General features: G+C 59.0%; 51 protein-coding genes and 1 tRNA gene (2 of these 52 running past the window's edge). 22 read left to right on the top strand and 30 right to left on the bottom strand.

The window, feature by feature from the left end; translation table 11 throughout:
• The 5 genes from KUV52_RS01490 to KUV52_RS01470 form a co-directional block, all read right to left on the bottom strand.
• Positions 1-41, bottom strand: partial view of a hypothetical protein gene (locus KUV52_RS01490; RefSeq protein ID WP_222524167.1) — the 5' portion only. The gene continues 331 nt to the left of window position 1, outside the view; the window shows 41 of its 372 coding nt (coding positions 1-41); the start codon lies at positions 39-41; the stop codon falls past the left edge of the window.
• Positions 42-1,022: 981 nt separating this feature from the next.
• Positions 1,023-2,042 carry a nuclease-related domain-containing protein gene (locus tag KUV52_RS01485; RefSeq protein ID WP_222524166.1) on the bottom strand — a complete coding sequence of 340 codons (1,020 nt, stop codon included), beginning with the start codon at positions 2,040-2,042 and terminating at the stop codon, positions 1,023-1,025.
• 382 nt (positions 2,043-2,424) lie between these two features.
• Positions 2,425-2,826, bottom strand: coding sequence for a hypothetical protein (locus tag KUV52_RS01480; protein ID WP_222524165.1), 402 nt, complete (start codon positions 2,824-2,826; stop codon positions 2,425-2,427).
• Positions 2,827-3,040: 214 nt separating this feature from the next.
• Positions 3,041-3,116 (bottom strand) — tRNA-Arg (locus KUV52_RS01475).
• 63 nt (positions 3,117-3,179) lie between these two features.
• Positions 3,180-4,310 carry a flagellar assembly protein T N-terminal domain-containing protein gene (locus tag KUV52_RS01470; protein WP_222524164.1) on the bottom strand — a complete coding sequence of 377 codons (1,131 nt, stop codon included), beginning with the start codon at positions 4,308-4,310 and terminating at the stop codon, positions 3,180-3,182.
• Between the two features lie 113 nt (positions 4,311-4,423).
• On the opposite strand from KUV52_RS01470, the gene KUV52_RS01465 reads away from it, so the two are divergent.
• Together KUV52_RS01465 and KUV52_RS01460 are read left to right on the top strand one after the other, a co-directional pair.
• Positions 4,424-5,062: a FlgO family outer membrane protein gene (locus tag KUV52_RS01465; protein WP_222524163.1), complete on the top strand. Its 639-nt coding sequence runs from the start codon at positions 4,424-4,426 to the stop codon at positions 5,060-5,062.
• Positions 5,059-5,505: an LPP20 family lipoprotein gene (locus tag KUV52_RS01460; protein ID WP_222524162.1), complete on the top strand. Its 447-nt coding sequence runs from the start codon at positions 5,059-5,061 to the stop codon at positions 5,503-5,505. The genes KUV52_RS01465 and KUV52_RS01460 overlap by 4 nt, the downstream gene beginning before the upstream one ends.
• Before the next feature lie 349 nt (positions 5,506-5,854).
• Here KUV52_RS01460 and flgN read toward each other — a convergent pair whose 3' ends face one another.
• From flgN to flgA, 3 genes are all read right to left on the bottom strand, one after another.
• Positions 5,855-6,286: a flagellar protein FlgN gene (flgN, locus tag KUV52_RS01455; protein ID WP_222524161.1), complete on the bottom strand. Its 432-nt coding sequence runs from the start codon at positions 6,284-6,286 to the stop codon at positions 5,855-5,857.
• Positions 6,279-6,596, bottom strand: a complete 318-nt coding sequence (gene flgM, locus KUV52_RS01450) for a flagellar biosynthesis anti-sigma factor FlgM (protein ID WP_222524160.1) — start codon at positions 6,594-6,596, stop codon at positions 6,279-6,281. The genes flgN and flgM overlap by 8 nt, the downstream gene beginning before the upstream one ends.
• A gap of 77 nt (positions 6,597-6,673) precedes the next feature.
• Positions 6,674-7,378 (bottom strand): flagellar basal body P-ring formation chaperone FlgA, encoded by a 705-nt coding sequence (flgA, locus tag KUV52_RS01445; protein WP_222524159.1) that lies wholly within the window; start codon positions 7,376-7,378, stop codon positions 6,674-6,676.
• A gap of 190 nt (positions 7,379-7,568) precedes the next feature.
• On the opposite strand from flgA, the gene KUV52_RS01440 reads away from it, so the two are divergent.
• The 13 genes from KUV52_RS01440 to flgL all read left to right on the top strand — a co-directional run bounded on the left by KUV52_RS01440 (position 7,569) and on the right by flgL (position 20,010).
• On the top strand, positions 7,569-8,501 hold the full coding sequence (locus tag KUV52_RS01440) for a chemotaxis protein CheV (protein ID WP_222524158.1): 933 nt from the start codon (positions 7,569-7,571) through the stop codon (positions 8,499-8,501).
• Complete coding sequence (locus KUV52_RS01435) at positions 8,498-9,331, top strand: CheR family methyltransferase (RefSeq protein ID WP_222524751.1); 834 nt, start codon at positions 8,498-8,500, stop codon at positions 9,329-9,331. The genes KUV52_RS01440 and KUV52_RS01435 overlap by 4 nt, the downstream gene beginning before the upstream one ends.
• Before the next feature lie 82 nt (positions 9,332-9,413).
• A complete protein-coding gene (flgB, locus tag KUV52_RS01430; RefSeq protein WP_222524157.1) occupies positions 9,414-9,809 on the top strand; it encodes a flagellar basal body rod protein FlgB in 396 nt (131 codons plus the stop codon).
• 2 nt (positions 9,810-9,811) lie between these two features.
• Complete coding sequence (gene flgC / locus KUV52_RS01425) at positions 9,812-10,231, top strand: flagellar basal body rod protein FlgC (protein WP_222524156.1); 420 nt, start codon at positions 9,812-9,814, stop codon at positions 10,229-10,231.
• Positions 10,232-10,247: 16 nt separating this feature from the next.
• Entirely contained in the window at positions 10,248-10,934 is a 687-nt protein-coding gene (locus KUV52_RS01420) for a flagellar hook assembly protein FlgD (RefSeq protein ID WP_222524155.1), read from the top strand.
• A gap of 13 nt (positions 10,935-10,947) precedes the next feature.
• Positions 10,948-12,354, top strand: a complete 1,407-nt coding sequence (flgE, locus tag KUV52_RS01415; RefSeq protein WP_222524154.1) for a flagellar hook protein FlgE — start codon at positions 10,948-10,950, stop codon at positions 12,352-12,354.
• A 190-nt stretch (positions 12,355-12,544) separates the two neighbouring features.
• Positions 12,545-13,282, top strand: a complete 738-nt coding sequence (gene flgF / locus KUV52_RS01410) for a flagellar basal-body rod protein FlgF (protein WP_222524153.1) — start codon at positions 12,545-12,547, stop codon at positions 13,280-13,282.
• An 18-nt stretch (positions 13,283-13,300) separates the two neighbouring features.
• Positions 13,301-14,089 carry a flagellar basal-body rod protein FlgG gene (gene flgG / locus KUV52_RS01405; protein WP_222524152.1) on the top strand — a complete coding sequence of 263 codons (789 nt, stop codon included), beginning with the start codon at positions 13,301-13,303 and terminating at the stop codon, positions 14,087-14,089.
• Positions 14,090-14,117: 28 nt separating this feature from the next.
• The gene (gene flgH, locus KUV52_RS01400; RefSeq protein ID WP_409996466.1) at positions 14,118-14,789 is read left to right on the top strand and encodes a flagellar basal body L-ring protein FlgH; all 672 of its coding nucleotides are present in this window, start codon (positions 14,118-14,120) and stop codon (positions 14,787-14,789) included.
• A 14-nt stretch (positions 14,790-14,803) separates the two neighbouring features.
• The gene (locus KUV52_RS01395; RefSeq protein WP_409996465.1) at positions 14,804-15,889 is read left to right on the top strand and encodes a flagellar basal body P-ring protein FlgI; all 1,086 of its coding nucleotides are present in this window, start codon (positions 14,804-14,806) and stop codon (positions 15,887-15,889) included.
• Entirely contained in the window at positions 15,889-16,875 is a 987-nt protein-coding gene (flgJ, locus tag KUV52_RS01390) for a flagellar assembly peptidoglycan hydrolase FlgJ (RefSeq protein ID WP_222524149.1), read from the top strand. The genes KUV52_RS01395 and flgJ overlap by 1 nt, the downstream gene beginning before the upstream one ends.
• Before the next feature lie 9 nt (positions 16,876-16,884).
• Positions 16,885-18,786, top strand: coding sequence for a flagellar hook-associated protein FlgK (gene flgK, locus KUV52_RS01385; protein ID WP_222524148.1), 1,902 nt, complete (start codon positions 16,885-16,887; stop codon positions 18,784-18,786).
• Positions 18,787-18,795: 9 nt separating this feature from the next.
• Positions 18,796-20,010: a flagellar hook-associated protein FlgL gene (gene flgL, locus KUV52_RS01380; protein ID WP_222524147.1), complete on the top strand. Its 1,215-nt coding sequence runs from the start codon at positions 18,796-18,798 to the stop codon at positions 20,008-20,010.
• A gap of 70 nt (positions 20,011-20,080) precedes the next feature.
• On the opposite strand, the gene KUV52_RS01375 is transcribed toward flgL, so the two are convergent.
• Positions 20,081-21,898: an SLC13 family permease gene (locus tag KUV52_RS01375; protein ID WP_222524146.1), complete on the bottom strand. Its 1,818-nt coding sequence runs from the start codon at positions 21,896-21,898 to the stop codon at positions 20,081-20,083.
• 488 nt (positions 21,899-22,386) lie between these two features.
• On the bottom strand, positions 22,387-23,943 hold the full coding sequence (locus KUV52_RS01370; protein ID WP_222524145.1) for a SulP family inorganic anion transporter: 1,557 nt from the start codon (positions 23,941-23,943) through the stop codon (positions 22,387-22,389).
• Positions 23,944-24,251: 308 nt separating this feature from the next.
• Here KUV52_RS01370 and rssA point away from each other — a divergent pair, with 308 nt between their 5' ends.
• Complete coding sequence (gene rssA, locus KUV52_RS01365; RefSeq protein WP_222524144.1) at positions 24,252-25,211, top strand: patatin-like phospholipase RssA; 960 nt, start codon at positions 24,252-24,254, stop codon at positions 25,209-25,211.
• 48 nt (positions 25,212-25,259) lie between these two features.
• On the opposite strand, the gene KUV52_RS01360 is transcribed toward rssA, so the two are convergent.
• From KUV52_RS01360 to putP, 7 genes are all read right to left on the bottom strand, one after another.
• The gene (locus tag KUV52_RS01360) at positions 25,260-25,610 is read right to left on the bottom strand and encodes a rhodanese-like domain-containing protein (protein WP_222524143.1); all 351 of its coding nucleotides are present in this window, start codon (positions 25,608-25,610) and stop codon (positions 25,260-25,262) included.
• A gap of 11 nt (positions 25,611-25,621) precedes the next feature.
• Positions 25,622-25,864, bottom strand: coding sequence for a DUF2892 domain-containing protein (locus KUV52_RS01355; protein ID WP_222524142.1), 243 nt, complete (start codon positions 25,862-25,864; stop codon positions 25,622-25,624).
• A 20-nt stretch (positions 25,865-25,884) separates the two neighbouring features.
• Entirely contained in the window at positions 25,885-27,156 is a 1,272-nt protein-coding gene (locus KUV52_RS01350; protein ID WP_222524141.1) for a hypothetical protein, read from the bottom strand.
• Between the two features lie 12 nt (positions 27,157-27,168).
• Positions 27,169-27,981 carry an outer membrane lipoprotein-sorting protein gene (locus KUV52_RS01345; RefSeq protein WP_261389822.1) on the bottom strand — a complete coding sequence of 271 codons (813 nt, stop codon included), beginning with the start codon at positions 27,979-27,981 and terminating at the stop codon, positions 27,169-27,171.
• A complete protein-coding gene (locus KUV52_RS01340) occupies positions 27,974-30,547 on the bottom strand; it encodes an efflux RND transporter permease subunit (protein WP_222524140.1) in 2,574 nt (857 codons plus the stop codon). Before KUV52_RS01340 ends, KUV52_RS01345 begins: the two co-directional genes overlap by 8 nt.
• 260 nt (positions 30,548-30,807) lie before the next feature.
• Positions 30,808-32,112, bottom strand: coding sequence for an OmpP1/FadL family transporter (locus KUV52_RS01335; protein ID WP_222524139.1), 1,305 nt, complete (start codon positions 32,110-32,112; stop codon positions 30,808-30,810).
• A 211-nt stretch (positions 32,113-32,323) separates the two neighbouring features.
• Positions 32,324-33,766 (bottom strand): sodium/proline symporter PutP, encoded by a 1,443-nt coding sequence (gene putP / locus KUV52_RS01330; RefSeq protein ID WP_222524138.1) that lies wholly within the window; start codon positions 33,764-33,766, stop codon positions 32,324-32,326.
• Positions 33,767-33,820: 54 nt separating this feature from the next.
• Here putP and KUV52_RS01325 point away from each other — a divergent pair, with 54 nt between their 5' ends.
• On the top strand, positions 33,821-34,285 hold the full coding sequence (locus tag KUV52_RS01325; RefSeq protein ID WP_222524137.1) for a GNAT family N-acetyltransferase: 465 nt from the start codon (positions 33,821-33,823) through the stop codon (positions 34,283-34,285).
• Positions 34,286-34,321: 36 nt separating this feature from the next.
• Here the strand turns inward: KUV52_RS01325 and KUV52_RS01320 are convergent, their stop codons facing one another.
• The 9 genes from KUV52_RS01320 to KUV52_RS01280 are packed head-to-tail and all read right to left on the bottom strand — an operon-like array spanning position 34,322 to position 42,760.
• A complete protein-coding gene (locus KUV52_RS01320) occupies positions 34,322-35,023 on the bottom strand; it encodes a DUF3379 domain-containing protein (RefSeq protein WP_222524136.1) in 702 nt (233 codons plus the stop codon).
• Positions 35,016-35,582: a sigma-70 family RNA polymerase sigma factor gene (locus KUV52_RS01315; protein ID WP_222524135.1), complete on the bottom strand. Its 567-nt coding sequence runs from the start codon at positions 35,580-35,582 to the stop codon at positions 35,016-35,018. The genes KUV52_RS01320 and KUV52_RS01315 overlap by 8 nt, the downstream gene beginning before the upstream one ends.
• 35 nt (positions 35,583-35,617) lie before the next feature.
• The gene (locus KUV52_RS01310) at positions 35,618-37,285 is read right to left on the bottom strand and encodes a BatD family protein (RefSeq protein ID WP_222524134.1); all 1,668 of its coding nucleotides are present in this window, start codon (positions 37,283-37,285) and stop codon (positions 35,618-35,620) included.
• Positions 37,282-39,105: a vWA domain-containing protein gene (locus tag KUV52_RS01305; RefSeq protein WP_222524133.1), complete on the bottom strand. Its 1,824-nt coding sequence runs from the start codon at positions 39,103-39,105 to the stop codon at positions 37,282-37,284. Before KUV52_RS01305 ends, KUV52_RS01310 begins: the two co-directional genes overlap by 4 nt.
• Positions 39,098-40,066, bottom strand: a complete 969-nt coding sequence (locus KUV52_RS01300; RefSeq protein WP_222524132.1) for a vWA domain-containing protein — start codon at positions 40,064-40,066, stop codon at positions 39,098-39,100. The genes KUV52_RS01305 and KUV52_RS01300 overlap by 8 nt, the downstream gene beginning before the upstream one ends.
• Positions 40,060-40,521, bottom strand: a complete 462-nt coding sequence (locus KUV52_RS01295; RefSeq protein ID WP_222524131.1) for a DUF4381 domain-containing protein — start codon at positions 40,519-40,521, stop codon at positions 40,060-40,062. The genes KUV52_RS01300 and KUV52_RS01295 overlap by 7 nt, the downstream gene beginning before the upstream one ends.
• Positions 40,518-41,438 (bottom strand): DUF58 domain-containing protein, encoded by a 921-nt coding sequence (locus KUV52_RS01290; RefSeq protein ID WP_222524130.1) that lies wholly within the window; start codon positions 41,436-41,438, stop codon positions 40,518-40,520. Before KUV52_RS01290 ends, KUV52_RS01295 begins: the two co-directional genes overlap by 4 nt.
• Complete coding sequence (locus KUV52_RS01285) at positions 41,438-42,394, bottom strand: AAA family ATPase (protein ID WP_222524129.1); 957 nt, start codon at positions 42,392-42,394, stop codon at positions 41,438-41,440. The genes KUV52_RS01290 and KUV52_RS01285 overlap by 1 nt, the downstream gene beginning before the upstream one ends.
• A gap of 24 nt (positions 42,395-42,418) precedes the next feature.
• Positions 42,419-42,760: a hypothetical protein gene (locus KUV52_RS01280; RefSeq protein WP_222524128.1), complete on the bottom strand. Its 342-nt coding sequence runs from the start codon at positions 42,758-42,760 to the stop codon at positions 42,419-42,421.
• Between the two features lie 209 nt (positions 42,761-42,969).
• Here KUV52_RS01280 and fadI point away from each other — a divergent pair, with 209 nt between their 5' ends.
• The 3 genes from fadI to KUV52_RS01265 all read left to right on the top strand — a co-directional run bounded on the left by fadI (position 42,970) and on the right by KUV52_RS01265 (position 46,706).
• Positions 42,970-44,280: an acetyl-CoA C-acyltransferase FadI gene (gene fadI, locus KUV52_RS01275; RefSeq protein ID WP_222524127.1), complete on the top strand. Its 1,311-nt coding sequence runs from the start codon at positions 42,970-42,972 to the stop codon at positions 44,278-44,280.
• Entirely contained in the window at positions 44,280-46,406 is a 2,127-nt protein-coding gene (gene fadJ, locus KUV52_RS01270; RefSeq protein WP_222524126.1) for a fatty acid oxidation complex subunit alpha FadJ, read from the top strand. The genes fadI and fadJ overlap by 1 nt, the downstream gene beginning before the upstream one ends.
• A 105-nt stretch (positions 46,407-46,511) precedes the next feature.
• Positions 46,512-46,706, top strand: a complete 195-nt coding sequence (locus KUV52_RS01265; RefSeq protein WP_261389821.1) for a hypothetical protein — start codon at positions 46,512-46,514, stop codon at positions 46,704-46,706.
• Between the two features lie 191 nt (positions 46,707-46,897).
• Here the strand turns inward: KUV52_RS01265 and KUV52_RS01260 are convergent, their stop codons facing one another.
• The 3 genes from KUV52_RS01260 to KUV52_RS01250 form a co-directional block, all read right to left on the bottom strand.
• Entirely contained in the window at positions 46,898-48,367 is a 1,470-nt protein-coding gene (locus tag KUV52_RS01260) for a hypothetical protein (protein WP_222524125.1), read from the bottom strand.
• A gap of 93 nt (positions 48,368-48,460) precedes the next feature.
• Entirely contained in the window at positions 48,461-52,780 is a 4,320-nt protein-coding gene (locus KUV52_RS01255; protein WP_222524124.1) for an EAL domain-containing protein, read from the bottom strand.
• Positions 52,781-52,978: 198 nt separating this feature from the next.
• A complete protein-coding gene (locus KUV52_RS01250; protein ID WP_222524123.1) occupies positions 52,979-55,765 on the bottom strand; it encodes an insulinase family protein in 2,787 nt (928 codons plus the stop codon).
• Between the two features lie 194 nt (positions 55,766-55,959).
• Here KUV52_RS01250 and sixA point away from each other — a divergent pair, with 194 nt between their 5' ends.
• Entirely contained in the window at positions 55,960-56,436 is a 477-nt protein-coding gene (gene sixA, locus KUV52_RS01245) for a phosphohistidine phosphatase SixA (protein WP_222524122.1), read from the top strand.
• Here sixA and smrB read toward each other — a convergent pair.
• The gene (gene smrB, locus KUV52_RS01240) at positions 56,419-56,952 is read right to left on the bottom strand and encodes an endonuclease SmrB (RefSeq protein WP_222524121.1); all 534 of its coding nucleotides are present in this window, start codon (positions 56,950-56,952) and stop codon (positions 56,419-56,421) included. The genes sixA and smrB overlap by 18 nt on opposite strands.
• Before the next feature lie 91 nt (positions 56,953-57,043).
• On the opposite strand from smrB, the gene prmB reads away from it, so the two are divergent.
• Positions 57,044-57,671, top strand: the 5' portion of a protein-coding gene (gene prmB / locus KUV52_RS01235) for a 50S ribosomal protein L3 N(5)-glutamine methyltransferase (protein WP_222524120.1). Its footprint extends 308 nt past the window's final position; only the first 628 of its 936 coding nucleotides appear in the window; its start codon is at positions 57,044-57,046; its stop codon lies off the right edge, out of view.

Genomic DNA, 57,671 nt, shown 5'->3' with positions numbered 1-57,671 from the left:
ATCTGCAATGAAAGCCTAAGAGATTCCTGTTTTGTCCCCATTTGTCTTTTTCCTATCCGTAGTCTTATAGATGTCCCAGCGGGGACGTTCATTAACAAAATAAGGAAATTATTATGTCAACATCAATGTCAAAAGCCGCTGCTGCTCGGATTCAGTCAGCTACAGCAAAAGCACACGGTGGTGTCGTCCCGAAAGGTTCATTCGCAGCACGCGCACAATCTGCTGCAAGCAAGTCGGGTTCAACACCTCCGCCCAATGGCCCAAGCAAAACTGGCAATCCATCTGGCCCAGGTCGAGGTAACAATCCGTCCAAAAGTAATTGATTAACTGCAGTTTTTGACACTGTTTCGAAAGTGAGTCAGAAACTCTGACTCACTTTTCTTTAGCTGCTTGTAGCTAATGTTTTCCATTGTTTGGTTTAGTGCACAGATGCAGATCTGGGTCTTGTCTGTATATCGGCTGTAGCTCATTGCTCTGTTCGAGGAATTCACACAACTATCAATCAGCTCATATTCAACCTCAAGAGGATACCTCTGTTCCTCAAGGAACATTTTATCAGCCTTGTATGCTCCAACAGCACCGAGCAGCAGCGCAGCTGATGTAGATATTATAGGCTTGTTGAACTTCTTGTATGAATGTCCGGCAAAAGATGAGCCACACGCACTACATCGTATATTTTCAGCGTACTCTACTTGAGTGTCTGCAGAGCAAGAGGGGCATTCAATCTGCATGAATAACTCCGAGTTCAATAGCAGGCATGTCTGCTAAATTGGCATTAGTGCTGCATTAAAATGGAGCAGCATGTGATCTTTATTGATAAATCAGAGTCCACGCTATCAATCGAATCAAAGTCAATCAATGGCACGCCAACAAAGAGTCCAAAAGCTTTATATGAGCAGTGGAATGTGGCACCAAAGTGGGACTAAGCTATCGATTGAGCCACACTGGAGCCATTTAGTCGCAACATAGTCCGAATAAGTGCAGCTATCTATTGCGAAAGTATCTGGCTTTGATAGGGGGTATTAAGCAACGGGTTCCTTCCCTTGAAATACCACCACTTGGTGCTGACAGTCATGGCAGGTTGATGTGTAGCGCACACCACGTTTTGAGATTTTGGTGTTCGAACTTCTGCACGCCGGGCAGAGCTGTTTCATCGCGGTATTTGTATCGCAGTTGCAACACTTCACGTAATACCCGTAGCGCCCCCAATTCCCGCTTAGCGCCTGCGTTTCGCCGCACTTCTTGCAAGCGATGCCACGGATTTTAGGTTCGGTTTCGATAGGCTGTGAATGAGGGGGTGCTTCGGTGGTATTGAGTGTTTGCGGAACTGCCTGAGCTTGTAGCTTAAGGGGGTTGGGGGCTTGTGGAGTAGGCTCAGTAACAACGGACGAAGTCATAGTTTGGTGCTGCGCCATTAGGAAGTCGCAGATGGCTTTAAGTTCTTCCTCGCTGAAGTCCGGCAGGGTCTTCACGAAGCTAGTGACAGCACCGATGTCGGTGATCCCCTTGAGGCTGTCCGCCAGGAACTCACACTTAACCACCATCGAGCTGATCCTATTTGGCATGGTGTCTCGGTGCAAAAGCGCTGAGCTGGAAACTGCGCAGATGTTTTCATAACGTCGAGCGCCAAAGCTTTGTTGCATGAGTCCAAACAGCTTCTTTGGCAATATCTCGCCTGCATGGTCGTTCAACAACTTGCGTAGGGCTTGTTGCTGTAGCTCCAGTTGCTGAACTGGCGACGGCATCCCCTTCCAGTGGCCTTTGTAGCTTCGAGACCACTCCCCACTCTGGTTGACTCTGACTTCGCCATGGATGCTCTTGGATTCAATCAGAATGAAGCCATGTTTGTAGATAAGCAGGTGGTCGATCTGGCTGACATCGCCTCTGTGCTCGAATCTGAAGTCGTTGATAACGAACACGTTAGGGTTCTCTGCATAAGCTCTGCGAAGGAAGAAGGCGACATCCTTTTCGTGTTGAGCGCCGAATTGAGCCTGTATGCTGGTATTAGAGCTGTTGCTGACATCCTTGTCTTTAAGAATCATCGTCTTCCTTAATTTTTCTAAGGGGAAACCCGTCGAGCTTTCCTTTTGTGTATTCCAATAGCCACCGATATATGGTTTCCCAAAACTCATCCGGGTTGGGAATCGGCCTCTCGATCTCAATAGCTTTTTCGACGACTTTTGCCCTAATGCGTTTAGCTGCATCCCTTGGGCTATCGTAGCGTCTGGCATGATAGAGCTCGATTGCTAACGACTTTAACGGATCATCTCGTTTAGCTTTGGCTTTCCCTCCAGTTTTACCTTGTTGAGTCTTAGTTTGGGATTTGGCGTTTTCAGCAAAAATCTCTCTAGATATCTGCTGGAGCTCGCCGTTTCGGTGTACCAGGAGGTTAGCAAAAAGCTGCTCAAGCAGGTGCTGCGCTGATTAGCTGTCCCCTAGTTGTTCGAGTGCGCCTATGGCTTTCAACTTTGATTGATACTCAATCGGGATATGGGACAGCAGTTGCTCAGCCTTTTCTGTTTGCTCTGAGCTTATTGGCTCGCCAGTGTTTGCGACATCGGCTGGGAGGTTAGCAAGGCATTTGGCGACGGCAAGCTCTAGTTCCTCGACACGCTCGATGATCCCATCCTGCTTTGCAGCTTCTTCGATCAGTGACGCTCGGTCTGAGTCATCTTCTGGTTCTGCCTCATCCAACGCGGTGAAATCCTCAAAGCCGAACGCCTGTGAGAAGTGATCTATGAGCTCGTCTGTATTGCTAAGCCCTAAGCTACGGAAGCATTCTAGAGCTTGGATCAGTTCATCGCGTGATGGTGTGCTCTTCGACATTTGCTCAAGTCCTTTTTAATGCAAATATCCCTAGGTGCATGGATTCATTTTGCAGTGGATCGTGAGAAATCGCAAAGTGTCGAAAAGGGAGGTTTGGCCGAGGATTTGGGCCGGAAAGAGCACAAAAAAACTTTGGTTTTTGGTCGGCACATGCGCGGCACAAAAAATTTGTTAAATTTTAAGTGTCTGAAAGATATTGTAAAAAGAGGGATTTTGGCCTCCCCAAGAGGACTCGAACCTCTATCGGCCGCTTAGGAGGCGGCTGCTCTATCCTGTTGAGCTATGGGGAGGAGGTAGGCAGGCCCATTCTAGCCAGTAGGGCTGTGGATTGAAAAGGCCCGCAAATCAATTGCCTAAAGTTTCGACTGACGTGGGGCGCGCTGCACCCAGTCGCCCACTTGTACGCCCATCAGGGCGGTGGGGCCGTCAAGACGGGCGCGGGCCCGCTCCGGTTCAACCTGCTCCAGAGTCAGCACCAATTGGCTGGGTTGTGCCCAGGCGTCCTGCTGCTGGACAATCTGTAGTTTGTCTCCGGGTCGTAAGCCGTGACGCAGTCCCAGGCTGACGATGGCGCGGTTGCCGTTCAGTTCGAGGATGCGCCCTTTCAGCGGTTGGCAGGCGAGGGTGTGGTTCAGGTCCTGCACCACCTCATTGCCAATCCGACGCAGCTCCTGTCCAAAGTCGCTGTCCCAGAATCGCTCGGTGGCGGTGTCTGCCATCTCCTGGCGCTCGTAGGGCCAGCCTCCCTGACTGCGGTAACGCTCGCTCCATACCCGTTCACTGGTGAAGGCGTCATACAGCACCGCTTCCAGCGCCAGATTGCGGGTGGCGTCGCGCTCCCAGTATCCCAGCACCCGGTCGGGTCGCACCACGCTCAGGTCATCAAAGGTCAGCGCCAGCACATACTGGCTGTTGTCCTGCTCGCCCAGAGAGCGCACCCACTGGCGGTCATGGCTGTTCAGGTCGATGCGCAGATCTTCCCGGGCGTTGCCGAAGGCGTAGCGCCCCTCGCCGTTCAGGGTGTTGCTGATAAAGCGACTGAAAGCGCCGTCCAGTTCATACAGACCACCGGGCACCAGTTGCTCCCGATAGCGCACCTGTGCCCGGGGGATGCTGATCGCCACCCGGCCTGCCGGGCCACGGCACTCGCCCAAGGCGTCGTTCACCATATTGACCCGCAGGGCGACGTGGTACTGATTGCCGCTGCGTCGCTCGGAGAGGATCTCCATGGAGGCGATGGTCGCCTGACTCTCCATTCGCAGCTGTTCGTCCACCAAGACACCGTTGCGGCTGCGCTGCTGGTAATCCAGCTGGGCGCCGGAGTTCATCACCGCCTGACTAAGGGCCCGGTCGATCGCCCGCTGGCGGGCATCTTCGATGTCATCGTTGATGATCTGGGCCTGACCACTGAGCTCCAGGTAGCCGGCCAGAGCGGCGGGACTGAGAAGCAACAGTGAGAGAAAAGCGAGACAAAACCGGTTCATGTGGCAATTGTGACCTGGGCGTTGAGGTTGGCCCGATTATAAGCAAAGCTTGTGCCTAAAGCTTACGGGGGCCGGGTCGATACCAAGGTATGCGAGTGACAGGAGATGGTTCAATGCGAGTGATGGCGCGAGTTTTGCCCGCTGCGCTGCTGTTGGGTCTGGTGGGGTGTGCCACACCACCAGAGGCCCCGGATGGGTACGTCGCCAGCGAAGACGGCAAGGTGTTGCCGCCGCAAGGGGCGCTGAACCTGCTGGCGGATGCCATCGCGCGGGATCTGGTGCGTCATCATGACAACCTGGATACCACGCAGCTGACGGCGGTCACCACCCCGGTGATGCTGGAGGAGTTTGACCAGAGCAGTCAGTTTGCCCGCCAACTGGGTGAGGCGCTGACCTCGGCACTGCATCAGCAGGGGCTGAATCTGGTGGATCTGAACGGCAGCGATACGGTGCGGGTGACGGAGCAGGGCAACCTGCTGCTGAGTCGGGATTTTGAGAAGCTGGCGGGTCAGTTGCCGGTGGAGCAGGTGGTGGTGGCCACCATCGCCACCAACCGGGAATCGGTGTTGGTCAACAGCCGCATCATCTCGGTAGCCAACCGCCGCATTTTGTCGACGTCGCAAACGACGGTGCCCTGGGCGCAGTTGCCGCAATATTTTGGTCCGTCCCGCCAGGTGAGCCTGGAGCAGGGCGGCTTGTACCGTCATGAAGCCCCCGGCCGGGGTAGCGTGGTGGAGCTGGAGGAGCGATGAGAATCTTGCCGTGTGCGCTGCTGCTGACGGCGCTGTCCGGATGCGCCGGTTACGACCGCTACGTCGAGTATGAAACCGTGGCGCCGGAATCCTTTCCGGTATTGACCGCCACCGGCATTGCGCCGCTCTCTGCCCAGTTGGGTGACAACGAGCAGGAGAAGATGCGCCGGGCGATGCGGGCCGCCAAACTGGACGCTTACCGCGAGCTGGCGGAGCAGGTGTACGGCCAGCGCATTCAGGGCGTCAGTGAGATGGATGAGATGGTGCTGCGCCGGGATGAGTTCCGGGCGCAAGTGGATGGGGTGATCCGCGGTGCCCGTGTGGTGCGCAGTTATCCGGTGGGGGACAGTTATGTCACCGAGCTGGAGCTGGACTACAAGGTGGTGTGGGAGCTGTACCAGCAACAGCCCCGTCAGCGGGTGCGCTCCGTCAGCTATTACTGAGCGATGCGTCTTGAACAGGAAACCGGCCAGTGTGCCGGTTTTTTTGTGCCTATCGCAGAGTAGCGTGGGCTTGCAGCCCACGGGCCGTGGCGGATTCGGAGCACCATGGGCAAGCAGGGTGATGTCGCGAACAATAGGGTAGCGTGGGCTTACAGCCCACGGGCCGTGGCGGATTCGGGGCACCATGGGCAAGTAGGGTGATGTCGCGAACAATAGGGTAGCGTGGGCTTACAGCCCACGGGCCGTGGCAAATTCGGAGCACCTAACCGTGGGCTCAAAGCCCACGCTACGAGTGCACGGCACAAAAAAGCCCGGCAAGGCCGGGCGTTTTGAGAGCGGTGGGTTACCGCTATACCTGAATGCTTTTGCCGAGGCGCTGGCCGACGTGGGTTTGCCCTTCGCCGGTGTAGGTCATGGCGCTGGCGTGGCGGGTGCGCTGCATCAGTTGCTGCAGTCGGGTCAGACTGGCGCTGACCAGCTCCGCCTGAGCCTGGTTGTGTTCGTTGCGGCTCTGGCACTCTGCCAGACGGGCCTGGGCCTGCTTCAGGGTATCAGCCAGGGCCGGGTCGGTTTTCACCTGCTCAATCTGCGGATGGCGGCTCAGTACCGTATCGGCCTGTCCGATGTTTTCCAGCAGGGTGAGCTTCTCTTTCAGCAGGGCTTCAATCTGGTCTACGTCGCGCTGCACCAGGGCCTCGGTTTCCCGGGCCAGAAGCGCCAACAGCTGATCCAGGCGGATCAGCTGTTGGGAAAGCAGTTCAGAGAGGGAGGTCTCACTCATCCATCAGCCCGTTCAGTTCGTTCTCGAACTTGGTGATGTTCTGAGCCAGACGCTCGGGGTCAACATGGTAGCGGCCTTCGGCAATCGCTTGCTTGATGGCGTCCACTTTGCCCTGGTCGATGCCGGTGGCATTGGCCAGGTTGCTTTCCGCCCGGGCCAACTGCTGGGCTTGCTCAGTCAGCACTACGGCGTCGCCTGCCGGGCGGGCAGGGGCCGGGCTGCTGTCGCTGTTGACGGCCGGTTTCGCCTTGCTCTGGCTCGGCAGAGTGTGGCTGGCACCGGTGGTCAATTTGCTGAGATCGATCGCCATAATGGTTTGGCTCCGTTAAATAATGTGTCTTCGCTCACCCCGGTTATCGCCCGGTTCGCGCAAAGCTTTAGTGTTTTTTACATCCGGACTTCGACTTCGCCGACGCCGACCACTCTGGCATCGATGATACGTTTTGAGCGGCTGTTTTGCACCCGGATGGTGTCACCCAGTGCGCCGCTGCCCCGCGCTTCCCCGCCGGTCTTAATTTCGATGCCGCCGGTGCGGGCGAAGATGGTCACCAGGTCGCCGCTGCACACCAGACAGATGTTGTTATTGCCGATGGGCTGACCGCTGCCAATGCGGCGGATCAAACGGGCGCCCACCAGTTGGTTGGGGTCGGTAACGGTATTGCCGCGCAGGGTGTTGGCGTCCCGGTACTCCAGCCGCAGATGCTGCGGTTCCAGCACCGCGTCCGCGTTCAGGGTGGCGGTGGCCACCACCACCGGGTACTCGAAGCGGGTCTGCACCGGCACATAGAGGGACCAGCCCTGATCATCCGCGCAGCTGACCTTAACGGTGACGTAGCGGCCAAAGCCGTTATTCCCCGGCGCACTCGCCAACAATGGCTGCTTACAATCAGGATACTTAAGCCGGTTGTCCAGTTCATTGGCCTCGACCGTGACCCGGGCACCGTCCGGCACCGTGATGTGGGCCTGAACGTAGTCTGCCGCCGTGGCGCGAATCGCCTCCAGCGAGGTGCCACTGGCGTTTGCCAGGGTGGCGGACAGCAGTCCTGTCACCAGGCAAAATACCCGGGAGTAAGCGGTTGAGAAAGTTCGCATTCGCCGATCCATTACTCTTATAATCGAACCCGTTTTTAGGGAGTGTTTTACCAGTTTCTGACGGGCTCGGTTGAACCGGGTTTCGGAAATTGATACAACGCCGCTGCATTATAACGACAATCGGCCGATATAACCCAATAGCGGCAGCTATGCCCCGGTTTTCGAAAAGTTTTGATAAGGACGTTCCCTTATGGCCAGTATTTTGGATTCGGTGAACCAGCGTACTCAGCTGGTGGGTCAAAACCGCCTCGAGTTGTTGCTGTTCCGCCTCCAAGGACGCCAGCGCTACGGCATCAATGTGTTCAAGGTTCGCGAGGTGCTGCAGTGCCCCAAGCTGACCGCGCTTCCCCATCAAAGTGGCCTCATCCGGGGCGTTGCCCACATTCGCGGGCAAACCATTTCCGTTATTGATCTCTCGGCGGCCATCGGTGGCCCTGCTACCCAAAACCTGGATACCGCGTTCGTCATCATCACCGAGTACAACCGTTCCGTACAGGGCTTCCTGGTCAGCGGTGTTGAGCGCATCGTCAACCTGAACTGGGAAGGGGTGTTGCCACCGCCGAAGGGCAGTGGTCGCAGCAACTACCTGACTGCCGTGACCGAGCTGGATCAGCAACTGGTGGAGATCCTCGACGTGGAAAAGGTGCTGGATGAGATCTCTCCGGCCCGTGCCGAGGTGAGCAAAGAGGTGGTGGCTGAGCTGGCACCCACCCAAACCACCCGTAAAACGGTGCTGGTTGCGGATGACTCCTCTGTGGCCCGCAAACAGGTTCAGCGTGCACTGGAGCCGATGGGGCTGGACCTTATCGTGGTGAAGGACGGGCTGGAAGCGCTGAACAAGCTCAAAGAGCTGGCGGAGGATTGCCAGGACATCTCCGAGAAGATGAGCCTGGTGGTGTCCGATATTGAGATGCCGGAGATGGACGGTTATACCCTGACCGCCGAGATCCGCGCCCACCCCAAACTCCGCTCCCTGAGCGTGATTCTGCACACCTCGCTGTCCGGGGTCTTTAACCAGGCGATGGTGCAGAAGGTGGGGGCCAACGAATTCATTGCCAAGTTCAATCCTGATGAACTGGCTCGTACCGTCAACAACTACCTCGTTACCAAACAAGGGGAATAACATTGCCAACGAAGTCTCTGGCAATCCAAGACTATCAGGCTTTCGCTGACTTTCTGCAGCGTCAGTGCGGGATCGTTCTGGGCGAAAACAAGCAATACCTGGTTCGCAGCCGACTGGGCCCGCTGATGGCATCACACCATGCCACCATGACGGACCTGGTCCGTGAGGTGATGCGTCCGGAAGGCTCCGCCCTGAAAACCCGGGTGATCGAGGCGATGACCACTAACGAAACCTTCTGGTTCCGGGATGGTTACCCGTTCGAGCTGCTGCAAAACGAGGTGTTGCCGGAGATGAGCCAGGGCAATGGCCGGGTGCGGATCTGGTCCGCCGCCTGTTCCACCGGGCAGGAGCCTTACTCCCTGGCGATGAGTCTGCAGGAGTATCGCCGCAAGAACCCTGGCCGCCTGATGCAGGGCGGGGAGATCCTGGCGACCGACCTGTCCACTAAGGTGCTGGAGCAGGCCCAGAGCGGCGAATACGACGCGCTGGCGATGGGGCGGGGCCTGAGCGACGTCCGTAAGCAGCAGTTCTTTGATTGCCTGGGCGAGGGCCGGATGAAGGTGAAGCCGGAGATCCGTCAGGGCATCAGCTTCCGTCAGCACAACCTGTTGGACAGCTACCTGCTGTTGGGGCGCTTCGACATCATCTTCTGCCGCAATGTCCTCATCTACTTCTCTCCGGAGAACAAACAGAAAATTCTGCGGCAATTCGCTGCCGCTCTGAACCCGGGGGGGTACCTGTTCCTGGGGGCATCCGAGTCCATCGCTAACCTGAGCGATGACTTCGAAATGTGCCGCTATCCCGCGGGTATCCTCTATCGCAAGCGATAAGGCGAGCGACGATCAATCCTAAGGCGTGTCGAATGGCACGCCTTTTGCTTTTTATTGGCCATACGGATCCAGGAGGCAAAGTATGGCCATCTCTTTTGACAAGGCATTAGGCATTCACCAGCACACCCTCGGTGTGCGGGCGGAGCGTGCGGAAGTGCTCTCCAGCAATATCGCCAATGCTGACACCCCCAACTACAAGGCGCAGGACCTCGACTTCGAGCAGGCGCTGGCGGGGGCAAAGAGCCGGCAAGCGTTTGCCCTCTCCCGGAGCCACGAAAAACACTTTGATGCCAGCATCGATCCGCAGCCGGGCCTGAAGTTCCGGTCGCCGCTGCACCCGGATACCGGCGATGGCAATACCGTTGATCTGCAAACCGAGCGCAACCTCTTTATGCAGAACACCCTGGAGTACCAGATGAGCCTGGGCTTCCTGGATGGCAAGTTCAGCGGCCTTAAGAAAGCGCTGCGAGGAGACTGAGCATGAGCCTGTTCAAGATCTTTGATACCGCCGGTTCCGGCATGAGTGCCCAGTCGGTACGCCTCAATACCACCGCGTCCAACATCGCCAACGCCAACAGCGTCAGCTCCAGCGCGGGTGAGACCTATCGCGCACGTCAGCCGGTGTTTGAAGCGGCTCTGCAGCAGGCCTCCGGCTACCAGAGCCAGAGTGTGCCGGTGCAGGTGGCGGGCATTGTCGAAAGCGACAAGCCGCTGGTGCGCCAGTTCAGCCCCAACCATCCGCTGGCGGACCAGGAGGGCTACATCTACAAACCCAACGTCAACGTGGTGGAGGAGATGGCCAACATGATCTCCGCCTCGCGCAGCTACCAGGCCAACGTGCAGGTAGCCAGTGCTGCCAAAGAGATGGCCCAGCAGACCCTGCGTCTGGGCAAAGGCTAATCGGGAGTAATTGTCCGTGAGTACCATTAACAACAACTACCTTGACGCCATGCGCTGGCAGCAGGAGTCGCCGGTACCGGAGTCCAACGCCAACCAGGCGCTGACTCAGGAAGACTTCTTTTCCCTGCTGTCTCAGCAGCTGTCGATGCAGGACCCCATGAAGCCGGTGGACAACGATCAGATGATCTCCCAGATGTCCTCCTTTGCCACCGTGGATGGGATCAACAACCTCAACGACGAGATTAAGAGCCTCAACACCGTGATGACCTCCAACCAGGCGCTGCAGGCGTCCGGTCTGGTGGGGCAGAAGGTGCTCATCCCCTCCAACATGGGCTACCTGAGCGACGCCGCCACCCCGGTTTCCGGTGTGGTCAGCGCGCCGAGTGGCACTCAGAACCTGATGGTTCGGGTTGAGGACAGCACCGGTCAGGTGGTTCGCACCATCAGCGTGGATGCGGGCGCCGGCGGCAATGTGGATTTCGTCTGGGACGGCACCGATGCCGAAGGCAAACCTTTGCCTCCCGGCACTTACAGCTTTAGCGCACAGGGTGTGGCCGATGGCAGCAATCAGGAGCTGCCGGTCTCCACCTACGCGCACGTTAACAGCGTCACATTGGGTGGCGCCGACTATGACACCGTATTGAATCTTCGTGGCCTGGGCGGGATCAGCCTGGGTGACGTCTTGGCCGTTGCGGAAGGATAAAGGAAGCTAACTCATGTCATTCAATATCTCCCTCAGCGGTCTGAACGCCGCCCAGAAGGACCTGAACACCACGTCCAACAACATCGCCAACGTAAACACCATCGGCTTTAAAGAGTCCCGTGCCGAGTTTGCGGACGTGTACAACAACTCGCTGTTCACCAACAGCAAGACCAACGTGGGTGCCGGTGTGGCCACCGCGCAGATCGCCCAGCAGTTCCACCAGGGCGCGCTCGCCTTTACCAACAACGCGTTGGACCTGGCGATCAACGGCAACGGCTTCTTCGTCACCAACTCCGAGTTTGGCAGCCAGGATTTCTCCTACACCCGTGCCGGTGCATTTAAGCTGAACGACAGCAACTTTGTGGTCGACAGCCAGGGCAACTACCTGATGGCGCTGCCGGTGAACGCGGACGGTTCCGTTCAGTCGGTGTCTCTCTCCACCACCAAGCCGGTGCAGATCCCCCAGACCGCGGGTCAGCCCAACGCCACCAGTGAAATCACCATGTCGATGAACCTGCCGGCCAACGACGTGGAGATGGACCCGGCCCTCTTTAACCCGGCGGATCCGACCACCTATAACACTGCCACCTCGGTGACCATCTATGACTCTCTGGGTGAGCCTCATATCCAGACCAGCTACTTCATCAAGCCCAATGGCGGCTCGCTGAACAACAACAACCAGTGGGTGGTGTTCACCACCGTGGACAACCAGCCGGTGGACATCTGGGATGTGGCCGGTGGTGCCGCAACGTCTGGTCAGTGGGGCCAGGACACCAACGGTGATGGCGTTGCTGACGTCACCAACAACGCGGTTGCCGCCAGCGGCCAGACCGGCTTCGTGATGAGCTTTGACGATGTCGGCGGTTACATCGGTTCTGATCCCGCCGTGATTCAGACTCAGGCACTGGGCCTGGATGATCCCTCTTCCGGTGTACCGGGTGACGGTGCGGGCATCATCGGCCCCGGTGCCGACGGCACTCAGCGTATGACCCTGAAGTTCAACAACCCGACTCAGTACGCCGCCCCGTTTGAGGTGACCGAACTGAGCCAGGATGGCGCCACCGTGGGTCGTCTGACCAACGTGGAAGTGACCGCTGAAGGTCTGATCAACGCCACCTACTCCAACGGCACTCAGCAGGCGCTGGGCAAAGTGGCTCTGGCCCGTTTTGCCAATGAGCAGGGTCTGACCCAGATCGGCAACACCTCCTGGAAGCAGAGCAATGACAGTGGTGAGCCGCTGGTGGGCGAGCCCAATGTGGGCGCGTTCGGCAGCATCCGCTCCGCCGCACTGGAGCAGTCCAACGTGGACCTGACCACCGAGCTGGTGGATCTGATCAGCGCCCAGCGTAACTTCCAGGCCAACTCCCGTGCTCTGGATGTGTCCAACCAGCTGTCTCAGAACATCCTGCAGATCCGCTGATCCGGCCCTTGCCTCTCTCTTGCCGCCTCCATCCGGGGGCGGCAAGTCGTTTCCCCTCCTGAATTGACCCTCTTTGCTCCACCCCTCGGTTTACCGGGCTTTAACGCCTGCCGCACGGCGTCAAAATTCACTGGCACGATAGTTGCTATGAATTGCCCAGAGTTTCAGGAATTTGACCCAGGGAACGACGGTGGACAACTACCTCTATATCGCTGCCAGCGGCGCCAAGCAGAACCTGCACCAGCTGGCCAGCCACGCCAACAATCTGGCCAACGCCAAAACCGATGGCTTCAAGGCGGACATGAGTCAGGCCCGCGCCATGCAGGCGTTTGGCGAAGGGTTGCCGACCCGCGTCTTTGCCATGACCGAGCGTCCCGCCACCGATTTCGATCCCGGCGCCATCAAAACCACCGGCCGTTCTCTGGACGTTGCCATCAAGGACCAGGGCTGGTTCGTGGTTCAGGATGACAGCGGCAACGAAGCGCTGACCCGCTCCGGCAGTCTGCGTTTTGATGAAGCGGGCATGCTGATGAACGGCCAGGGTCAGCCGGTAATGGGCAACGCTGGCCCCATCTTTCTGCCTCTGCCGATTGAAAAGGTGGAGGTGGCCCAGGACGGCATGGTGACGGTTCGCCCACAGGGTGCACCGGCCAACGCCATGGAGGAGGTGGGCCAACTGCGGCTGGTCAATCCCCCCCTGAATTCCCTGACCAAAGGCGAAGACGGCCTGTTCCGCCGCCTGGATGGTCAGCCCTACCAGAACGCGGTTGAGGTCAGTCTGGTGACCGGCGCGGTGGAGGGCAGTAACGTCAATCCGGTCAACGAACTGGTGGGCATGATTGAAGCCCAGCGTCAGTTTGATATGCAGCTCAAGCTGATGAAGACCGCCGAAGAGAATGATCGCGCCCAGTCGCAGTTGATGCGCTGAGCCTGAAGGAGAAACACCATGCAACCGGCATTATGGATCAGTAAGACCGGGCTCGACGCCCAGCAGACCGACATCGCCACCATCTCCAACAACCTGGCCAACGCCAGCACCGTCGGTTACAAGAAGAGCCGGGCGATCTTTGAAGACCTGCTCTACCAAACCATCAACCAGGCGGGCGGCATCAGCTCCCAGAACACCGAACTGCCTGCGGGCCTGACCCTGGGGGCGGGCACCAAGGTGGCGGCCACCCAGCGCATCTTCAGCCAGGGCAATATGCTGACCACCGACAACAGCCTCGACCTGATGATTGAAGGCCCGGGTTTTTTCGAGATTCAGCTGCCGGACGGCAATATCGCTTACACCCGCAACGGCCAGTTCGCTCTGGACGATGAGGGCCAGTTGGTGACTCCGGGTGCGGGCTTCCTGCTGAACCCCGGCATTCAGGTGCCGGAAGACGCCCAGAGCATCACCGTATCCGGTGAGGGTGAAGTCTCCGTGCGGGTGCCCGGTGCGGCGGAAAACCAGGTGATCGGTCAGATCGAAGTGGCCAACTTCGTGAACCCCACTGGTCTGGAGCCGATCGGCCAGAACATGTTCCTGGAAACCGGTGCCAGCGGCGCGCCGATCCAGGGGGTACCGGGTTTGGATGGTCTTGGCACCCTGCGTCAGGGCGCGCTGGAAACCTCTAACGTGAACGTCACCGAAGAGCTGGTGAACATGATTGAAAGTCAGCGCATCTACGAGATGAACTCCAAGGTGATCTCTACCGTGGACCAGATGCTGGCCAACCTGAACCAGCAGCTCTAAGGGGAGGCGTAAGATGGCCCGCACTGTGATTCGTACTGCATTGGGTTTGGCGGCACTGCTTGCGCTGGCAGGTTGTGTTCACCCCAATTCGCCCATTCCGGACGACCCCTACTATGCGCCGGTTTATCCGGATCTGCCGCCCAGCCAGGTGGTGACCACCGGGTCCATCTTCAACGACGGCTACGCCAACGAACTCTACTCCGACATCAAAGCGCTGAAAGTGGGTGATGTGATCACCGTGATGCTGACGGAGCAGACTAAAGCGAAGAAGTCCGCCTCCAACGAGATCAGCAAAGACAACAAGATGCAGTTGGACCCCATCAGCGCAGGTGGCGGCCCGATCACCGTTAACGGCCAGACCATCGATCTCTCATACAAAGAGAAGTTCGACATGAGCCGGGAGTCCGACGCCAACCAGTCCAACAGTCTGGCGGGTTCCATCTCGGTGAACGTGTTGCAGGTGCTGGCCAACGGTAACCTGGTGATCCGCGGCGAGAAGTGGGTCACCATCAATGACGGTGACGAGTTTATCCGCATCACCGGCATCGTCCGTCCCCGCGACATCAGCCCGGACAACACCATTGAGAGCACCCGGGTGGCCAACGCCCGCATCCAGTACTCCGGTACCGGTACCTTTGCCGACTCCCAGAAGTCCGGCTGGCTCTCCAAGTTCTTCTCCGGCCCGCTGTGGCCGTTCTGATGGGAGGCGGAATGATGCGCGCCATACTGACCGCCCTGTTGCTGCTGTTACCCCTGTCGGCGCAGGCGATGCGACTGAAAGACATCTCTGATGTGCAGGGCGTCCGCTCTAACCAACTGGTGGGCTACGGTCTGGTGGTGGGCTTGCCGGGCACCGGTGAGCAGAGCCGCTACACCGAGCAGAGTTTTACCACCATGCTCTCCAACTTCGGCATTAATCTGCCAGCCAATGCCCGCCCCAAACTGAAAAACGTGGCGGCGGTGGCAGTACACGCCGAACTGCCGCCGTTTGTGAAACCGGGCCAGAGCATCGATATCACTGTGTCCTCCGTGGGCAGCGCCAAGAGCCTGCGCGGCGGCACCCTGCTGCAAACCTTCCTGAAGGGGGCCGATGGCAAGGTGTACGCCCTGGCTCAGGGCAGTCTGGTGGTCTCCGGCTTCTCCGCTGAGGGGCTGGACGGTTCCAAGGTGCTGCAGAACACCCCGACCGTGGGTCGTATCCCCGGTGGCGCCACCGTTGAGCGCAGTGTTCCCACCCCCTTTGCCAACGGTGACTTCCTGACCTTCAATCTGCACCGCCCCGATTTCTCCACCGCCAAGCGGGTGGTGGAGGCGGTAAACGGGTTGCTGGGCCCGGGCGTGGCCCGTGCGCTGGACGCCACCTCGATTCAGGTCTCGGCCCCCCGTGATCCCTCTCAGCGGGTCTCCTATCTGGCGACGCTGGAGAACCTGCGGGTGCAACCGGCGGATGAGTCCGCCAAGGTGATCGTCAACAGCCGTACCGGCACCATCGTAGTGGGTAAGGATGTGCGCCTGATGCCTACCGCCATCACACACGGTGGCCTGACGGTGACCATCAGCGAAAACATCAATGTGTCCCAGCCCAACGCTTTTGGCGGTGGCAACACCGTGGTGACGCCGGAATCCCAGATCGGCGTGACTCAGGATGACAGCCGCATGTTCAAGTTTGATACTGGCACCACGCTGGACGAGCTGGTGCGGGCGGTGAACGAAGTGGGCGCAGCCCCCTCGGATCTGATGGCGATTCTTGAAGCGCTGTCTCAGGCGGGCGCCCTGCGCGGCGAACTGGTGATCATCTGATGGACGGTCTCAAGCAATCCGGACAGCACTACATGGACCTGGCGGGGCTGGACCAGCTGCGCCAACAGGCCCAGCAGGATCCGGACGCCAGTTTGAGAGAAGTGGCGCTGCAGTTCGAAGGGATCTTTATGAACATGCTGCTCAAGAGCATGCGTGACGCTAACGCCGCCTTTGAGGACAGTGACAGCCCCTTCCACTCCCACACCACCCAGTTCTATCAGCAGATGCACGACAGCCAGCTGGCGCAGTCACTCTCTGCCCAGGGCAGTCTGGGACTGGCGGATTTGATTGTGGCCCAACTGGGCGGCGATGACTCGATGACCCCGGCGTCTGCCCTGAACCGCGGCGAGAGCCTCGGGCCGGTCGCCCTGCCGGTCACGCCGAGTGTCAGCCCGGAGCGGTCCGCCTCTGCCGAAGTGGCGAGCGTGGCATCAGCACCGGCTCCCGTTCAGGCCGAACCGGCGCATCCGCCAATGGCGGCAGCGGCCAACCCCACACCACAGAATTTTGAGGGGCCGGAGCACTTTGTTCGCAGCCTGATGCCTCATGCCCGCGAAGCGGCGCAGAGCCTGGGGGTGGACCCCATGCTGCTGATCGCCCAGTCGGCGCTGGAGACCGGTTGGGGCCGTAAGGTGTTGAAAGATGGCGAAGGCCAAAGTAGCCATAATCTTTTCAACATCAAGGCCGATAACCGTTGGCAGGGAGAGAAAACGGCGATCAATGCGCTGGAGTTTGAATCTGAACTGCCGGTGATGCGCCGCTCCAATTTCCGGGTGTATGAGAACCTGAAAGCCAGCTTCGACGATTACGTCGAGTTTGTGCGCCAGCCTCGCTACCGGGATGCACTGGAGGCCAGCGACAGCGAAGGCTATATCCGCGCGCTGCACAAGGCAGGCTACGCCACCGACCCTCAATACGCCGATAAGATCATGCAGTTGTTTAACGGCTTAATGAAACAGTACACCCCCTTCGGGTTGTCAGAGTAAGGACGTCCCATGGCCGACTTGATGAGCATTGCCCGCTCCGGAGTACTCGCCGCCCAGAAACAGATGGGGGTGACCAGTAACAACATCGCCAACGTGGGTACCGAGGGGTACAACCGTCAGGTGGCGGAGCAGCGTACCTCCGAATCCACCTACCTGGCCGGCTACTTTCTGGGTACCGGCACCTACGTGGCGGACGTCAAACGGATCTACAACGACTACGCCCAGCGGGAGCTCTCCCTCTCCATCAGTCAGCACAGCCAGGCGGAAACCCGCTACGGCAAGATGTCGGAGCTGGACCAGCTGTTCTCCATCGTTGGCAAGGCGGTTCCCAATTCTCTTAATACCCTGTTTGAGAACGTCAACAACCTGGTGGATATGCCCTCCGACCTTGGTGTGCGGGAAAACCTGCTGACCAGTGCCGGCCAGCTGACCGCCGCGTTCAACTCGCTGGGGCAGGAGCTGGAAGGGCAGATCCGGCAGGTTAACCAACAGCTCAACGGCGTGGTGGACCGGGTGAATGCCATCACCTCGGAGCTGGCGGACATCAATCAGCAACTGCAGAAGGTGGGCGGACAGGATCTGCAACTGCTGGACCAGCAGGACCGTCTGATCAACGAACTGTCCGAGTACGTGCAGGTCAACGTGATCCCCCAGGACTTCGGGGTGAAGAGCGTCATGGCGGGCGGCTCCATTATGCTGGTGGCCGGGGAAACCCCGATGCAGTTGGGGATGACCTCTGGCGATCCTATTACTCACGAAACCCGCCTGACCGGCACCAGCGGCAACCAGACCGTGATTCTGGGCACCAGCGCGGTGGGCGGTGAGATGCAGGCGCTGATGGATTACCGCGACCAGGATCTGGCCGGTGCGATTCAGAAGCTGGGGGTAATGGCCCTTGGCGTGGCTGACGCTTTTAATCAGTCCCAGGCGTCGGGGTTCGATCTGGACGGCAATGTCGGTCAGAACCTCTTCAGCGACATCAACGACCCCAATATGACCATCGGTCGCGTGGCGGTGTATGGCAACAACGGCGGCACCCAGGCACTGGGGGTGGAGATTGACGACACCAGCGCCCTGACCGGCGGTCGCTACGACATGAGTTTTGATGGCACCAACTATCAGGTCACAGACCAGTATGGCGCCACCACCACCCTCACTGCGGACCCCAATGACGCCACTCGCCTGATTGGCCCTGATGGCTTTTCCGTGCGGCTTGGCCCGGGTGCCCCGGCGGCGGGCGACAAGTGGACCCTGACCCCGTCTGCGGGCGCGGCGGCCAGCATCGATGTGGTGATGGACAACCCCCGTGGCCTGGCGGCGGCCGGTTATGGGCTGGAAACCCTCTCCGGCAATGGCGAGGCCCGTCTGGTGGCGGTGGACCGCACCGACCCGACGCTGCCCGCTAACGGCACCCTGATGACGGTGCAGGTGGACATGACCGCAGGCACTTTCAGTGTCACCGACAGTCAGGGCAACGCCCTTTCCACCGGCACCATCAGCAACAACCAGATCAGCACCCTGGGCTTTACCCTGGCGCTGGACCCGGCGGTGGCCGATGGTGACCAGTTCAGCCTCGACATCAGTTTCGGCCCGGGCGACAACCGCAATGCGGTCAATATGGCCGGGCTGGCCACCGCCAAGATCATGGGAGGCGGTAACGCCACCATGACCGACGTTTACGAGGGGATCACCACCAGCGTCGGTGGACAGACCCGCGCTGCTGAGGTGGCACTGGACTCGGCGGAGACCGTCAAGATGCAGGCCACCGAGCGCGTGGCGTCGGAGTCCGGGGTCAACCTGGATGAGGAAGCGGCCAACCTGATGCGCTTTCAGCAGGCGTACCAGGCGTCGGCACGGATCATGACCGTGGCCAAGGAAACCTTCGACACGCTGTTTGCGGCGGTTCGATAAGGAGAGCGTATGCGCATCGCCACTAACCAGTTCTATAACCTGAACACCACCAATCTGCTGCGCCTGCAGTCGGACACCAACGGCACGCTTCAGCACCTCTCCTCCGGCAAGAAGATCCACACGGCGGCGGATGATCCGGTGGCCTCCATCGTGCTGGAGAACCTGAAGCAGCAGAACCAGCAGATCAGCCAGTACAAGGCCAACATCAACCTGGCCAACAACCGCCTGTCCCAGCAGGAGGGGCGGTTGGGTGAGTATGAAAACCTCATCATGAACAGCCGTGACCTGATTGTTCAGGGTAACGACGGTGCCCTGTCCGATGAGAACAAGGGTGCGCTGGCACAGGATCTTCGGGAGACCCGCAAGGCGATCCTGGCGCTGGCCAACAACCAGGATGAGTCCGGCAACTTCCTGTTCGGCGGCTACCAGACCAGCACCAAGCCCTTTATCGAGGACGCCAACGGCAACGTCAGCTATCAGGGGGACAGCGGTCGCCGTGAGGCGGTGGTGGCGGATGGGATTAACATTCCGGTGAACGAAGCGGGGGATCGCATCTTTATGTCGGTTCCCAATGCCAGCGGTGATTACCGGGCGGATTACGCCAACGCCACCATGACCGGCGAGTGGTTTGTGGAGAAGGCCGAGGTGGTGAATCCCGGCGCCCACACCGCCGGGGATTTCAGCATCCAGTTTGTCGATGACGGGGCAGGAAATGTCAATGTGCAGGTGGTGGATGACGCCACGCCGCCCAATACGCTGCTGCCCTCTCAGCCCTTTGATGCCACCGTGCCCCTGAGCTTTAACGGCATGGAGGTGCAGCTGTCCGGTCACCCGGAGATTGGCGACAGCGTGACCCTGTCAGGCCAGTCTGAAGTGGACATCTTCAGCACCCTGAATGACGTGATCGGTATGCTGGAGACCCCCGCAGGCTTGATTGGTAACGCCGCTCAGGCTCAGTACGCTCAGGCGCTGGCGGACATGGGGGAGACCATGACCCACGCGTCGGTGATTCGGGCGGAAACCGGCAACTATCTGAAGTCGCTGGACACCTATCAGGCGCAGCACGAAAACCTGGAGTTGGTGGCGGCGTCTGCCCAGTCCACTCTGGAGGACCTCGACTACGCCAAAGCGATCTCCGACTTTGAGAAGCAGTCGATGGCGATGAGTGCCGTCTCCCAGACCTTTGGTAAGGTCAGTGGCCTGAGCCTGTTTAATTACATCTGAGCTGTGCTGACTTACTCATAGACAACGCCCGGTTTAAGCCGGGCGTTATGGTATCTGGCGCCTGAAAAAGTCAGGGTGTCAGCGGCCAAACGAGAAGCAACATGGGCAGAGAAACGGCCAATACCAGCAGTTCCATCGGCAGTCCCAAGCGCCAGTAGTCACCAAAGCGAAAGCCGCCCGGCCCCAGTATCAGGGTGTTGTTTTGATGCCCTATGGGGGTAAGGAAGGAGCAGGAGGCCCCAACGGCCACCGCCATCAGAAAGGTGTCGGTACTGACACCCAACTGCGCCGCCAGACTGCTGGCAATCGGGCACATCAAGGCTGCGGTGGCGGCATTGTTCATAAAGTCCGACAAGGTCATGGTAAGCACAATCACCAAGGCCAGGACCAGCTCAGGTTGTTCGGCGTCAAAAAGGCCAAGTCCCATCTGAGCAATCCAACTGGCGGTGCCTGTACTCGACATCGCTTCGGCAACGGGCATCATGGCACCAAGGAGCACGATGACCGGCCAATCGACGGCGTTATAGACCTGCCCCGTCGGAATGATGCCAGCCAGAAGGAACAGCACCACGCCAAGAACAAACGCACTGGCAGAAGTCATAAAGCCGATGCCACTGAGCAGCAGCACACCAGCCAGAATGAGGATCGCCAGTAAGGCTTTGCTGGTGTCGTATAACGCCAGATCCCGTTGTGCCAGAGGCAAACATCGGTAGCCACTGGCGAAGGTGTTCTGTGCCCCTTTATCACCTTGCAGCAATAGCAGGTCTCCGGTTTTTAAGGGGGTCGTTTTCAGTCGATGGATACTGTGTTGTCCCTGTCGGGATATGGCCATCAGGGTCAGACCAAAGCGGGTGCTCAGGCCGATATCCAAAGCGGAGCGCCCAAGCAGAGGCGAATTGGGCATGACAACGTATTCCTGATAGGTGATCTCCTTAAGCTTCTCACCATTATCCTCAGTGTCCGGCTCAATGGTTTTGGCATCAGTATCAGCATCAGCTTCGGGAGAGGGGAGCGTCATTCCAAGCAGAGACAAGGCATTGCTTAGGTCCTGGGGCTCCAACTCGAGCAATACCGTATCCCCTTGTGCCACCTGTCTCCAGGGCAGCGCCGGGCTGAGCTTCAGATTACCCCGGTGCAATGCGACCAACTGACCATCGATTCCTTCCTGTTCCAGCAGCTTCTCCAGCTGGGTTAACGACTTTCCAATGGAGGGGCTGCCTTCACCGACGGCAACCTCCGTCAGGTAACTGCCACTTTCGAAATCCTGTCCCAGTTTGGCGGCACGATGAGGGACAAGCCGCCACCCCACCAGGACAACAAAGGCCACACCTGCCAGTGCAACGGCACCGCCAACGGGGGCAAAATCAAACAGTTGGAAGGACGCCTGATTCACATCATTACGGAACCCGGAGACAATCAGGTTTGGTGGCGTGCCGATCAGCGTGATCATCCCGCCAAGGATGGTGCAGAAAGAGAGGGGCATGAGCAGCTTTCCTGGCGCCATATCTGACTTGTTTGCCACCGAGATCGCCAACGGCATTAATAACGCCATTGCCCCTACGTTGTTCATAAAAGCCGATATAAAGGCACCAATCAGGCACAGAATGCTCAGAGACACGATTGGCCCTGCCTGCTTGGGCAAAAGTCGATTCGCCAGCAGGTTCAGTACGCCACTGGACTGCAATCCGGCACTGATGATAAGCACGCCCGCGACCGTAATTACCGCCGGATGGGAAAAGCCGTTGAACACCTGCGTTTCGGGGACCAAACCGAATAGCACACAGCTCATCAATCCGATCAGGGCCACGACATCGTGTCGGAGGTTGCTGAAGAGGAACATGAAAATGATGCAGGCAACGACGGTAATGACCAGAAGATGTTCAGGCATAGCGTCCTTGAGCGTGAATTCCGTGATGGATTGAGTATGGCACCGGGGATACCAGCATGAACGGTCGAACGGCCCTTTATCATTGGCACGCTGCGGCAGAACAAACGTCCTGAGCCGAAGAGGGAAAGTTCCGCGTAACGTGGGCCCGTGGCCCACGGAAAGCAGGGAGATTCGGGCGACAAACGAACGAGCCTAAACTGGAAACCCACCCTATGAGCAGCCCACCGCTCAGTGGCCAATTACGCTCTTTTTTACCTACGGTTCGTGGGCCACAGGCGGCACGCTACGGCAGGGAAAGGGAGTGCTCCGCACAGCGTGGGCCTGTGGCCCACGGAAAGCAGGGAGATTCGGGCGACAAACGAACGCAACGGGTGAAGCATCGTAAAACCCATCGATGGGCAAGGGGCGATAGCCGCCTTCCACTATCAGGCTGAGAGAGAAAAAAACGGGACCCTAAGGTCCCGTTTTTGTTGGATGCGAGTCTGGACTTAGCCCAGCTCGTCGGTAGCCACTTTGTAGGTGGGGTCTTCCAGCACGTTCACTTCCACCAGGTCACCGGCTTTGGCCAACAGCTGGCGGCACTCCGGGCTCAGGTGGCGCAGGTGCAGGGTTTTGCCCTCACGCAGGTAACGCTCCGCCAGGGTGTCGATCGCTTCCAGAGCGGAGTGGTCGGCCACGCGGGAGTCACCAAAGTCCACCACCACGTCCTGGGGGTCGTTCTTGGCGTCAAACAGGTCCAGGAAGCTGGTGACGGAGGCGAAGAACAGCGGGCCTTGCGGCTGGTACACCTTCCAGCCCTGCTCGTCGATGTCGGTTTTGGCGGTCATATGGGTGGCGTGGTCCCAGGCAAAGCGCAGCGCGGAGACAATCACACCCACCATTACGGCCACGGCCAGGTCGGTAATCACGGTCACACCGGACACCAGCACAATCACCAGGGCGTCCGCCTTGGGTACTTTGCTCATGATGCGGAAGCTGGACCATTCGAAGGTACCCAGTACCACCATAAACATCACGCCCACCAGAGCCGCCACCGGAATCATCTCGATCAGGTGGGCGCCGAACAGGATAAAGCCCAGCAGGAACAGCGCGGCAGAGGCGCCGGACAGACGGGAGCGACCGCCGGAGTTAATGTTGATCATGCTCTGGCCAATCATGGCGCAACCGCCCATGCCGCCAAAGAAGCCGGTGGCCACGTTGGCCACGCCCTGGCCAACACACTCGCGGTTGCCCTGGCCACGGGTCTGGGTCAGTTCGTCCACCAGGGTCAGGGTCAGCAGGGACTCAATCAGACCGATGGCAGCCAGCACCAGCGCGTAGGGGAAGATGATGGTCAGGGTTTCCCAGTTCAGCGGTACCATCGGCACAGCGAAGGTGGGCAGGGTGCCTTTCAGGGTGGCTTCGGCGTTGCCGGTCATGCTGCGGACGAAGTCCACCACGGTGGCGGTATCCATGCCCAAACCGTGCACCAGCCCGGTGACCACCAGAATGGCGGCGAGGGAGGAGGGGATGGCACGGGTCAGTTTAGGCAGGAAGTGGATGATCGCCATGGTCAGGGCTACCAGAGCGAGCATGGTAAAGAGGGCCCCGCCCTGCATCCATACCAGCTGGCCTGCGTCGTCCACCTCTTTAAACTGGCCAAGCTGGGCCAGGAAGATCACGATAGCCAGACCATTTACAAAGCCCAGCATCACCGGATGGGGCACCAGGCGGATAAATTTCCCCAGTTTTAACGCGCCAGCGAGGATCTGCAGTATCCCCATCAGAACGACGGTGGCAAACAGGTACTGAACGCCGTGCTGGGCCACCAGGGCTACCATTACCACAGCGAGAGCGCCGGTGGCTCCGGAGATCATGCCCGGGCGACCACCAATCAGTGCGGTGATCAGGCCAACCATAAAGGCAGCATAGAGACCGACCATCGGCTCAACGCCCGCCACAAAGGCGAAGGCGACAGCTTCGGGGACCAGAGCCAGTGCAACGGTCAGGCCGGAGAGCAGGTCGGCTTTGATGCTGGCTTGGGGATTACTGCGAAGTTCAAACATCGGGTGGGGATCCCTGTAGCGAAAAGGTTGTCAAAAGGCGCGAAAACTAACAGCCGAGCGACAGGATGTCAAAGTGGGATGCCCGAGAGGGGCCTTTCACAAAAAAAAATCGCGGGCCGGGAGCCCGCGTGGTGAAAGACCAAATATCGCACTGGGGTCAGGAAGTCGGTTGGGAGTGTCCCAGCGTTTCACTGCTAATAAATAAGCGACCTGGTGAACGAAAACTGAAGAGAGAACCAAGAGATGCTGGAGTGGTTCGGTGCCTGAGCGCTAGGATAGAGCCAGCTGAAATTTCCGGGAGTCTGTGAATGAGTCATAAGCTCAAAATCGGGGTGGCACTGGGCAGTGGCGCCGCAAAAGGTTGGGCCCACATCGGTGTGCTGCGTGGATTGGCCAAAATGGACGTTCACCCTGAGGTGGTGGCGGGTTGTTCCATCGGTGCCTTTGTCGGTGCGGCCTATGCGGCTGACCGCCTGGATGAGCTGGAGGAGTGGGTTCGCAGTTTCTCTACCTGGGATGTGATGGGACTGATGGATCTCTCCTGGCGGCGCGGTGGGCTGATTGAGGGGGAGAAGGTGTTTGAGGCCGCCAGTAAGGCGATCGACCTTTCCGACATCAGTGAGGTAAAGCGCCCCTTTCTGGCGGTGGCTACCGACCTCTACACCGGTCAGGAGGTGTGGCTGGATGAGGGCAAACTGTCCGACGTGGTGCGCGCTTCCTGCTCCATCCCCGGACTGATGTCGCCCAAGCATCTGGGTAACCGCTGGCTGGTGGACGGCGCGGTGGTGAACCCGGTGCCGGTCTCCCCCTGTCGAACCCTGGGCGCTGACCTGGTGATTGCCGTCGACCTGCATGGTGACGGACGGCAGCACGTTGCCGAGGTGGTCAATATGGCCACGCCGGTCAGCGAGGCTCAGGTTGAGCGGCAGAAGGCGAGCAACGGCTTTATGGACCTGTTGGTGTCCGGGCGGGAACTGCTCAACCGGGTGGTGGACAGCGTAACGCCCAATAACCACAACCAGCCTCACCCCAATATGCTGGCGGTGATGCACCAGTCGATGGAGATCCTGGAGCAGCGCCATAAGCGGGCCCGTCTGATGGGAGACCCGCCGGAAGTGATGGTACTGCCCCACGTCGGCGCCATCGGTACGATGGAGTTCCAGCGGGCCGAGGAGGCGATCGACGCCGGAGAGGCGGCCGTGATGAAGGTGCAGAACCAGATTGAGGCGGAGATAGACCGCATGACCAAGGCCCGCAACGGCCACTAGAAACAACAACACCGCCATAATGGCGGTGTTGTTTTCTGGGGTGGAGGATTACTGGCGGCTTTGCCGCATCTCCTCCAGGCCACCGCCATTGTGGACCTTTTCGTAGCCCTGGCGGTTGAGCCATCCCAGTGCCTGTCCTGAGCGGTTGCCACTGCGGCAGTAGACCACGATGGTCTCTGCGCCGGGCTCACCCAGCTCAGCGAGACGACTTGGCAGTTGGTCCAGCGGGATATTGATGGCACCCGGCAGGTGTCCGGCAGCGAACTCCTCCGTGGTGCGTACATCCACCAGCACAGCGCCTTCATCGACCCATTGCCAGGCGGTTTCCGCCCGCTCGGATGCCATGACAGCGCCCTGTACACCGATAGCCAACACGAGGCCAGCCAACCACTTTTTCATCACTCTGTTCCTTACTTCTGGGTCACGGATTCACTTTCCGACTTCATTCCCAGCTTGCGCATCACCATGGTGGCGGGGCAAAAGCCAGTAAAGGCATTTTGGAACAAATTGGCGCCGACGAATACGGTCAGCCACACAAAAGCGGGATGAACCCATACGGTCAGGGCAACGGAAATCAGCACCATAAAGCCTGCAAAGGCAAACAGGGCACGTTCCGTGGTGCGCGGCGTGGTGCAGAAGCTTGAGTTAGACATAAAAACCTCCATTTTCTCGTTCAGTAGCTGTAGCGCACCCGCACCCAGCCATTAGTATTGTCACTCAGGCGGCCAAAGAAGGTGTGATCCTCCTGGCCTCCCAACAGGTTGAAGCCAGCCGCAAAACTCCAGTTGTCATCCATCCGGTAGCTGGCCTGGGGACGCAAGTAGTAATCCTGGTCCGACGGGCTGTAGAAGCTGAACAGGGAAAGGGTCAGCTTCTCCTGCATCGCCCGGTAATCCAGCCGTACCGTCATCAGATGACGGTTCTGCTCCATGGCATATTCCGGCAGCGGCTGTGCCGCCCGGTAAGCGCTGTAATCCAGCAGGTGTTCCAGCTGGTATTGCAGCCCCAAAGTCAGGTTGGTGACCAGTTCCATCTGGTAGCCAGCCAGCAGCATCATCTTGTCCGCGGGCTGCCCCGGCGTGCCGCCCTGTTGCGGCTGGATATCCTGGTACACCCCCTCCAGGTTGAACAGGCCCGGGCCCAGCGGCAGCATCATGCTGGCGCCATAGGCGTTCAGGCGGGAGAAGCTGGGTTGGCCCTGAGAGTCCATCGCTTCCGGCGTACCGGTATAACCCCAGTAGCCGTAGAGCGCCCACTCCACGCTGCCTCGCTGGCCGAAGAGTCGGGCGGCGAGGGAATCGTCGCTGGGCTCATCCGCTTCAAACCCGGGGGCCACCGGCGCGCCCACAACCGGGTTATAAAAACTCAGCCTCTCTCCATTAAGGTAGTTGTCGCTCTCGAATCGTGGGATCCAGGCCAGATCCAGGTTGGCGTACTGGCTGAAGTAACTGGCTTTGACCGCGTTCACCGGCGCTTTGAGATACTCATCATCCAGTCCGGTAAAGAACGCCTGCCAATCCTTGGGAAACAGGTCGTTAAGGAACAGGAAGTCGCCGGTGCCCCAGGTCAGCACCTGACGGCCCACCTTCATATCGACATGGTTCCCCAGCGCAAAGCTGACGGAGAGCTCGCGGACATCCAGTTCCCACCCCTCCACCACATCGTCGTAGCGCAGGTCAGCCCGAAGGTCGCCGCTCAACTGTTCGCTACGGTAACCGGTTTCCACCCGGGCACGGGCTTCCCCCAGCGTCTGGCGGGGCAGGCCTGCGCCATCAGACTGCAGGCGGGCACCCGCCGCACCCTCGATAAAGCCACTGACGGGCTGCCAGGGGGAGACGGTCTCCTCGCTCCAGTCATCCCCCCAGTCATCGCCCCAGGGGTCCTCAGCGGCCCAGGCGCCGGGCAGCAGAGTCAGGGTGAGCAGGGACAGCGCAATACGACTCATGGATCCTCCAAATCAGCGCAGGTACTGGGTGGGCGGTGTGCGCATGCTGCGCTCACTGAAGATTGACTCCGGCAGGCCGATGTCGTACTCCACACCGCGGAACTCCATCAGGGTGCTGCCGCCGCCACGGAGGTCTTCCACCATGGAGCGGGTGACGGTGGGGTGACCACCGATGGTCTCCACCTTGGCTACGCTGATGCGGCGATACACATTGCCCTGACCATCCTGGTACTCGGTTTTCACCGGCAGGAAGGTGGCTTTGTCGATCCAGACCCGGTAGCGGGCAAACTCAACGCTGCCCGGGGCCTTCGGCACACCGTCGATCACGTACTGCTCCGGCGTCTCCTCCACCAGAGTGAAGTTGTCCTCACGGGGGTTACGGCCGGACACGTCTTCGTAGAAGAAGTGGCTGCCTACAAAGGAGGTGCGCTTGTCACCGGCACTGATGCGGCGCAGCAGGTCCAGACCCGGCAGGTAGAGCCAGCGGTCATCGTCGCTGGCCACTTTCTTTTCTACCCGGAACACGGTGCCGCGAACATCAGAGGGGCGGGAGAAGAACACCAGCATCTGCTGATCCCCGGCAACCTCCTTGGTGCGGCGCAGGATGGTGAACTGGCGGATCTGTTCGCGACCCTGGCCATCCAGGATCTTCATCCGGGCCTGGCTGCGGCCATCTTCACCGGCGTAGAACGCCGCCAGGTTGGCTTTGTCGATGATCTGATCGGCGCTGAGGGTGTCGGCGCGAGCGTTCAGAGTGGTGGCACTGAACAGAGTGAGCGCGCCCATCAGGGCGGTGCCCAGTCCCTTCATCGTGGACTTAAGCATGGGTACCTCCGGTTGTCGGTTGGCTGGACGTCTCGGGCGCTTTGGGCTCCGGCAGGGTCCAGCGGGAAAACAGGCTCAGGGCTGCGGGCAACAGCAGCAGGGTTACCGTGGCGGAGACCGCCATAATGGAGGCCATCAGCACACCCACGGTGATGTAGGGTACCAGCGGCGCCATCAGCAGCGGGGTAAAGCCCAGCGCAATCACGATGGCGTTGCGACTGATGGCCCGGGCAGGCTCCTCAAACATCATGGCCAGGGTCTGGCGGACGCTGCCGGTCTCCTTATGGATGGCGCGGGTGCGCTCCAGGAAGTGAATGGCAAAGTCCACGGAGAGGCCCAGCGCCAGGGCGGAGAGCACCGCGATGGGCATGTCGTAATCTTTGCCCAGCCAGCCTACCAGGCCGTAGATAAAGGCGATGGTCAGCGACAGCGGCAGCATCGCAATCAGACCGTAAAGCGGTGAGCGGAACAGCAGGCTCATCATGATGAAAATCACCACGAACGCGCTCAGCAGGCTCTCCATCATCCCGGTCACCATGGCGTCCTGCCAGATCACATTGATGTAGGCTTTACCGGCCCAGTCGGCGCTCAGGCCCTGGGGCAGCGGGTGCTGGCTCAGGTACTGGTCCACATGGGCAATCACCCCGTTCATATGCTGGTTGTCACCTGAGGTGAGCTGCAGCCAGATCAGCCCCTGGCGGTAGTCGCGGCTGACAAAGTGCCAGAGGTCCTGCGGGCGGTGAGAGGACTGGAACTGAAGCAGCGTCTGAGCCACACCGGCGGCGCTGTCAGGCAGGGCGAAGTCCTTGTCCTCACCGGAGTGCAGTTCACGGTTTACGGTTTTGACGATGTCCGGCAGAGCGTTGGACTTGCCCACCAGGCCGCTGTCATTGAGGTCTGCCTGCAGATCCGCCATCCAGGCCAGCAGGGCCGGGTCGAGGAAGCGACGGCTCTGCTCGGTAACCGTTTCCAGCTTAGGCATCAGGGCGTCAATCGCGTCGATCTGTGCGTCGCTGTCGGCGTCAAAGGCGGCGTCATCCAGGCGACTCAGCAGCGACGCGAGGGATTGGCCATCGGCCTGGTTCAGCATCGCTTCCGCTTCGGCATCGCCGGGCAGTGCCTTGGCCAACAGGGCCTGCAGCTGTCGCTTGGTTTCGGTGTCGATAAGCGGGCGGTCATCGGTCAGCACCAGATACGCGTCGTAGGTGCCGGCAAAGTGCTCGTTCAGCGCCTTGTCGGCGATGCGAATTTCATGGTCTGCCTTAAACCAGCGCACCGGGTTGTCGTTGATCTGGATCTTGCTGATCCCCACCGCAGAGAAGCCGAGGATAAGCAGGGCGACAATCACAATCGGTTTGGCCTGACGCACGCTGAAGCGACCAGCACGGGGCAGGAAGCGCGCCAGCAGGCCACTGTGCTCAGCGTGGCCATGGAGACGGGCCTGCATCTTGTCCAGGGTGGCGGGCTTCATGCGCACCACGTAGGCGGGCACCAGCAGGACGCTCAGGATAAAGGCCAGCAGGATGCCGCTGCCCACAAAGGCACCGAAGACCTGAACCGGCGGAATGGGGGTCAGCATCAGTGAGTAGAAACCCACGGCAGAGGTGACGGAGGTGAACAGCATGGGATTGAACAGGTCGCCCATCACTTCACGGATGACCGCTTTGGCGTCCTTACCGGCGCGGTAGCGGTCGGTAAAGTCGCTCATGATGTGGACCGAATCCACCACCGCAATCGGCATCAGGAAGATGGCGATCATGGAGGACATGATGTGTACCGTGTAGCCCATGCCGATCAGGGTGCCCATGGTGGCAATCACCGTGGCCATCGCCACCAGCATCGGGGCAATCACCAGCGGAATGCTGCGGAAGAAGAACCACATCAGGGCGAAGATCATCGCGCCGGCCAGCGGCGCGGAGACCGCCATCTGCACAAACATCTCGTGGCCGAACTGGTTCTCTGCTACAGGCAGGCCGGTCAGGTAGTAGGTGTCCTGAGGGTCAAGTTCGGCAATCAGGGCGCGAATCGATTCCGCCACCTGGTAGCTGTCGTCCTTGTTGTAGAGCGGCACATAGATGGCGGCGGCTTTGCCGTCGCCGGAGACCAGGGTGTTGTTCAGCAGCGGCAGGCGTGCAACCGCGTCACCAATCGCCTCTGAGGCGGCCTGGGTCTGCGGCGCGTCCTTCATCAGGTACTCAAAGCGGATGGTGCCCGGCCCCTCCTGGGTGATGTTGTCGGAGGTGGAGAGCGCCATCAGGTCCGCCTTCACTACCGGCTCCAGTTTGAGGATGGCGTCGGTCAGTTGGTGCATCGTGGCCAGGGACTGGGGGTTGAAGATGCCGTTTTCGGCTACTGCACCCACCACCATGCTGTCGTACAGCGCGAAGTCGGATTTCACCTGGTTGTGGAATACCCGGGCCGGGTCATCAGACGGCAGCATATTCTCCGGATCGGTATCGATCTGGATGTTGGGGATCAGGGCGGCAGTTGCCAGCACCAGTGCCCAGATGAGGGCATAGACGGTGCGGGGGCGCTCGGTAGCGAAGCGGATCAACCCGGCTTTCATGTGCTCTCCAAGATGGCAGGTTATCAGTGTGTTCGATCCTACTTTAGCAAAATCTAATTTTCAACCATTAGAAAAATCTAATTTAAGATTCTGCGACGGTTTGGAGGGGCATCAGGCGAACTGCCCCTTTTGAATTTCAGGACAGGTGAGGGAAAGCTGCAATGGCTTAATGAGAAAGTGCGACCATTTGCCGCAGGAGATGGAGAAAAGACAGCAAAAAAGGGGCCATTAGGCCCCTTTCTATATCGTAACCGGTTCTATCAGAACTGGTGGCTGTACTGGATGGAGTAGTACATGGCGCCAGACTCAGTGGTGGCGTTAACCGGACCAACAACTGCGCTGTTTTCGATCAGGTCAACCTCTTCACCCATTATGTAGGCGAAGCCGAAGTCGATGGTGGACTTGGGAGTCAGGTTGTAACCCACACCAGCGGTGAACCACTGACGATCGGAATCCGGGATGGAGATGGAGCTGATCTCGTCAACAACGCCCTGGTCGTAGGCGTAACCGGCGCGCAGGGTCCACTTGTCGTTCACGTTGTAGGTACCACCCAGGCTCAGGAACCAGGAGTCCTTCCACTTGTACTCTTTCAGAGCTACGTCGCCCACCGGGATGGTCGGAGCGTCCGGCAGGTCCACGATTACACCGGTGCCGTCTTTGGCCGTGATCTGGTGGAAGTTGCTCCACTGGGTCCACTGAGCGGTGTAGTGCAGGGCAAACTGGTTGGTCAACTGATGGAAACCGGCAAACTGGAAGATGTCAGCCAGCGGCACTTCCAGCTCTTCAAAGTTGGTAGCAACATTTTTAATGCCGACACCGGGGATAAACTGCGGGGAGATGGTGTTGATATCACCCTCAACCACCACATCCGGGCTAAAGCGGTAGCTCAGACCAAAACGATGGTTCTCGTTGATCTCATAGGTGGCACCCAGGATACCGCCAAAGCCAATGCCGTCGGCTTCTACGTCAACCAGTGGAGTGGCACCCATGTAGCGGTCTAGCGCGCCTTCGCCGTAGATCATGTCCACACCGGCACCCAGGCTCAGGTGCTCATTGATGCGGTAGGAGACGCTGGCGTTGAAGTTAACGGTGGTCACTTCGGTGTTGCCGATCAGGTCAAACGGCGCGTAGAGAGGGTTGTCCTTGAGCAGGCTGCTGCTGTCGGTACCGGTACCAAAGTTGGAGAAGGCGGCAAAGCCGACGGCCACTTTGTCGTTCAGCGGGTGGATGTAGAAGATGTTCGGGATTACTTTACCGCTGCCCGCGTCATCGATGCCGCCCATATCTACGGGGTTGCCCAGAATACCTTGATGGCTAACGTCCTTGATGTCGATGCTGACGTCGGCGTAGGTCAGACCGCCAGAGAAGGCGGGCGCGTCGAACAGCGCCATGGCAGCCGGGTTACGGGCCAGTACGGAAGCGTTGTCGGCGATTACGGCGTCACCGGCGAAGGCGCGGCCGATACCAGTGGCGGACTGGCTGTTCAGTTGGAAGCCGGCGGCCAGGGATTGGGTGCTGGCCAGAGCAACGGCAGTGGCGAGCAAAGTCTTGTTCATCGTTTTCATCTGCTATCTCGTAGGTGGCAGTTTGGAATAATAATTTGGGCGAGATTCTAGGGGTCGTTACAGTTCTGACATATCCGACCAGAGGGCAAAATCGTTGAAAATGTCGCTATTTTGCGCCGTACGGCACAAAAGAATACGGTAACTGCTTTGTAAATGTAAGGGAAATGTAAACAAAAAAGGGCGCCAAAGGCGCCCTATGTTTAGTTCAGGTTTAGAGCTTCTGCTCAAACTCTTGGTGTTGACTCAGTACTTCGGCTTTAGGCGGCATGACCTTGCTGACAAGCACACCGGCAAGGGTGGCGAAGATAAAGCCTGGCAGGATCTCGTAGACATCAAAGATGCCACCACTGAGCAGGTCCCAGATCACCACCACAGCAGCGCCCACCAGAATGGTGGCAATGGCGCCCTGTCGGCTGTAGCCACGCCAGTACAGGGAGAGCAGAATGACCGGACCAAATGCGGCACCAAAGCCCGCCCAGGCGTAACCCACCAGGTCGAGTACGGTGGAATCCGGGTTCATGGCGATCAGAGTTGCCACGACGGCAACAGCCAGTACGGTAATGCGACCAACGGACACCAACTCCTTCTCACTGGCGCCGGGACGGATCCACTTGCGGTAGAAGTCTTCGGTCATCACGGAGGAGCACACCAGCAACTGGGAGTCGATCGTGCTCATGATGGCAGAGAGAATGGCGGCGATCAGCATCCCGGCGATCCAGGGGTTGAACAGCACCTTGGTCAGTTCAATGAAAACGGTTTCCGGGTTGCTTAGCGGGGTGCCGGCAAAATGCACCGCACCGGCCAGGCCGGTTGCCAGAGCGCCGATCAGAGAGAGTACCATCCAGCCGATAGAGATGCGGCGGGAAGTGGGGAGATCCTTCACCTGACCGATCGCCATAAAGCGGGACAGGATATGGGGCTGACCAAAGTAACCCAGGCCCCAGGCCATCAGCGAGATGATGCCCAGCAGGGTGGTGCCCTCAGGCAGCATGGTGAGCATGGTGGGGTCCAGCTCAGGAACACCGGCTGCATCGCCGCCACCCAGTACCACCATCGGCACCACCAGCAGGGCGATCAGCATCAGGATGCCCTGGAAAAAGTCGGTCCAGCTCACCGCGAAGAAACCGCCCACAAAGGTGTAGGAGACGATGATGGACGCGCCAATCAGCAGCGCGGTGGTGTAATCGAGCCCAAACACCTGCTCAAACAGGATGGCGCCACTGACCATGCCGGAGGAGGTGTAGAAGATGAAGAACAGCAAAGTGGTGGTGGCGGCCACCAGGCGCAGCAGACCGGGGTCGGCAAAGCGGCGCTCAAGGAAGTCCGGCAACGTCAGAGAGTCGTTGGTGAACTCGGTGTAGATGCGCAGACGTTTGGCCACCAGCCTCCAGTTGAGCCAGGCGCCCAGTACCAGACCCACACCGATCCAGGCTTCGGAAAGGCCAGACAGGTAGATGGCACCCGGCAGACCCAGAAGCAGCCAGCCAGACATATCGGAAGCGCCCACGCTCAGCGCGGTGACCGCGGGGCCCATCTTGCGGCCACCCAGAATGTAGTCTGAGGAGGTGGACGTGGCCTTCCAGGCCAGGGTGCCTATCACCAGCAAAAGGATGAGATAGGCAAAGAAGGTGATCATGGTTGCGGTTGATATCATTGTTATACACTGATGCTTTTCGAAAAATCGCAACGATGCTAACAGAGGAGTGTGATGTTGACCAACAAATGGCATTCAGAGCCGCAGCAGGAGTGGCGCCGTTTTGACCAGTTAGATGGGCATCGCTTGTATGAGATCCTGCGTCTTCGGGAGCAGGTGTTTATGCTGGAGCAGAACAGCCTCTACGAAGAGTTGGATAACCGGGACCAGGAGGCGGAGCACCTATTGGCAACGGTTGAAGGCAGATTGGTGGGTTATCTGCGTCTGCTGGCCGATGCGGATGGACCGGTCAAACTGGGGCGCATTGTGCTGGCTCCGGAAGCGCGGGGAACCGGCTTGGGGCCCAGGCTGATCAGAGAGGGGCTGGATCATGCCGCAACACAGTATCCCGGACGCCCGGTTAAGATCTCCGCTCAGCTTGCGCTAAAGCCTTACTACCAGCAGTTTGGCTTTGTCGGTACGTCCGAACCTTACGATGATGGGGGGATCCTCCACCTGGATATGGTGTGTCAGAGATAAAAAAAGCGGGCTGATTGCCCGCTTTTTTATTGGTGCTCAGAGCGGCTGGTAGTCCGCCTTTACCCGTTTCAGTACCGGCTCCAGAGCCTGGTTCTTGTCGCCGACGATGGCCAGATGGACTCCGGCTCGATCCTGACCAATGCCGTGATAACGCTGATCGGCGAACTGAGCGGGCAGTGGCATCTCGTTCTGCTGTGGGATCACAAAGAGGGTGACGCGGCCCTGATCCGAACCCATCACCACGTGCAGACTGCGGATCCCCTCAAAGTCACAATAGTTGGCGTAGTACACCTGGCCGGGAAGTTCGCTGAACCGACCGCCAAAACTGGCCAGCTTGGTGTTCAGTACTTTGAGGTCCACCGCTTCATCAACCGTGTCGGTAAAACCTGCCTCATGGGCAACATGGGCAAGCGCATGCTGACCCAGATCGGTCGTGCCCTGGTTAAACAGTGCCATCGACAACCCCACCGCAAAAGCGAAGGACGCGGCGGCGGCCAGTTGCCAGCGATGACGGCGTTTCTGGGTCTGATGGACGGCCAGGTTCTGTTTGAGCAGCAGACGGTCGGCCAGATCATCCGGCACCGGAATCTTCAGTACCTGCTCCAGTTCCCGATCCATGGATTGAAGCTGTTGGACAAAATCGGCTCGCCCTGGGGCATCTCCCATGGCGGCCTGAAATGGTTCGCTGTTGTCATTGGGATCGGCATAGGCTTGGCGCCGAAATTCCAATTCATCCATTGCTGTGGCCCCTTGAAGCGTGGCTGGGACTCAGAGCGTCCCGAAGTTGGTTACGGGCCCGGAACAGCCGGGTCATGACGGTGTTGCGATTGAGCTCCAGGATCTCGGCGATCTCATCACCGGTAAACCCATAAAGCACCTGCAGCATCAACGGTTCACGATACTCGGGATTGAGCAAGGCCATCTGCTTGCGCAGAATCTGGTGGTCCGCCAATTGCTCATGGCTGAGCACGTTGTTGTCGGCCACCTGGCACTGCTCAATGTCGGTAAGGTCAAACTGCTTGCGCTCGAAACGGCGGGCATTCTCCCGTCGCAGGATGGTGATAAGCCAGGCTTTGGCCGCTTTGTCGTCCTTAAGCGAGTCCAGCGCCTTCCACGCACGCAGAAAGGTTTCCTGAACCAGGTCTTCCGCCACCGGAGCGTCCTGACAAAGCCAGTAGGCATAGCGGTAGAGATCGCCGTGCAAAGCGCGCACCAGCGTTTCATAGCGTCGTTGTTTGCTGATCATGTCCCTAGAGACCGCATCAGACGCTTTTTTCTTTCCAAGCCAGTTCAACATTTTTCCATCCTGTGGAGGCGGTACCCGGGCAACCGTCACACCTTGATTCTGGTGGGGGGATTCAGCGGCGGCAAGGCGTTGTCCTGAGCGTCCTTCGCTTTTTCACCCAGAGTCCGTATCGCCTGTTCCAAATCTTTGCCACTCCAGGCTGCGGTACGGGCGCTGTACTGACTGCGCTGCAGGGTCTGCAAGTGGGTTGCCAGGCCGGGGTAGCGTTCGGCGATCTGCGCCAGACTGAGCGGCTCTCCCTCCCTTTCGCTGGCCCACTCGGGCAGCAGCGCCAGGGTGGCTTCCACATCGTTACGCTGACAGGCTTTCAGCAGGGGCTTCAGGCTGGAGGTGGTTGGTGCGGTGCTTGCCGATTCGGGCGGCTGATTGGCTGAGCGCTGTCCACGACGCCAACCCCAAGCCAGAGTCATCAGCCAGAGCAGGGCAAAGAGTGCCGTGAGCCAGGGCCAGAAGCCGGGACGGCTGACCTCTTCAATCACCACTTGAGGCTGAGGCGCGGTATCGGGAAGATTGGCCTCAATCACCGGGGCTGGTGCGCTGCCGGTTATGGTGAGGGTCTTGGCGGGCAGGGTGGCCCACTGCTGGCGGCCAAGCCGGGCGTTCCACCAGGGCACTTTAATCTCCGGCAGGATGTAGGTGCCCGGTTGGGCGGGCACAATCGCCATCGTTTGCTCAAGACGGGCAATCAACTGGCCATTCTGAACGCCGCTTTGGCGTTGGGCTTTGTCCGGGTAGATCCGCAGAGCGTCGGGGACGACCACGCTGATCTCCGCCAGACTCTCTTCCACGGCGCCGACAGCGGTCAGCGTCAGGGTGCGGGTGATGGGTTGCCCAACCTGGTATTCACTTTGCTCATCCAGGCTGTCAGAGAGGGTCACCAGGTCGGCGGCCAGCCAGTCGCCCTGGTAGCTGGCGGGTCGAGGTTTGATGGTCAGATTGATCGGCTCGCCCTGAATCGCCATGGGCCGGGGTTGGGCCCGGCCAAACAGATCTCGGCGACCGGTGGGCACCAGCACATCCCCCTCGAAATTGGCGGGCTGAAGGCGCAACTGACCGGTGGTTTGCGGCACGATGACGTAATCCCGCTCGATGATGCGGTAGCGGCGGCCATTGACGATTTGGCTCGATTCCCGGTCCTGACCAAGCTGGCGGATCAGGGCGTTGTCTGCGGTGGGCGCATTCAGCGCGCCCCGCTGAAGGTCAGCCCCTAAAAACAGCCGCACCGTCGCTTTAACCGGTTGGCCCAGCCATAGGGTCGGAGTATCCAGATCGGTTTCCAGGTAGACCAGGGGACTCTGCGCTTCGACCTTAGGGTCGTCTGTGGCCAGTACTGTCAGGGTGATCGGCTGACTGCGGACGCCATTGATGTCCAGTGCCGGAATGGTAGCACTGCCGGGCTCGCGGGCGATCAGCATCACGGTCCAACGGGTCTCCCTGCGGGCATCAAAGTTGATGATCTGGGTAGAGCGGCTGACGCGGGTCTGGCCCACGGCAAAGTCCCGAAGCAGGGCGGAGGTGTCCAACTCATTGCTGTCGATATCGTCGTCGGCCACCACTTCCAGAATGAAGGACTGACCCGCGACCACGGGGTTCTGATCCACCGAGGCCTCCAACTGGGACAGAGCCCGGGCGGTGGGGATCAGGCCAACCATCAGGATCATGGCGGTCAGCAGGCGGGTAAAGGTCGGGCTCACCACTGAGTTTGCTCCCTATTGATGTCGCCACTCTGGCGGCGACGCTCATATTCCAGTTCCATTTTGTTTCGCAGCAGGCGGGCGGGGTCGTCCACCACCTGATCCAGCAGGCGCTGCAACTCTTCATCAGAGGGTTGGCCCTCTTCCGTCTGGGTAGGGAGCGCCTGGGCGGGTTTCCCCTCCTCGCTCTCCTGTCCCTCACCGGCGTTGGCACTCTGGGGTTGTTCCGATTCGGCATCACCCTCAGTCTCTTCGCCGCTCTGTCCCTGTTGTTCTGTTCCCGGTTCAGGCTCCGGCTCGGCATCGCCGCTTTGGTTCGATGCCTCGCCCTGGTCCGATTGCGGCTGGGATTGATCGGAGGGGTCGGATGGGGAGGAGGGATCCTCGCCGCTGTCGCCGGAGGATTGCGGCTCTTCGGATTCGTTCTGCTCGGAATCGCCCTGCTCCCCCTGCTGGTCTTCAGACTCTGGGGGCGGTTCCTTAGCCATCTGTTCCTCTACCCAGGCCAGGTTGTCCCGGGCCATCTGATGGTCGGGTTGATCCTGAAGCACCGAGCGGTACCGCTTGGCGGCCTCTGGGTAGTCGCCCAACTGAGCCAGTGCGTTACCCTGGTTGTAGAGACTGTCGGTTCCCTCAACCTGCTCAAAGGCGTCGAGCGCCTGTTCGTAGTCACCGGCCCGGTAATGGGCGGCGCCCTGCCAGGCCGGGTCACTGAACGTCTGCGCTGCGGCCTCATACTGGCCCGCATCAAACTGGGCCTTGGCGGTCTGATCCGGGTTTTGCCACCAGGCGGCGTCGGCTCGTGGCGTCAGCATCATAACGGGAAGCAGGCAGAGCAGTCCCTGTCGTCGCAGCCCCCAGGCCAGAGGCAGCAGGGCCAGCAGCAGCAGTTGGCCGCCCCGATCCCGCCACTGGCTGTGATGCTGCTCGGACTGGGTGTCCCCCTCTTCATCCAGGCGGATGCCCTGGTTCAGCAGAGCGGTCACATCGGAACTGTCCGCCCGGTAGCGCACCAGACGCCCCCCGCTGGCAGTGGCCAGTTTCTCCAGTCGGTCAAAGTGAGTACGCACCAACGCCACCGAGCCATCCAGGTCGCGGATCAGCTCGCCACTGGGGCGCTTCATTGGCGTACCCTGTTCACTGCCCAGGGCCAGGATCTGAATCGGCCAGGGGTGGCTGGAAGCAAACTCCAGCGCCGCATCCGTATGGTCGGCGGAGAGGTCATCGGTCAGCAGCAGGATCTCCCCCTGCTGGTAACCCGCGTCTCTGAGCAGTTGGTCCGCCTGAGTGAGCGCTGCGGGCAGGTTGGAACCGCGCACCGGCATGATCTCCGGGCTCAGGGCGGGTAACAGGTTCATCAGGGTGGCGCGATCTTCGGTCAGCGGGGAGAGTGGAAACGCGTCCCCGGCATAGGCCACCAGCGCCATCTCCCCCTCTTTTGCCTGGCGCAGCAGATCCATCGCTTTAAAGCGGGCCTGGGTCAGTCGGTTGGGGGGCAGATCGGTCGCCCACATGGAGTCCGACATGTCCATAACCAGAACCCGGCCTTTCTGTAGCTGGAACAGCGGCACCTCCTCCTTGTCCCAGGCGGGACCGGACAGCGCAAAGATGGCCACAAACAGGGACAGCAGCAGCCACACCGGAGTGGCTTTTTGTTGAGTGCCCGCCGCGCCGTCCAGCATGGCGGGTTGCAGATGGGCAGGGAGTAGCTTTTGCCATACGCCAGCATGCGACTGTTGACGCATCAGCGCCCAGCCAAGCAGAGGCAGTATCAGCCAGAACAGCAGCATCCAGGGGCGGATCAGATGAAACTCAGCCATACGCCCTCCGTCCGGTGACCAGCATCAGCAGCCCAAGCGCGAGGCCCAGAGGCCAGTAGTACAGTTCCACTTGGGGCCGCCACTGGCTCTCCTCCCGCGCCAGCGGTTCCAGCTTGTCCAGCTCCTGATAGATGTTCTGCAGCTCTTCGGTGCTGCGGGCCCGGAAGTAACGGCCTCCGGTTGATTCGCTAAGGGCGATAAAGGTTTGCTCCGCCTTATCCAGTTCACTTGATGGGTTGATGGTGCGGGACCCCAGCAGGCCCCGACGTTGCACCTCTGACGAACCGATGCCGATGGTGTAGAGGCGCACACCGGCCTGACGGGCCAGGCTGACCGCCTGCGCAGGGGTAAAGCGCCCGGCGTTGTTTTCCCCATCGGTAAGCAGCACCAGCACCCGGGAGCTTTGTTCTAGCTCGTTAAAGCGTTTCACGCCAAGAGCGATGGCGTCACCGATGGCAGTCTGCTGTCCCACCAGCCCCAGTACCGCCTCATCAAGGAAGCGGGCGACCGCAAAGCGATCGAACGTCAGGGGGGCCTGGAGATAGGCCTGGTCGGCGAACAGAATCAGCCCCAGACGGTCACCATCGCGGCGCTCGATAAAGTCGCTCAGAACGTGGCGCACCATGGTGAAGCGATCCACCACCCGGTTGCCCAGTTCCATATCTTCAATCTGCATGGAGCCGGATAGGTCGACGGCCAGCATCAGGTCCCGTCCCTCCCGCTTCATGGCAACCGGTTCGCCGATCCACATGGGGCGGCTGGCGGCCAGCAGAATCAGTAACCATGCCAGAATCGCCAGATACCGCCAGACAGGATGGGGCAGGGGGGCGCTGGAGAGGGATTGTCCGGTCAGCATGGCGTCGGGCAGACGCAGGGCCCGAGCCTGCGCGTGGCGCTGACGCTTAAACAGCCAGGGCAGCGGCAGCGCCAGCCAGATCCAGGGGAAGGCGAGACTCAGCATGCCCCCTCCTTATGGAAATGGGCCAGTACCGCATCGGCGTGGCTCAGCAGTGCAGAACCGCCGTGGTGAGGGGTGTCGCTGTAGGGATTACCCATCAGTTCGGGCCAGCGGCCCTGAAGGGCGCTGGGCAATCTTGTATCGAGCCAGGCGTACCAGTGCCGCTCGCTCAATTCCGCCACCGCTTCACGGGGAGCATAGGCCAGAGCTGTCCGCTTCAGCAGCGCCTGTACCTGCAGCGGCAGATCCCGGGCGTTGGGGTCCAGTCCGGCCATCGCCTGACGTGCGGCACGCACCGGTGCGCGCTGATGGTGACGGCGCAGCAACCAGAGTCCCAGTCCCGTCGCAATCAGTGCCACTGCGCCGAGCAGCAGCCACACCGCGAGCGGCGGCCAGGGGTTTACCTTGGCGGGAAGGATGATGTCATGGAGGGCATCAGCGGCCTTGGGCAGACTCATAACCACAGCCTCCGCCACTGTTGCTCTAAAGGTTGCGTGGCACTCACTTCACTGTAGATAAGCTGGCGCTGGCGGATGCCGGCAAGGGCGTGATGTTCAGCCTGGTGCCACTGCTCAGCCATCGCGTTGCGGCGGTCCCGGCTCAGCCAGCCTGTGACGCCGGAACGGGACTGGCGCACCGGAAGCAATCCCCGGGTCTCTTTCAGCCGGTCAAACAGGGGGTCGGTGATGTTGAACAGGCGAACATCGGCGTGGCGTTTCAGTCGGGTCAGCCGTTCCAGACTGGCGTCATCCAACCCCAGGGTGTTGGTGATCACCACCACCAGGGTGCCGGGACGGGCCAGCCGCTCCAGCCGTTGTAATCCGCTGTGCCAGTAGTCCGGGTCCTGTTCGCCATTTTGCGGATGCAGCTCCACCAGCGCTTCCAACAGCGCCAGCAGTCCGCTGCGACGGGCACGGGGTTTCAGTTCTCTGTGGCCCCGCTCGCTGAGGATCAGCCCCCCCAGTCGATCGCCCTCCCCACTGACATGCCAGCCCAACAGGGCAGCCAGGTGGGCGGCCTGAACCGATTGCAGCAACAACTCGGAGCCGTAGTGCATGCGCTGGCCCAGATCGACGCAGAGCAGCACCGGCCGCTCCCGCTCCTCGCGGAACAGTTTGGTGTGGGCCTTGCCGGTTCGGGCGGTGACGCGCCAGTCGATGGTGCGGACGTCGTCTCCGGGTTGGTAGCCACGTACCTCGGAAAACTCCATACCGCGCCCTTTCAGACGGCTGAGCCGCTCACCGGCCATCAGCGCTCGGGCCTGACCGCTGTGGTGGCTTTGCACCAGCGTTCGGTGCTCTGCCCGGGCAAGCAGTTCCGGCAGGTTCAGGTTGACCCCGTCACCGTGACGGGGCAAGACAAGCGGGGTGGGCATCAGGGCACGGCCACCAGTTTCAGAATGCGATGGATCACCTGGTCCGCGTCGACCCCTTCCGCTTCCGCCTGGTAGCTGAGCAGAATGCGGTGGCGCAGCACATTGGGGGCGACCGCCTGAATGTCTTCCGGCGCCACGTAATCGCGGCCGCAGATCCAGGCGCGGGCCCGGGCGCAGCGCTCCAGCGCGATGGTGGCTCGGGGGCTGACGCCCCACTGAATCCAGCTGGCCAGTGTATCGTCGAAACGAGCGGGCGAGCGGGTGGCCATCACCAAGTCCACCATATAGCCCTCAAGCTGAGGGGCGAGATAGAGGTCGAGAGCCTGACGGCGGGCCGCGAACAGCTCCGCTTCGCTGAGCGGCTCCGGGGCACTCAGGGGCGCGCTCATCGCTTCGTTACGGGAGAGCGCCAGGATCTGACGCTCGGTGTCGGCGTTCGGGTAATCCAGTGCCAGGTGCAGCAGGAAACGGTCGAGTTGCGCCTCCGGAAGCGGGTAGGTGCCTTCGTTCTCGATGGGGTTCTGCGTGGCCATCACTAGGAACAGTTTGGGCAGGGGATAGCTCCGCTTGCCCACGGTGATCTGCCCCTCCGCCATCGCCTCAAGCAGAGCGGATTGCACTTTGGCTGGGGCCCGGTTGATCTCGTCGGCGAGAATCAGGTTGTGAAACAGGGGGCCGGGCTGAAACTCAAACTGACCGGTCTCCTGGCGGAAGATGTCGGTACCGGTCAGGTCGGCGGGCAGCAGGTCCGGCGTGAACTGAACCCGGTGGAAATTGCCCTGGATGCAGTCGGCCAGCGCCTTTACGGCACGGGTTTTGGCCAGTCCCGGAGGCCCCTCCACCAGGAGGTGACCATCGGCGATAAGGGCAATCAGCAGTCCCTCGACCAGGGCGGGCTGACCCAGCACCATCTGCTGCAGGTAGTGTTGGATTTGATTAAGTCGTTCCAGCTGCATGGGATCCTCGTCAGAGTCGCGCCGTCAGGAAAAGGTGGCCTGCATCTCACCCACCAGCAGGTAGGGAGCGGCACTTAAAAAGGGAATCAGGCTGCCACGCACCACTTTCCAGGCCGGTGCACCGATGCGGTTCAGATGCAGGGCATAGAAAAGGCCATAGCCGAAGAATGCTGGATACAGTAACACGGTGACACTGATGTAGTAGCGCAGCAGCATCTCCGGAATGCCCATCAGGCTGTCAGGCAGGGAAAAATCGACGTAACTGAATCCCATCATCCAGAACAGCATCTGGATCCCGAGGGGGATATAGAGCAGGGCGATCCAAACGGAGAGAGGGCGGCGGCCTTGATTAAAATCCGGCTTCATAAAAAACCTTGGGTAAATCAACGTACTCGCCGTTATAACGAGGACGGCAACGGGATTCAAGGGGCGGCAGACTGACTCGCCGCCTGAACAGATTTACACAACTGTTTGAAACTGCGCCACGAAAAGTTAGAATCAGGTCACGTTTTACTGGTCAGACCATCGCGGATCACACTTTGAACCCAGTCTGGCCCCCATCGAGAGGAACAGCGATGAGTCGACGACAAGAGGTCAAAACCGCAAATGGCGATCGGATTGCGATCGTAGCGGGTTTGCGCACCCCCTTTGCCCGTCAGGCAACGGATTTTCATGGGATCAGCGCGCTGGATATGGGCAAGATGGTGGTCAGTGAACTGCTGGCCCGATACGACCTGGACCCCAAAGTGGTGGATCAGGTGGTCTATGGCCAGGTGGTTCAGATGCCTGCTGCCCCCAATATCGCCCGTGAGATTGTGCTGGGAACCGGCATGTCGGTACACACCGACGCCTACTCGGTGTCCCGCGCCTGCGCGACCTCCTTCCAGTCTGCGGTCAACGTCGCTGAGTCCATCATGGCGGGCAGCGTTGATGTGGGGATCGCCGGTGGGGCAGATTCCAGCTCCGTACTGCCGATTGGTGTAAGCCGTCGTCTGGCTCATGCACTGGTAGACCTGAACAAGGCCCGCTCCCTGGGTCAGCGCCTCAATATCATCAAGAAACTGAATCTGAAAGACCTGATGCCGGTTCCGCCTGCGGTGGCCGAGTACTCCACCGGTCTTTCCATGGGACAGACCGCTGAACAGATGGCGAAAACCCATGGCATTACCCGTCAGGCCCAGGATGAGATGGCGGTTCGCTCTCACCAGCTGGCGGCCAAGAGCTGGGATGAAGGGTTGCTTACCGATGAGGTGATGACCTGCCACGTTCCCCCCTACAAGCACTACATCGAGCGCGACAACAACATCCGTGCGGATATCCAGCTGGAGAAGCTGGCCAAGCTGAAGCCGGTGTTTGACCGCAAGCACGGCAGCGTCAGCGCCGCCAACGCCACGCCGTTGACCGACGGTGCCTCCGCTCTGCTGCTGATGCCGGAAAGCAAAGCCAAAGCGATGGGCTACGAGCCGATTGGTTACATCAAGAGCTACGCCTTTGCCGCCATTGATGTGTGGGAAGACATGCTGATGGGCCCCTCCTATGCCACGCCGCTGGCACTGGAGCGTGCCGGCATGACCCTGGGCGACCTCGACCTGATTGAGATGCACGAAGCTTTTGCCGCCCAGGCCCTGGCCAATGTGAAGATGTTCGCCAGCCGTAAGTTTGCTGAAGAGAAGCTGGGTCGCAGTGAGGCGATCGGCGAGATCGACATGACCAAATTCAACGTCATGGGCGGCTCGCTGGCCTATGGCCACCCCTTTGCTGCCACTGGCGCCCGCCTGATCACTCAGGTGTGCCGTGAACTGAAACGCCGTGGTGGCGGTACCGCATTGACCACCGCCTGCGCCGCTGGCGGTCTGGGTGCAGCGATGATTGTGGAGGCGGAATAATGAGTGAGAAAACCTTTAGCCTTGAGGTGGGCAGTGATGGCGTTGCCATCATCACCATGGATGTGCCCGGCGAGAGCATGAACACCCTGCGTGACACCTTCTCCAGTGAGGTGCGGGATCTGCTCGGTGAGATTGAGCAGGACAGCAGCATTCAGGGTGTGGTGTTCACTTCTGGCAAACCCAGTTCCTTTATCGCTGGCGCGGACATCGCCATGCTGGCGGCCTGTAAGAGCGCGGACGACGCCTACCAGATCTCCCGCGGTGCCCAGCAACTGTTTGATGAACTGGCCAACCTGAAGGTGCCCGTGGTGGCAGCCATTCACGGCCCCTGCTTGGGTGGTGGCCTCGAGTTGGCCCTGGCTTGCGATTACCGCATCTGCTCCAACAGCGATAAGACGGTACTGGGTGTACCGGAAGTGCAGCTGGGTCTGCTGCCGGGTGGCGGTGGTACTCAGCGCCTGCCCCGACTGGTGGGGGTGGCCCGCTCGCTGGATATGATGCTGTCCGGTCGCCAGTTGCGTCCCAAGCAGGCGCTGAAGTTCGGCCTGGTTGAGGAAACGGTACCGCACTCTGTGCTGGTTGAGGTGGCCAAAGGCTACGCCCTGAAGGGGAAACGCAAGAAGACTCAGCCCAACCTGAAAGGGGCTGAGAAACTGCTGGAAAGCACCGGTTTTGGCCGCAAGGTGATCTTTGACCAGGCGGGCAAGAAGGTTCTGGCTAAGACCCAGGGCAACTACCCGGCGCCGCTTAAGATCATCGATTGCGTTCGCACCGGTCTGGAAAAAGGGCTGGCTGCGGGGTATGAGGCTGAAGCCCGTCACTTTGGTGATCTGGTGATGACGCCGGAATCCGAAGCGCTGCGCTCCATCTTCTTCGCCACCACGGAGATGAAGAAGGAGAGTGGTGCCGGTGATGCAGAGCCGCTGCCACTCAATAAGGTGATGGTGCTTGGCGGTGGTCTGATGGGAGGGGGTATCGCCTCGGTGACCGCACTCAAGGCCAAACTGCCTGCTCGCATCAAGGACATCGCTGAGCCGGGCCTGCAGAACGCTCTGGCTTACAGCTATAAGCAGGTGGACAAGCGGGTTAAGAAACGTCAGATGACCGCGGCGCAGCGGGATAAGGCGATGAGCCTGCTCTCCACCACCACCCGCTATGACGGCATCAAAGATGTGGACATCGTGGTTGAGGCGGTGTTTGAAGATCTGGGTCTGAAGCACCAGATGGTGAAGGATGTGGAAGCAAACTGTGGTGAGCACACCATCTTTGCCTCCAACACCTCTTCGCTGCCGATTGGCCAGATTGCCGAAGCGGCCAGCCGTCCGGATAAGGTGATCGGCCTGCACTACTTCTCTCCGGTAGAGAAGATGCCCCTGGTCGAGGTGATCGCCCACAAAGGCACGTCACCGGAAACCATCGCCACCACGGTTGCCTTTGCCCGCAAGCAGGGTAAGACGCCCATCGTGGTTCAGGATGGCGCCGGTTTCTACGTTAATCGAATTCTCGCGCTCTATATGAATGAAGCCGCTAACTTGCTGTTGGATGGTGAGCCGGTTGAGGCGCTGGACCGGGCGCTGGTGACGTTCGGTTTCCCTGTGGGTCCGGTGACTCTGTTGGATGAAGTGGGAATTGACGTTGGTGCCAAAATTTCGCCAATTTTGGAGAGTGAACTGGGAGAGCGATTTGCTGCACCCGCCGCTTTCGCCAAATTATTGGCGGACGATCGGAAGGGGCGGAAAAACGGGAAAGGCTTCTACCAGTACGGCGGCAAAGCCAAGGGTAAGAAACCGGTGGATGAGTCGGTGTATCAGGTGCTGGGGATCCAGCCGCAGAGCCGCTTGAGCGATACTGAGCTGGCGGAACGCTGCGTGGTTCAGATGTTGAATGAAGCGGTGCGTTGCCTGGAAGAGGGCATTATCGCTTCTCCCCGTGATGGCGATATCGGTGCCATCTTCGGCATCGGCTTCCCGCCGTTCCTGGGCGGTCCCTTCCGCTATATCGACCGTCTGGGTGCAAAGACCCTGGTAGAGCGCCTCCAGCACTATCAGGAGCGCTTTGGCGACCGATTTGCCCCTGCAGCCAAGCTGCTGGAGATGACGGAGCAGGGAGCGCGTTTTTATCCCTGATTCGGCAGTGTGATCGAGATCTCAAAAAGGCGCCTTGGGGCGCCTTTTTGTTTCACTTGCGGATGGGATGCGTACAATTTGTGCGCACTGAAGTAAGGGGGACCGATGTTGTTGTGGGTGTTGCTGGTGCTGATGACCGCACCGTTTTTCTATCTGGAAGCAATCAAGGCAGGTATGAAGCCGGCACGGTGGTTTCTGAAGGGGTTATTGCTTGGGCCGCTGTTGTGGCCGCTGTTCCAGGTTGAGCGGCAACTGCATCGCCGGGCTCAACAAAAAAACGGGGTCAGCTGGGAAAGCTGACCCCGTTTTCCATTCTGACCCAATTATCCATTTGGGTTTTGGCTTAGTGCCACCAGCGCTCCGCAGTGACCACTTCCAGGCGCTGCAGGCCTCGCGGTAAAGCGGCTTTCTTGCGGCGGGGACAGAGACCCAGTGCTTGCTTCAGCTTGTTGATCATCGTGTTTTCTCCCAATACCTGAACTGTGACAGCGTTACGCTACGGAAGCGGGCTTCAGCCACGGGATGTTACGGGTGGATTGTTCGTTAGATTGCGGCTTCTGAGGCTTCTGGTCAGCGTGACGGATCCAGGGGATACCAGCGGTTTCCAGCTCAGCGTGACGGATCCAGGGGATACCGGCAGTTTCGGTTTCAGCGTGACGGATCCAGGGGATGCCAGCGGTTTCCAGCTCAGCGTGACGGATCCAGGGGATACCGGCGGTTTCCAGCTCAGCGTGACGGATCCAGGGGATACCGGCAGTTTCGGTTTCAGCGTGGCGGATCCAGGGGATGCCAGCGGTTTCCAGTTCGGCGTGGCGGATCCAGGGGATACCTGCTGTCTCTACTTCAGCATGGCGGATCCAGGGGATACCGGCAGTTTCGGTCTCAGCGTGGCGGATCCAGGGGATGCCAGCGGTTTCCAGCTCAGCGTGACGGATCCAGGGGATACCGGCAGTTTCGGTTTCAGCGTGGCGGATCCAGGGGATACCTGCGGTCTCTACTTCAGCATGGCGGATCCAGGGGATACCGGCAGTTTCGGTTTCAGCGTGGCGGATCCAAGGGATGCCAGCGGTTTCCAGCTCAGCGTGACGGATCCAGGGGATACCGGCAGTTTCGGTTTCAGCGTGGCGGATCCAGGGGATGCCAGCGGTTTCCAGCTCAGCGTGACGGATCCAGGGGATGCCAGCGGTTTCCAGTTCAGCGTGACGGATCCAGGGGATACCGGCGGTTTCGGTTTCAGCATGGCGGATCCAGGGGATGCCAGCGGTTTCCAGCTCAGCGTGACGGATCCAGGGGATGCCAGCGGTTTCGGTTTCAGCGTGGCGGATCCAGGGGATGCCAGCGGTTTCCAGCTCAGCGTGACGGATCCAGGGGATGCCAGCGGTTTCCAGTTCAGCGTGACGGATCCAGGGGATGCCAGCGGTTTCCAGCTCAGCGTGGCGGATCCAGGGGATGCCAGCGGTTTCCAGCTCAGCGTGACGGATCCAGGGGATGCCAGCGGTTTCGGTTTCAGCATGGCGGATCCAGGGGATGCCAGCGGTTTCGGTTTCAGCGTGACGGATCCAGGGGATGCCAGCGGTTTCCAGCTCAGCGTGACGGATCCAGGGGATGCCAGCGGTTTCTGTTTCAGCGTGACGGATCCAGGGGATACCGGCGGTTTCGGTTTCAGCGTGGCGGATCCAGGGGATACCGGCAGTTTCGGTTTCAGCATGGCGGATCCAGGGGATGCCAGCGGTTTCCAGCTCAGCGTGACGGATCCAGGGGATACCAGCGACTTCACTATTTACATCGACAGATTCTTTATTGAGGGAAGAGGTGCTTTGGTGAATCTGTTCGGCGTAATTGATCCACGGAATGCTGCCTTTAATTTCATTGTCCTTCTCTACCCAAGGAACCATGGCGTAGGAAGAAGCGGAAATAGACAAAGCGATGGCCGTGGCCGCAAGGCGGAATTTAGTCTGCATGGAAGATCTCCTGAATTAAGCGTGCAAGTCCAATTTGAGTTGCACGCTATTCAGCAATCCCCATGCCAATAAATTACGACAAATTATTGACTCTTAAGCATTTGCCAGGACACGGTTTTCTGAGATGGCTTTTTCAAAAACGGCTTCCGGTACTGGCTTACTAAAGAGATAGCCTTGTACAACGTCACATTGAAGCTCACGAAGAATGTCGAGTTGACTTTGATGCTCAACCCCTTCGGCAACAACCTGAAGCTCCATATTTCGAGCAATGGTAATAATAGACGCTGCCATCATTCTGTCTTTAGTTGTTACCGCAATATCATCGACAAAGGACTTGTCGATCTTCAGCGTATTTATGGGGAAGCGCTTCAAATAGGAAAGCGAGGAGTATCCGGTACCAAAGTCATCCAGCGCCAGATGGATGCCCAAATTGTGCAGGGAACTCATGGTGGCAATCGCCTGGTCAGGGTGCTGAATTACCGTACCCTCAGTGATCTCAAGCTCCAGGCACTCCGCTGGCAGTCGGGTGAGCTTTAGAATGCGCTCAATGCGCTCACAGAGGTCTGGCAGCGTAAACTGATGGGATGAGAGGTTTACCGCGACGCGACCATTGAGCAGCCCCATACGGCGCCATTTCTCCGCGGCAAAACACGCTTGCTTCAGGACATATTCACCGATCTCCACAATCAGGCCGGTTTCCTCGGCCAGCGGGATAAACTCACCAGGGCTGATCAGCCCCTTGGAAGGGTGGTTCAGGCGCACCAATGCTTCCATCCCTTTGATGGACTGAGTACGAAGATCCACTTTGGGCTGGTAGTACACCTCGAAGAAGTTATCTTTCAGCGCCTGTCGAATCAGATTCTCCGTATCCAATCGCACCATGGCCGCCTGGTTCAGGGATTCGTTGAAGAACTGGTAGCACTGTCCCCCCTGGCCCTTGGCGTGATACATCGCCAGGTCCGCCTTCCGCAGCAGAGCCTGACGGTCCACGTCATCATCCGGATAGGTGACAATGCCGATACTGGTGTTGACCACCAGTTCACCCTGCTCCAGCTGGAAGGGCTGACTGAAGGCACTGAGGATCTCCTGAGCCAGCTTGGTACTTTGATTGATGGCGCGTTCGCCGTCGTAGATAACGGCGAATTCATCTCCACCAAGGCGGTACAGTGAGGCCTCTTCCGGCAGGTGATTACGAACGCGGTTGGCCACATGGCAGAGCAGGGCGTCACCCGCAACGTGGCCCAGTGAATCGTTGACCTTCTTAAAGTTGTCCAGGTCAAAAATCAGCAAGCAGAGAGGCACCTGACGGCGAACCAGGCTGTCGAGAGAGATCTGCAGATAGCTTCGGTTGGGCAATCCGGTCAGCACGTCGTTGTTGGTCAGACGGCGAAGCTCCGACTCTGCCTGCTTGCGGTGGGTGATGTCACTGAATACACCCACGTAGAAGTGGTTGTGGGTGCCCCCCTCTTTAATCTGGTCCAGCGTCAGTTCGATCTGGATCAGGCGCCCATTGGAGCGGGTGAGTTCCAACTCGCCGTTCCAACGGCCCTGCTGACGTACGATGCGGATGATGTCGTCGGTGTAAGCGCGGGGATAGCGGTCGAAGTTCAGTTCATCATTGATAAAGTGAGACTTATTGAAGCCGGTGATCTCCAGGCAGGCCTCGTTGACTTCGAGGTATCGCATCTCGTTGTCGAGAATAAACATGCCTTCAGAGATGTTCCGCAGTGCACGGGCGAAGAGATTAAGGCGCTCCTCAGCCTCTTTAATGCTGCTGATGTCCTTGATGGTACCGGTCATCCGGGTGGGGCGACCCTGTTCATCCCGCTCTACGATTTTGGCCCGGTCCAGAATCCATACCCACTCGCCGGTTTTGCTTTTGACCCGGTAGGTGGCCTCAAAGTGTTCCGATTCCCCGGAGAAGTGGTCGTTAAGCAACTGGTTGACCCGGTTCAGATCGTCCGGGTGAATGTTACTGCTGCCGGAGCCATTGCGCTGTCCATCCTGAGGGAATTCCAGAATGCCCCAGATATTGGAGCGGTAGATTTTGCCCGCTTCCATATCCCAGTCCCACATCTCGTCGCCACTTCCCCACAGGGAGAGTTTGAGTCGCTCTTCGCTTTGGGCAATACGGGCCTGAACCCGGCGACGGCGCAGCATCTCACGATAGAGTGCAATCACCATCAGCAGGATAATGAGCCCGTAGACAAACTTGGCCTGGGGTGACAGCCACCAAGGCGGGCGGATCACAATGGTGATGGAGCGACGGTTATGTTGGTCCTTGGAAAAGGGCGTTACTGTGTCCGCCTCCAATATATATCTGCCGGGAGGCAGTTTGGAGAAGGTGATGGACATATTAGCGCTGTCGACCTGTTTCCAGTCGTTATCAAAGCCCAGCAGACGATATTGATAGACGATACTCTCGGAGAACTTTCCTGCGAGGCGCGAAACCCCAATGGTGAACGGGTAGTCGCTGTATTCGAGCGTAATTCTGTCTGACGTCGTGATGTTCTGAGTGATTTTACTGCCTGGGGTCACCTCTTTGTCGAACACTCTCAGGTAAGTGAAAACAGGCGCAAAGCTGGAAGCATAGCGATTGCTGGCAGCGTCTTTCAGAATGTTGATGCCATTGGTTCCGCCAAAATAGATCTTGTCGTCCGTTGAGTCGGCAGACATGCCATTGAACTCTTTCTGAGCTCCCCGAGCGTATCCATATATATCAAGCAGCTTTAATGAGTCGGGCGCAATCTTGAGAATGCCGTAGTTGCTGCTGGCGTACAGCGCTGACTCTGTGGACACAATGCTGTAAATCAGCAAATTGTCCTGGTCACGGAGATCAATATCCAACTTGCTGAGCTTAAGTTTTCTGTCCAGATAGTGGAAACCGCTGCTCACGGTGCCGATCACATATCCATTGGACACGGTTTCAATCGCGGTAACGATCTGCTCTTTAAGCAGGTGTCCGGACTTTTCCCAAATACCCAGGCGTGGGTTGAACCGGTAGATATGCAACCCTGTCTGAGTGCCGATAAACACCTTTGAGTCATCGACGTTTAACGCCAGGGCGGTCGAATCTACCTGAGGCTCAAAGCGGTCTTTGAGCAGTTGACCGTTCTCATCGAGCAGAATGATGCCCTCTGAAAAGGTGCCAAGCAGTTTTGCGCTGTTTACTGAAGTAATTGAGGTGATGATGGTGTCATCGAAGTTGAAGCTGTACTCTCTGCCACCTTGAAGGATGTATAAGCGGTTCTTGCCGCCGACGAAAATGCTCTCACCATCCGCGTGAATCGTTTTGGGCCCAACGATTCCTGTATCGTGCTCCTGAGTGACAACCATGTTTGCATCAAAGGCGACGAGCTTTTCCGTGTCGTTGGCTATCCAGGTCAGGCCATTGAAGTTGTCGATGCTCCAAACCTGATCACAACTCTTGTTTCCGCAGATATTGGTGTAGTGAGTCAGTTCACTGGTTCCGGTCGATATCTTTATCAGCCCGGTGCCGATAACCCCGACCCAAAGGTCGTTGTTTCGATCAAGAAACAGGTGTGAGGGCTCGGTCTCCATGTCCAGGTGCATGGGCTGTGGGGTGGCAATGGCACCGTCGTATAGATCTACGGTGGCGTAGAAAATCTTCTTGCCACTGGCGAAATACACTTTGCCGTTTTCACGGTCGATGGCGGCCTTGTGGATGGGACTGGTTGGCAGCGTGTAACGCGCTTGTCCGGAAGCGTTGAGCAGATACAGTCCGGAATTGGTGACCACCAGATTGAGATCTTCAGTCAGATTAAAGAACGCTTTAACCTGACCTTGGATGGGCAGCGCTTCGAAACGGTGGGCACCGTGGTTGTAGACGATCCCTTCGCTTTGATTGGTCGTCAGAATCAGCGTCTGGCTACTGAACAGGTGAATTTCAGAGATGCCAAATGGCTCGGTTTTTGTCGCGAGCTCAAACTGTCCTCGTACTCTATCTTGGATGATTAAGCCGGAATCTGTACCCACAAAAACATGCTGTTCCGTGGTCTCAATGGTCCAGAACTTTTTCTCAAACGGGACGTTAAAAGGCTCAAAGTGGTCTTTCTGTGCGTTGTATTGGTAGATCTGCTGGTTGGTGACTACCCACAGATTGCCGCTGCTGTCGAGATGGAGGGCCCGTACGGTGTTGTGGCGTAAACCATACTCTTTTTGGTTGGAGGAGTGGTAAAGCTTAAAGGTGCTGCCATCAAACCGGTTCAGGCCATTGATGGTGCCAACCCAGATAAAGCCATGCTGATCCTGAACAATGCTGGTGACGGAGCTTTCAGAGAGGTTTTGCGCTCGGCCATACTCGCTGAGGGTATAGGTGGGAGTGAGCTGTAGCCCAGAGGCATCTACTGTAAGGCTGATACAGAGAAGAAGCAGCGCAATCCATGGCTTCATCGGGCATCCCGTTAAAGTTAATAAAAACTAATTAGTTATTGTTATCAGTGGGTAACGATAGCATTGGAATGCAGCAACGCCAACACCTGAGGGGGATTCAAAGGTCGTTAAATGTTCCCCCTCACCACCAAGGTGTTACAGGACTTTTCTTAAGTCGACCATTCCCCTGAAAAACGTGAAGAATCCACTAAAAATCCATCAAAAGTCGATCAGGTCTGCCTGGCCTTTGAAGTAGGTCAGGTCAGTGATCTGCCGCTCTCCGGACAGAGGTTCGTGCTCGCTGTGGGAGCCGCCAATGGAGTAGAGCACCAGCCGGTCAGGATTACGGCTGCGCATCTGCTGCATGATGTAACGGATCAGGTCGGCCCGTTCCAATCTCTGAATCGCTTCGGCGATATGTTCCCGATGGTTAAAATCGGTGTCTTTATTACCGATGCTGACCCAAAGCCTCTGAGCCTTGGATTTCAGGTTGTTGTCCTGCTCCAGAATCTGGTTGCACAGCGCGTCTTTGGTGGCCTGCCACTGGCTGGCGGAGATCTGCATCAGCGCATAGCTGTAGTCCGCAATGAACTGGTCGATCGATTCGAGCAACTGCAGTGGACCGGCTACCGGGCTTTGAACATAGAAAATGATGCCCGGACAGCGATTCATCGGCACGTAACTGGTACCGACCATGTAGCCCAACTGCTGCTTGGTTCTCAGCTCGTTAAAGAAACTGCTGGACATGCTGTGATTGAGCAGACAAAACAGCGCCATCTTCTCAATATCGCTCTGCCGCGACTGGTAGTAGACGATGATGGCGCTGTCTTGATGGTCATGGCTGATCTCGCGCAGCATGGTGCCTCGCCCCTGAATGCTGATCAGTTGCCTCAGCACTTCAGGTCCGGGTTTGGATACCTGGGCCAGAGTTTTGTTCAGACGCTCGTTAAGCCCCTCCGCTTCGGCGCGCAGCCAATCGCCGTAGATGAGCCCTTCAATGTGCACCTGCTGATACAGGGTGTCGATATGGCGGTGCAGTTGCTCCAGCGAGCAGTCCTCCAGTGCGGCAGCCATATTCAGTGGTTCATGGCTGCGGCGCTGCAGGGTGGAGGTGAGCGCGTTAAACAGCCGTGAGATGGGACGGGCAGTGCGGATGCCGTTCCAGTTGCGGATCAACTGCGCCTTCAGCTCATTAAATCGCTGTGGGGCAAAATCCCGCTGACGGGCTTTACGCAGCAGTAGATCCAGCAGCTTCTCCTGCCCTCCGGTAAAGCCGCTGAGGTGCAGGGTCAACCCGCCCTGATGGGGATAGATGTTGTAGCTGAGCCCCGCCACTTCCGCCTGATAGGTGGGCTCGGAAAGGGAGTCCATCAACATCGCGATATAGAGCCGGGTCAACGCCGCTGTGCGAGCGTCGTGGTGGCAGGTTTCACTGTCCAGAGCCAGAAACAGGTGGGCCTTGGGCACATTGAAATCCTGATCCTTCTTGTACCAGAGCGTCAGACGCTCCTGTTCAGGCAGACACTCCGGATCACGACTTGGGCTGTCTTCCTTACGGGGTTCCAGCAAGCCGACGAGATAGGGGTTGGGATCGGGAAGTGCCAGCTTTGGGTGGCGTTCACCGGCTAGCCAGCCAGCCCGTCTTTCTTCACTGAGGGGGAGGCATTGGTAGGGGGTGTCGTACCATTTCGCGGTTTGGTCGGTGGCCAGATCCGGGGCGATCAGAGTGAGTCTTATGCCCTCGGGACGGAATTGCTTCAGAATCGCCTGCACCGTGGGTTTGTCCAGGCCATCCATCCGATAGTCGCCGTAGACCACGTCTTCGTCATCGTAATGATGCATGTTGATCGCCAGATGGCTCGCCAGTTCCAGCGGTTTGCTGGGTTCCTGAAACCGGAATGCCCGCTCAAGCAGTTGCTGCCGCTCGGCATAGCGCCAGTCTTCGATGCCCCCGGCCCGGATCATCTCCAGGTATTGAAAGGTCAGCGCCAGGATGCGGTCCGGCTCCTTCAGCCCCTTTTCGGTGAGCTGATAGCTGACGTTGTAGTCCTTGAAGTTGTAACCATTGATGCCGCCGCCAGCGCTTAACTGGCTGACCAGCCCTTCGTACTTCAGCACCGACAACAGGCTTCCCGGCCCCTCGTAGCCCAGCAGGTAGGAGAGGTAGGTCAGCGGCTTATGCCGGTACCAGGGGTCCAGCGCTGGCAGTGGGAAGGTCAGAGTAAGCTGACGCTGCCGTTTGTTTGGCAGCATCCGGATCTCCAGGTCGAGATCCGATTCCCGATAGAGCGGCACATCGGGCAGTGATTTGTTCAACGACAGGTTGGGTACGGCGCTGAAGTGCTCACGCACCATCGACTCACACTCTGTCAGGGGCAGCGGGCTTACCACCACCAGAGTCATCAGATTGGCAGAGTAGTGGTTCTGGTAGAAGGCGATGAGTTCATCCCTTACCGACTCTCCATCACGGTCGGCCAGGGTATGCTGATTGCCCACTGAGAACTTGGAGAAGGGGTGATCCGGATTCACCGTCTCCTTGTGAACCTGGTAAAAGCGGCGCATGTCGTCCTGCAACTTCATGCGGAATTCGGAGTCGACCGATTGCCGCTCCTTCTCTACCAACTGCTCGTCGAACAGCGGCGCGGTGAAAAACTGGCTGAAGCGATGCAGAGCCTGATCCAGTACGCCGGTGTTGATGTCGAAGTAGTAACTGGTGAATTCGGGGCCGGTCCAGGCGTTGTGGTTGCCGCCATGCTCGCTGATGAACTGCTGGTATTCTCCGGCCTTTGGGTAGTCCCGGGTGCCGAGAAACAGCATATGCTCAAGAAAGTGCGCCATCCCTTCACGGTCCGCCGGGTCATCAAAATGGCCCACGCGCACAGCCAGGGCGGCAGCGCCCTTGCTGGCTTCGGGATCCTGAACCAGGGCAACGCGCAAGCCGTTTTCCAGCTCAAAAACCTGGTAATGCCGGGGATCATTGGGACTGATTTTCAGCTTGTCGATCATATCCTTATCCTGGAATCCCTGCCGCTGCTGGCGGGCTCCTGCTGCCGTCGGAAAGAACATCCAGTTTGCGCGTTGTCGCAGGCAGGTGCAATGTTACCGGGATCACTAACGACTAAAGACTAGTCAATCAGGGCTTTTTTCCCGGGAAATGGGCGCGATAAGATAGGCCTAATGTTTCAACACAGTATTCATCCATGAAACTATTTTTGATGCGTCATGGCGAGGCCAGCTTCGATGCCGTCACAGACCGGCAGCGACCGCTGACCCCCCTTGGCGTTACCCAGACCCAGCAGATGGCGACCCACCTGGCTCGCCAACTGTCGCAGTTGGATCTGGTGTTTGTTAGCCCCTACCTGCGGGCTCAGCAAAGCTGGCAGGCTTGTGAAGCGCTGCTCCCCAAACCGGAACGAGTGCATCATCTTGATGAGTTGGTGCCGGACGCCAGTCCAGCACTGGCGCACGATCTGCTGTTGGCCCACATGACCCTGGTGAAGGCGAAAACCGGACTGGTGATCGCTCATATGCCTTTGCTGGGTTACCTGGTCAGTGAATTCGTCCCGGGGCAAACGCCTCCGCTTTTTGCCACTTCGGCGCTGGCTCAGGTCGCGCTGGAACCGGCGCCTCAGTTGATCAGCCTGCAGGGACCACAGGACTTAGCCCTCGTCGGCTAATCCGATATCCACCAAAACCAGCAGTGCCCCATCGCCGCCCCACTCCAGTGGGGCCTGGTGAAAGGCCATCACGTCCGGATGCTGAGTCAGCCAGGCGGGCACCTGTCGTTTCAGTACGCCACTGCCGAGGCCATGCATGATACTGGCGCAGGCGACATGCTGCTTTTTGCAGGCGTTGATCAAAGCGATGATCTCATGCCGGGCCTCCGCCTGGGTGTAGCCATGCAGGTCCAGCAGGAGATCGGGCACGTAATCGCCACGACGCAGCCGTTTTACCTCGTAGCTGGAAACGCCCTCCCGGACGTAGCGCATCGGCCCTTCGGTGGGCAGGGCGGGCTGGTAGGTGTCGGAGAAGTAGTGATCGGCTTCCCGGCGTTGCTGTGTTTGCTGCGCCGCCTGGCGTGGTGCCTGGGCACGACGATGCACCACCGTGTCGTGGTTGATGGGGCGTATGCCATCGAGGGAGTCGCGGAACAGCGCCTGCTCTTCCGGATCCAGAGTATTCTTTTTCTTCATAACGCCATTTTATGCCAAGGCCACTGAAGATAGGAACCGGCTGCGCCATTGGTTACAATGGCCGCCATTCGTCAGTCTAAGGACCTCCCCTGTGGAAAAGATTTTTCTCGATGAAGCGATCACCGAGCTTCATACCATCGATGACATGCTGCGCTGGTGCGTCAGCCGTTTTAACGCGGCCGGTATCTACTATGGCCACGGCACAGACAATCCCTGGGATGAAGCCGTTGCTCTGGTGATGCACACGCTGCACCTGCCTTTGGAACTGGGCAACCAGGTTCGTGGCGCGCGACTGACCAGCACTGAAAAGCACCGTATTGTGGAACTGGTGATCCGCCGGGTTCGTGAGCGCGTGCCGGTGCCCTACCTGACCAACACCGCTTACTTCGCCGGTCTTGAGTTTTACGTTGATGAGCGCGTTCTGGTGCCGCGCAGCCCCTTTGCCGAGCTGATCGAAAACGAGTTCAAACCCTGGCTCTACAACAAGCCGGTTAACCGCATTCTGGATCTGTGCACCGGCTCCGGCTGCATCGCGATTGCCTGCGCTTACGCCTTCGAAAACGCCGAAGTGGACGCCGTGGACATCAGCAATGATGCGCTGGAAGTTGCGCAGATCAACATCGAGCAGCACAACATGCTGGACCGGGTGTTCCCCATTCCGTCTGACGGCTTCAATGCGCTGGAAGGGCAGAAGTACGACCTGATTGTCTCTAACCCGC

Source organism: Ferrimonas balearica, assembly GCF_019802055.1.
Lineage (GTDB): Bacteria > Pseudomonadota > Gammaproteobacteria > Enterobacterales > Shewanellaceae > Ferrimonas > Ferrimonas balearica_A.
The sequence above is the reverse complement of the archived record's forward strand: the minus strand, read 5'-3'. Positions and strand labels throughout refer to the sequence as shown.

Coding starts and splice junctions, on each gene's coding strand:
- KUV52_RS01485 (WP_222524166.1), bottom strand. CDS start 2,042: ATGATTCTTAAAGACAAGGATGTCAGCAACAGCTCTAATACCAGCATA.
- KUV52_RS01480 (WP_222524165.1), bottom strand. CDS start 2,826: ATGTCGAAGAGCACACCATCACGCGATGAACTGATCCAAGCTCTAGAA.
- KUV52_RS01470 (WP_222524164.1), bottom strand. CDS start 4,310: ATGAACCGGTTTTGTCTCGCTTTTCTCTCACTGTTGCTTCTCAGTCCC.
- KUV52_RS01465 (WP_222524163.1), top strand. CDS start 4,424: ATGCGAGTGATGGCGCGAGTTTTGCCCGCTGCGCTGCTGTTGGGTCTG.
- KUV52_RS01460 (WP_222524162.1), top strand. CDS start 5,059: ATGAGAATCTTGCCGTGTGCGCTGCTGCTGACGGCGCTGTCCGGATGC.
- flgN (WP_222524161.1), bottom strand. CDS start 6,286: ATGAGTGAGACCTCCCTCTCTGAACTGCTTTCCCAACAGCTGATCCGC.
- flgM (WP_222524160.1), bottom strand. CDS start 6,596: ATGGCGATCGATCTCAGCAAATTGACCACCGGTGCCAGCCACACTCTG.
- flgA (WP_222524159.1), bottom strand. CDS start 7,378: ATGCGAACTTTCTCAACCGCTTACTCCCGGGTATTTTGCCTGGTGACA.
- KUV52_RS01440 (WP_222524158.1), top strand. CDS start 7,569: ATGGCCAGTATTTTGGATTCGGTGAACCAGCGTACTCAGCTGGTGGGT.
- flgB (WP_222524157.1), top strand. CDS start 9,414: ATGGCCATCTCTTTTGACAAGGCATTAGGCATTCACCAGCACACCCTC.
- flgC (WP_222524156.1), top strand. CDS start 9,812: ATGAGCCTGTTCAAGATCTTTGATACCGCCGGTTCCGGCATGAGTGCC.
- flgE (WP_222524154.1), top strand. CDS start 10,948: ATGTCATTCAATATCTCCCTCAGCGGTCTGAACGCCGCCCAGAAGGAC.
- flgG (WP_222524152.1), top strand. CDS start 13,301: ATGCAACCGGCATTATGGATCAGTAAGACCGGGCTCGACGCCCAGCAG.
- KUV52_RS01395 (WP_409996465.1), top strand. CDS start 14,804: ATGCGCGCCATACTGACCGCCCTGTTGCTGCTGTTACCCCTGTCGGCG.
- flgJ (WP_222524149.1), top strand. CDS start 15,889: ATGGACGGTCTCAAGCAATCCGGACAGCACTACATGGACCTGGCGGGG.
- flgK (WP_222524148.1), top strand. CDS start 16,885: ATGGCCGACTTGATGAGCATTGCCCGCTCCGGAGTACTCGCCGCCCAG.
- flgL (WP_222524147.1), top strand. CDS start 18,796: ATGCGCATCGCCACTAACCAGTTCTATAACCTGAACACCACCAATCTG.
- KUV52_RS01375 (WP_222524146.1), bottom strand. CDS start 21,898: ATGCCTGAACATCTTCTGGTCATTACCGTCGTTGCCTGCATCATTTTC.
- KUV52_RS01370 (WP_222524145.1), bottom strand. CDS start 23,943: ATGTTTGAACTTCGCAGTAATCCCCAAGCCAGCATCAAAGCCGACCTG.
- rssA (WP_222524144.1), top strand. CDS start 24,252: ATGAGTCATAAGCTCAAAATCGGGGTGGCACTGGGCAGTGGCGCCGCA.
- KUV52_RS01360 (WP_222524143.1), bottom strand. CDS start 25,610: ATGAAAAAGTGGTTGGCTGGCCTCGTGTTGGCTATCGGTGTACAGGGC.
- KUV52_RS01355 (WP_222524142.1), bottom strand. CDS start 25,864: ATGTCTAACTCAAGCTTCTGCACCACGCCGCGCACCACGGAACGTGCC.
- KUV52_RS01350 (WP_222524141.1), bottom strand. CDS start 27,156: ATGAGTCGTATTGCGCTGTCCCTGCTCACCCTGACTCTGCTGCCCGGC.
- KUV52_RS01345 (WP_261389822.1), bottom strand. CDS start 27,981: ATGCTTAAGTCCACGATGAAGGGACTGGGCACCGCCCTGATGGGCGCG.
- KUV52_RS01340 (WP_222524140.1), bottom strand. CDS start 30,547: ATGAAAGCCGGGTTGATCCGCTTCGCTACCGAGCGCCCCCGCACCGTC.
- KUV52_RS01335 (WP_222524139.1), bottom strand. CDS start 32,112: ATGAAAACGATGAACAAGACTTTGCTCGCCACTGCCGTTGCTCTGGCC.
- putP (WP_222524138.1), bottom strand. CDS start 33,766: ATGATATCAACCGCAACCATGATCACCTTCTTTGCCTATCTCATCCTT.
- KUV52_RS01325 (WP_222524137.1), top strand. CDS start 33,821: ATGTTGACCAACAAATGGCATTCAGAGCCGCAGCAGGAGTGGCGCCGT.
- KUV52_RS01320 (WP_222524136.1), bottom strand. CDS start 35,023: ATGGATGAATTGGAATTTCGGCGCCAAGCCTATGCCGATCCCAATGAC.
- KUV52_RS01315 (WP_222524135.1), bottom strand. CDS start 35,582: ATGTTGAACTGGCTTGGAAAGAAAAAAGCGTCTGATGCGGTCTCTAGG.
- KUV52_RS01305 (WP_222524133.1), bottom strand. CDS start 39,105: ATGGCTGAGTTTCATCTGATCCGCCCCTGGATGCTGCTGTTCTGGCTG.
- KUV52_RS01300 (WP_222524132.1), bottom strand. CDS start 40,066: ATGCTGAGTCTCGCCTTCCCCTGGATCTGGCTGGCGCTGCCGCTGCCC.
- KUV52_RS01295 (WP_222524131.1), bottom strand. CDS start 40,521: ATGAGTCTGCCCAAGGCCGCTGATGCCCTCCATGACATCATCCTTCCC.
- KUV52_RS01290 (WP_222524130.1), bottom strand. CDS start 41,438: ATGCCCACCCCGCTTGTCTTGCCCCGTCACGGTGACGGGGTCAACCTG.
- KUV52_RS01285 (WP_222524129.1), bottom strand. CDS start 42,394: ATGCAGCTGGAACGACTTAATCAAATCCAACACTACCTGCAGCAGATG.
- KUV52_RS01280 (WP_222524128.1), bottom strand. CDS start 42,760: ATGAAGCCGGATTTTAATCAAGGCCGCCGCCCTCTCTCCGTTTGGATC.
- fadI (WP_222524127.1), top strand. CDS start 42,970: ATGAGTCGACGACAAGAGGTCAAAACCGCAAATGGCGATCGGATTGCG.
- fadJ (WP_222524126.1), top strand. CDS start 44,280: ATGAGTGAGAAAACCTTTAGCCTTGAGGTGGGCAGTGATGGCGTTGCC.
- KUV52_RS01265 (WP_261389821.1), top strand. CDS start 46,512: ATGTTGTTGTGGGTGTTGCTGGTGCTGATGACCGCACCGTTTTTCTAT.
- KUV52_RS01260 (WP_222524125.1), bottom strand. CDS start 48,367: ATGCAGACTAAATTCCGCCTTGCGGCCACGGCCATCGCTTTGTCTATT.
- KUV52_RS01255 (WP_222524124.1), bottom strand. CDS start 52,780: ATGAAGCCATGGATTGCGCTGCTTCTTCTCTGTATCAGCCTTACAGTA.
- KUV52_RS01250 (WP_222524123.1), bottom strand. CDS start 55,765: ATGATCGACAAGCTGAAAATCAGTCCCAATGATCCCCGGCATTACCAG.
- sixA (WP_222524122.1), top strand. CDS start 55,960: ATGAAACTATTTTTGATGCGTCATGGCGAGGCCAGCTTCGATGCCGTC.
- smrB (WP_222524121.1), bottom strand. CDS start 56,952: ATGAAGAAAAAGAATACTCTGGATCCGGAAGAGCAGGCGCTGTTCCGC.